The sequence below is a fragment of the Specibacter sp. BI4 genome (genome assembly GCF_056680095.1).
In genome coordinates, this window is sequence record NZ_CM155265.1 from 1,261,708 (window position 1) to 1,318,299 (window position 56,592).

The 56,592-nt window shown below is 62.4% G+C and carries 50 protein-coding genes (1 of these 50 only partly in view); 25 read left to right on the forward strand and 25 right to left on the reverse strand.

The window, feature by feature from the left end; all coding sequences use genetic code 11:
- A protein-coding gene (locus AC1L6K_RS05930) for a DEAD/DEAH box helicase (protein WP_480951787.1) crosses the window boundary here: on the forward strand, positions 1-1,367 show its 3' end. Its footprint begins 2,263 nt before the window's first position; 1,367 of the gene's 3,630 nt are visible here — the last part of the coding sequence; its start codon lies beyond the left edge, outside the window; it ends in the stop codon at positions 1,365-1,367.
- Between the two features lie 189 nt (positions 1,368-1,556).
- Here the strand turns inward: AC1L6K_RS05930 and AC1L6K_RS05935 are convergent, their stop codons facing one another.
- The 3 genes from AC1L6K_RS05935 to AC1L6K_RS05945 all read right to left on the reverse strand — a co-directional run bounded on the left by AC1L6K_RS05935 (position 1,557) and on the right by AC1L6K_RS05945 (position 4,559).
- Positions 1,557-3,476, reverse strand: coding sequence for a heavy metal translocating P-type ATPase (locus AC1L6K_RS05935; RefSeq protein ID WP_480951788.1), 1,920 nt, complete (start codon positions 3,474-3,476; stop codon positions 1,557-1,559).
- A 121-nt stretch (positions 3,477-3,597) separates the two neighbouring features.
- On the reverse strand, positions 3,598-4,290 hold the full coding sequence (locus AC1L6K_RS05940; RefSeq protein WP_480951789.1) for a Crp/Fnr family transcriptional regulator: 693 nt from the start codon (positions 4,288-4,290) through the stop codon (positions 3,598-3,600).
- 44 nt (positions 4,291-4,334) lie between these two features.
- Positions 4,335-4,559 (reverse strand): heavy-metal-associated domain-containing protein, encoded by a 225-nt coding sequence (locus AC1L6K_RS05945; protein WP_480951790.1) that lies wholly within the window; start codon positions 4,557-4,559, stop codon positions 4,335-4,337.
- Positions 4,560-4,692: 133 nt separating this feature from the next.
- Here AC1L6K_RS05945 and AC1L6K_RS05950 point away from each other — a divergent pair, with 133 nt between their 5' ends.
- Complete coding sequence (locus tag AC1L6K_RS05950) at positions 4,693-4,941, forward strand: SDR family NAD(P)-dependent oxidoreductase (RefSeq protein WP_480951791.1); 249 nt, start codon at positions 4,693-4,695, stop codon at positions 4,939-4,941.
- A gap of 182 nt (positions 4,942-5,123) precedes the next feature.
- Here AC1L6K_RS05950 and AC1L6K_RS05955 read toward each other — a convergent pair whose 3' ends face one another.
- Complete coding sequence (locus tag AC1L6K_RS05955) at positions 5,124-6,110, reverse strand: diaminopimelate dehydrogenase (RefSeq protein ID WP_480951792.1); 987 nt, start codon at positions 6,108-6,110, stop codon at positions 5,124-5,126.
- A gap of 195 nt (positions 6,111-6,305) precedes the next feature.
- Between AC1L6K_RS05955 and AC1L6K_RS05960 the strand changes: the two genes are divergently transcribed.
- The 4 genes from AC1L6K_RS05960 to AC1L6K_RS05975 all read left to right on the forward strand — a co-directional run bounded on the left by AC1L6K_RS05960 (position 6,306) and on the right by AC1L6K_RS05975 (position 11,473).
- Positions 6,306-6,641, forward strand: a complete 336-nt coding sequence (locus tag AC1L6K_RS05960; protein WP_480951793.1) for an ArsR/SmtB family transcription factor — start codon at positions 6,306-6,308, stop codon at positions 6,639-6,641.
- Positions 6,610-6,999, forward strand: coding sequence for a VOC family protein (locus AC1L6K_RS05965; RefSeq protein ID WP_480951794.1), 390 nt, complete (start codon positions 6,610-6,612; stop codon positions 6,997-6,999). The genes AC1L6K_RS05960 and AC1L6K_RS05965 overlap by 32 nt, the downstream gene beginning before the upstream one ends.
- Positions 7,000-7,111: 112 nt before the next feature.
- On the forward strand, positions 7,112-8,698 hold the full coding sequence (locus tag AC1L6K_RS05970) for an ABC-F family ATP-binding cassette domain-containing protein (RefSeq protein ID WP_480951795.1): 1,587 nt from the start codon (positions 7,112-7,114) through the stop codon (positions 8,696-8,698).
- A 267-nt stretch (positions 8,699-8,965) separates the two neighbouring features.
- On the forward strand, positions 8,966-11,473 hold the full coding sequence (locus AC1L6K_RS05975; RefSeq protein ID WP_480951796.1) for an HNH endonuclease signature motif containing protein: 2,508 nt from the start codon (positions 8,966-8,968) through the stop codon (positions 11,471-11,473).
- 319 nt (positions 11,474-11,792) lie between these two features.
- Here the strand turns inward: AC1L6K_RS05975 and AC1L6K_RS05980 are convergent, their stop codons facing one another.
- Positions 11,793-14,015 (reverse strand): MMPL family transporter, encoded by a 2,223-nt coding sequence (locus tag AC1L6K_RS05980; RefSeq protein WP_480951797.1) that lies wholly within the window; start codon positions 14,013-14,015, stop codon positions 11,793-11,795.
- Between the two features lie 91 nt (positions 14,016-14,106).
- Here AC1L6K_RS05980 and AC1L6K_RS05985 point away from each other — a divergent pair, with 91 nt between their 5' ends.
- The 3 genes from AC1L6K_RS05985 to AC1L6K_RS05995 all read left to right on the forward strand — a co-directional run bounded on the left by AC1L6K_RS05985 (position 14,107) and on the right by AC1L6K_RS05995 (position 17,019).
- Positions 14,107-14,595 carry a MarR family winged helix-turn-helix transcriptional regulator gene (locus AC1L6K_RS05985; protein ID WP_480951798.1) on the forward strand — a complete coding sequence of 163 codons (489 nt, stop codon included), beginning with the start codon at positions 14,107-14,109 and terminating at the stop codon, positions 14,593-14,595.
- A 133-nt stretch (positions 14,596-14,728) separates the two neighbouring features.
- Entirely contained in the window at positions 14,729-16,675 is a 1,947-nt protein-coding gene (locus tag AC1L6K_RS05990) for a penicillin-binding transpeptidase domain-containing protein (RefSeq protein WP_480951799.1), read from the forward strand.
- Between the two features lie 68 nt (positions 16,676-16,743).
- On the forward strand, positions 16,744-17,019 hold the full coding sequence (locus AC1L6K_RS05995; RefSeq protein WP_480951800.1) for a DivIVA domain-containing protein: 276 nt from the start codon (positions 16,744-16,746) through the stop codon (positions 17,017-17,019).
- A 20-nt stretch (positions 17,020-17,039) separates the two neighbouring features.
- On the opposite strand, the gene AC1L6K_RS06000 is transcribed toward AC1L6K_RS05995, so the two are convergent.
- The 4 genes from AC1L6K_RS06000 to AC1L6K_RS06015 are packed head-to-tail and all read right to left on the reverse strand — an operon-like array spanning position 17,040 to position 20,846.
- Positions 17,040-17,513, reverse strand: coding sequence for a hemerythrin domain-containing protein (locus tag AC1L6K_RS06000; RefSeq protein WP_480951801.1), 474 nt, complete (start codon positions 17,511-17,513; stop codon positions 17,040-17,042).
- A 48-nt stretch (positions 17,514-17,561) separates the two neighbouring features.
- Complete coding sequence (locus tag AC1L6K_RS06005; protein WP_480951802.1) at positions 17,562-19,199, reverse strand: ABC transporter permease; 1,638 nt, start codon at positions 19,197-19,199, stop codon at positions 17,562-17,564.
- Complete coding sequence (locus AC1L6K_RS06010) at positions 19,196-20,161, reverse strand: ABC transporter ATP-binding protein (protein ID WP_480951803.1); 966 nt, start codon at positions 20,159-20,161, stop codon at positions 19,196-19,198. The genes AC1L6K_RS06005 and AC1L6K_RS06010 overlap by 4 nt, the downstream gene beginning before the upstream one ends.
- A 10-nt stretch (positions 20,162-20,171) precedes the next feature.
- Positions 20,172-20,846: a TetR/AcrR family transcriptional regulator gene (locus AC1L6K_RS06015; protein ID WP_480951804.1), complete on the reverse strand. Its 675-nt coding sequence runs from the start codon at positions 20,844-20,846 to the stop codon at positions 20,172-20,174.
- Positions 20,847-21,017: 171 nt separating this feature from the next.
- On the opposite strand from AC1L6K_RS06015, the gene AC1L6K_RS06020 reads away from it, so the two are divergent.
- Positions 21,018-21,818 carry an NUDIX hydrolase gene (locus AC1L6K_RS06020; RefSeq protein WP_480951805.1) on the forward strand — a complete coding sequence of 267 codons (801 nt, stop codon included), beginning with the start codon at positions 21,018-21,020 and terminating at the stop codon, positions 21,816-21,818.
- A gap of 55 nt (positions 21,819-21,873) precedes the next feature.
- Positions 21,874-22,095 (forward strand): PLDc N-terminal domain-containing protein, encoded by a 222-nt coding sequence (locus AC1L6K_RS06025; protein ID WP_480951806.1) that lies wholly within the window; start codon positions 21,874-21,876, stop codon positions 22,093-22,095.
- A gap of 58 nt (positions 22,096-22,153) precedes the next feature.
- On the opposite strand, the gene AC1L6K_RS06030 is transcribed toward AC1L6K_RS06025, so the two are convergent.
- Both AC1L6K_RS06030 and AC1L6K_RS06035 read right to left on the reverse strand, forming a co-directional pair.
- Positions 22,154-23,149: a malate dehydrogenase gene (locus tag AC1L6K_RS06030; protein ID WP_480951807.1), complete on the reverse strand. Its 996-nt coding sequence runs from the start codon at positions 23,147-23,149 to the stop codon at positions 22,154-22,156.
- A 309-nt stretch (positions 23,150-23,458) separates the two neighbouring features.
- Entirely contained in the window at positions 23,459-24,091 is a 633-nt protein-coding gene (locus AC1L6K_RS06035) for a malonic semialdehyde reductase (protein ID WP_480951808.1), read from the reverse strand.
- A gap of 204 nt (positions 24,092-24,295) precedes the next feature.
- Between AC1L6K_RS06035 and AC1L6K_RS06040 the strand changes: the two genes are divergently transcribed.
- A complete protein-coding gene (locus AC1L6K_RS06040; RefSeq protein WP_480951809.1) occupies positions 24,296-25,594 on the forward strand; it encodes an ATP-binding protein in 1,299 nt (432 codons plus the stop codon).
- Positions 25,595-25,615: 21 nt separating this feature from the next.
- On the opposite strand, the gene corA is transcribed toward AC1L6K_RS06040, so the two are convergent.
- The 3 genes from corA to AC1L6K_RS06055 all read right to left on the reverse strand — a co-directional run bounded on the left by corA (position 25,616) and on the right by AC1L6K_RS06055 (position 28,370).
- Positions 25,616-26,611, reverse strand: coding sequence for a magnesium/cobalt transporter CorA (corA, locus tag AC1L6K_RS06045; protein WP_480951810.1), 996 nt, complete (start codon positions 26,609-26,611; stop codon positions 25,616-25,618).
- Positions 26,612-26,677: 66 nt separating this feature from the next.
- Complete coding sequence (locus AC1L6K_RS06050) at positions 26,678-27,193, reverse strand: Lrp/AsnC family transcriptional regulator (RefSeq protein ID WP_480951811.1); 516 nt, start codon at positions 27,191-27,193, stop codon at positions 26,678-26,680.
- A gap of 121 nt (positions 27,194-27,314) precedes the next feature.
- Positions 27,315-28,370 (reverse strand): nitronate monooxygenase, encoded by a 1,056-nt coding sequence (locus AC1L6K_RS06055; RefSeq protein WP_480951812.1) that lies wholly within the window; start codon positions 28,368-28,370, stop codon positions 27,315-27,317.
- A 17-nt stretch (positions 28,371-28,387) separates the two neighbouring features.
- On the opposite strand from AC1L6K_RS06055, the gene AC1L6K_RS06060 reads away from it, so the two are divergent.
- Positions 28,388-29,299, forward strand: coding sequence for an N-acetylglucosamine kinase (locus tag AC1L6K_RS06060; protein WP_480951813.1), 912 nt, complete (start codon positions 28,388-28,390; stop codon positions 29,297-29,299).
- Positions 29,300-29,332: 33 nt separating this feature from the next.
- On the opposite strand, the gene AC1L6K_RS06065 is transcribed toward AC1L6K_RS06060, so the two are convergent.
- The gene (locus AC1L6K_RS06065) at positions 29,333-30,355 is read right to left on the reverse strand and encodes a LacI family DNA-binding transcriptional regulator (protein ID WP_480951814.1); all 1,023 of its coding nucleotides are present in this window, start codon (positions 30,353-30,355) and stop codon (positions 29,333-29,335) included.
- Positions 30,356-30,580: 225 nt separating this feature from the next.
- Between AC1L6K_RS06065 and AC1L6K_RS06070 the strand changes: the two genes are divergently transcribed.
- From AC1L6K_RS06070 to AC1L6K_RS06085, 4 genes are all read left to right on the forward strand, one after another.
- Positions 30,581-32,485 carry a glycoside hydrolase family 35 protein gene (locus tag AC1L6K_RS06070; protein WP_480951815.1) on the forward strand — a complete coding sequence of 635 codons (1,905 nt, stop codon included), beginning with the start codon at positions 30,581-30,583 and terminating at the stop codon, positions 32,483-32,485.
- Positions 32,486-32,513: 28 nt separating this feature from the next.
- Positions 32,514-33,476 (forward strand): glycine betaine ABC transporter substrate-binding protein, encoded by a 963-nt coding sequence (locus AC1L6K_RS06075; protein ID WP_480951816.1) that lies wholly within the window; start codon positions 32,514-32,516, stop codon positions 33,474-33,476.
- Between the two features lie 66 nt (positions 33,477-33,542).
- Entirely contained in the window at positions 33,543-34,760 is a 1,218-nt protein-coding gene (locus AC1L6K_RS06080) for a pyridoxal phosphate-dependent aminotransferase (protein WP_480951817.1), read from the forward strand.
- A gap of 13 nt (positions 34,761-34,773) precedes the next feature.
- Positions 34,774-35,634, forward strand: coding sequence for a polyphosphate kinase 2 family protein (locus AC1L6K_RS06085; protein ID WP_480951818.1), 861 nt, complete (start codon positions 34,774-34,776; stop codon positions 35,632-35,634).
- Between the two features lie 36 nt (positions 35,635-35,670).
- Here the strand turns inward: AC1L6K_RS06085 and AC1L6K_RS06090 are convergent, their stop codons facing one another.
- The 3 genes from AC1L6K_RS06090 to xseA are packed head-to-tail and all read right to left on the reverse strand — an operon-like array spanning position 35,671 to position 38,094.
- Positions 35,671-36,507, reverse strand: a complete 837-nt coding sequence (locus tag AC1L6K_RS06090; protein ID WP_480951819.1) for a CE1 family esterase — start codon at positions 36,505-36,507, stop codon at positions 35,671-35,673.
- Between the two features lie 49 nt (positions 36,508-36,556).
- Positions 36,557-36,802, reverse strand: a complete 246-nt coding sequence (locus tag AC1L6K_RS06095) for an exodeoxyribonuclease VII small subunit (RefSeq protein WP_480951820.1) — start codon at positions 36,800-36,802, stop codon at positions 36,557-36,559.
- On the reverse strand, positions 36,799-38,094 hold the full coding sequence (gene xseA / locus AC1L6K_RS06100; protein ID WP_480951821.1) for an exodeoxyribonuclease VII large subunit: 1,296 nt from the start codon (positions 38,092-38,094) through the stop codon (positions 36,799-36,801). The genes AC1L6K_RS06095 and xseA overlap by 4 nt, the downstream gene beginning before the upstream one ends.
- Before the next feature lie 201 nt (positions 38,095-38,295).
- On the opposite strand from xseA, the gene AC1L6K_RS06105 reads away from it, so the two are divergent.
- Together AC1L6K_RS06105 and AC1L6K_RS06110 are read left to right on the forward strand one after the other, a co-directional pair.
- Positions 38,296-39,129: a hypothetical protein gene (locus AC1L6K_RS06105; RefSeq protein WP_480951822.1), complete on the forward strand. Its 834-nt coding sequence runs from the start codon at positions 38,296-38,298 to the stop codon at positions 39,127-39,129.
- A gap of 10 nt (positions 39,130-39,139) precedes the next feature.
- The gene (locus AC1L6K_RS06110) at positions 39,140-40,219 is read left to right on the forward strand and encodes a 4-hydroxy-3-methylbut-2-enyl diphosphate reductase (protein WP_480951823.1); all 1,080 of its coding nucleotides are present in this window, start codon (positions 39,140-39,142) and stop codon (positions 40,217-40,219) included.
- 64 nt (positions 40,220-40,283) lie between these two features.
- On the opposite strand, the gene AC1L6K_RS06115 is transcribed toward AC1L6K_RS06110, so the two are convergent.
- Positions 40,284-41,483, reverse strand: a complete 1,200-nt coding sequence (locus AC1L6K_RS06115) for a DNA recombination protein RmuC (RefSeq protein WP_480951824.1) — start codon at positions 41,481-41,483, stop codon at positions 40,284-40,286.
- Between the two features lie 175 nt (positions 41,484-41,658).
- Here AC1L6K_RS06115 and ychF point away from each other — a divergent pair, with 175 nt between their 5' ends.
- Entirely contained in the window at positions 41,659-42,744 is a 1,086-nt protein-coding gene (gene ychF / locus AC1L6K_RS06120; protein WP_480951825.1) for a redox-regulated ATPase YchF, read from the forward strand.
- A 96-nt stretch (positions 42,745-42,840) separates the two neighbouring features.
- Here the strand turns inward: ychF and AC1L6K_RS06125 are convergent, their stop codons facing one another.
- On the reverse strand, positions 42,841-45,171 hold the full coding sequence (locus AC1L6K_RS06125; RefSeq protein WP_480951826.1) for an AAA family ATPase: 2,331 nt from the start codon (positions 45,169-45,171) through the stop codon (positions 42,841-42,843).
- Between the two features lie 473 nt (positions 45,172-45,644).
- On the opposite strand from AC1L6K_RS06125, the gene AC1L6K_RS06130 reads away from it, so the two are divergent.
- Positions 45,645-46,622: an Abi family protein gene (locus tag AC1L6K_RS06130; protein WP_480952701.1), complete on the forward strand. Its 978-nt coding sequence runs from the start codon at positions 45,645-45,647 to the stop codon at positions 46,620-46,622.
- Positions 46,623-46,782: 160 nt separating this feature from the next.
- Here the strand turns inward: AC1L6K_RS06130 and AC1L6K_RS06135 are convergent, their stop codons facing one another.
- The gene (locus AC1L6K_RS06135) at positions 46,783-48,369 is read right to left on the reverse strand and encodes an exonuclease domain-containing protein (RefSeq protein WP_480951827.1); all 1,587 of its coding nucleotides are present in this window, start codon (positions 48,367-48,369) and stop codon (positions 46,783-46,785) included.
- A 1,336-nt stretch (positions 48,370-49,705) separates the two neighbouring features.
- On the opposite strand from AC1L6K_RS06135, the gene AC1L6K_RS06140 reads away from it, so the two are divergent.
- Complete coding sequence (locus AC1L6K_RS06140; RefSeq protein WP_480951828.1) at positions 49,706-50,776, forward strand: ankyrin repeat domain-containing protein; 1,071 nt, start codon at positions 49,706-49,708, stop codon at positions 50,774-50,776.
- Between the two features lie 266 nt (positions 50,777-51,042).
- Here AC1L6K_RS06140 and AC1L6K_RS06145 read toward each other — a convergent pair whose 3' ends face one another.
- From AC1L6K_RS06145 to AC1L6K_RS06155, 3 genes are read right to left on the reverse strand one after another with little or no spacing between them, the layout of a single operon-like run.
- Positions 51,043-51,810: an SCO1664 family protein gene (locus tag AC1L6K_RS06145; RefSeq protein WP_480951829.1), complete on the reverse strand. Its 768-nt coding sequence runs from the start codon at positions 51,808-51,810 to the stop codon at positions 51,043-51,045.
- Positions 51,810-52,382 (reverse strand): DUF3090 domain-containing protein, encoded by a 573-nt coding sequence (locus AC1L6K_RS06150; protein ID WP_480951830.1) that lies wholly within the window; start codon positions 52,380-52,382, stop codon positions 51,810-51,812. The genes AC1L6K_RS06145 and AC1L6K_RS06150 overlap by 1 nt, the downstream gene beginning before the upstream one ends.
- 24 nt (positions 52,383-52,406) lie before the next feature.
- Complete coding sequence (locus tag AC1L6K_RS06155) at positions 52,407-53,099, reverse strand: histidine phosphatase family protein (RefSeq protein WP_480951831.1); 693 nt, start codon at positions 53,097-53,099, stop codon at positions 52,407-52,409.
- 155 nt (positions 53,100-53,254) lie between these two features.
- On the opposite strand from AC1L6K_RS06155, the gene AC1L6K_RS06160 reads away from it, so the two are divergent.
- The 3 genes from AC1L6K_RS06160 to AC1L6K_RS06170 all read left to right on the forward strand — a co-directional run bounded on the left by AC1L6K_RS06160 (position 53,255) and on the right by AC1L6K_RS06170 (position 55,670).
- Positions 53,255-54,181 carry an alpha/beta fold hydrolase gene (locus AC1L6K_RS06160; RefSeq protein WP_480951832.1) on the forward strand — a complete coding sequence of 309 codons (927 nt, stop codon included), beginning with the start codon at positions 53,255-53,257 and terminating at the stop codon, positions 54,179-54,181.
- The gene (locus AC1L6K_RS06165; RefSeq protein ID WP_480951833.1) at positions 54,174-54,839 is read left to right on the forward strand and encodes a class I SAM-dependent methyltransferase; all 666 of its coding nucleotides are present in this window, start codon (positions 54,174-54,176) and stop codon (positions 54,837-54,839) included. The genes AC1L6K_RS06160 and AC1L6K_RS06165 overlap by 8 nt, the downstream gene beginning before the upstream one ends.
- A gap of 279 nt (positions 54,840-55,118) precedes the next feature.
- Complete coding sequence (locus AC1L6K_RS06170; RefSeq protein ID WP_480951834.1) at positions 55,119-55,670, forward strand: GNAT family N-acetyltransferase; 552 nt, start codon at positions 55,119-55,121, stop codon at positions 55,668-55,670.
- A 187-nt stretch (positions 55,671-55,857) separates the two neighbouring features.
- On the opposite strand, the gene AC1L6K_RS06175 is transcribed toward AC1L6K_RS06170, so the two are convergent.
- Positions 55,858-56,406: a hypothetical protein gene (locus tag AC1L6K_RS06175; RefSeq protein ID WP_480951835.1), complete on the reverse strand. Its 549-nt coding sequence runs from the start codon at positions 56,404-56,406 to the stop codon at positions 55,858-55,860.
- Positions 56,407-56,592: the final 186 nt, after the last annotated feature.

The window sequence follows — 56,592 nt, forward strand, 5'->3', positions numbered from 1 at the left end:
TCGCCTTCCTGTTTGAAAACAATCTGGGCGGGGTGCTGGCCGATGACATGGGCCTGGGCAAGACACTGCAAACCCTGGCCCTGATCACCCACGCCAAGGCCACCGCCGCTGCGCAAAAGGAAGCGTCACTGCCGTTCCTGGTGGTTGCGCCCACCTCGGTGGTGTCCAACTGGGCTGCCGAGGCGCGCCGCTTTGCCCCCGGCCTGAACACCACCGCGGTCACCGACACACTGCGCAAGAGTGGCAGCGAGGCAGCCGCACTGGTGGGCGGGACCGACGTCGTCATTACCTCCTACACGCTGTTCCGGCTCGACAGCGAAGCCTATGCCAGCCAGAAATGGGCCGGGCTGATCTTTGACGAGGCACAGTTTGTGAAGAACCACCTCACCAAGGCCAGCCAGCTGGCGCGGTCGTTCCCGGCGCCGTTCAAGCTGGCGATCACCGGCACGCCCATGGAAAACAACTTGATGGAGCTGTGGTCGCTGTTTGCCATCACCTCACCGGGGCTGTTCCCGTCACCGACCCATTTCTCCGACTACTACCGCAAACCGGTGGAGAAGGAGGGGGATGCCGACAAACTTAAACAATTACGACGTCGGATCCGGCCGCTGATCCTGCGGCGCACCAAGGACGCCGTGGCCAAGGAACTGCCGCCCAAGCAGGAACAGGTGCTGGAGTTGGAGCTTGCACCGCGGCACCGCACCATTTACCAGCGGCACCTCCAGCATGAGCGCCAAAAAGTTCTCGGCCTGCTGGGCGACATGGACAAAAACCGGTTTACGATCTTCAAGTCGCTCACCACCCTGAGGATGCTCAGCTTGGACGCCTCGCTGGTGGATCCGAAGTATGCCAGCGCCCCGTCCAGCAAGCTCGATGTCTTGTTTGAACAGCTCGAGGACGTCGTGGCAGAGGGGCACCGGGCGTTGATTTTCAGCCAGTTCACGTCGTTCCTGGGCAAGGCCAGGGAGCGTTTGGACGCGGCCGGGATCGAGTACGCCTATTTGGACGGAAAGACCCGCAAACGCGGCGAGGTCATTGAAAAGTTCAAGTCCGGCACTGCCCCGGTGTTCCTGATCAGCCTGAAATCGGGTGGCTTCGGGCTGAACCTGACCGAAGCCGACTACTGCTTCCTGCTGGACCCGTGGTGGAATCCCGCCACCGAAAACCAGGCCGTGGACCGCACCCACAGGATCGGGCAGACCAAGAACGTCATGGTGTACCGGCTCGTTGCCAAGGACACGATCGAGGAAAAAGTCATGGCGCTGAAGGACAAGAAGGCGAAACTGTTCAGCTCCGTCATGGACGACGACGCCATGTTCTCCTCGGCCATCACCGCCGACGATGTCCGCGGTTTGTTTGACGCCTGAACCTCCGTTACGGAAACTCTCATCCCTTTCCCTATCTTTAAGCCGGGCGGGGGCAGCTAAAACAGTTGCGGGGGCAGATATCGTAATCCGGCCCCTGTGCACCTATGGCGGATTACGATGTCTGCCCCCGAGTTCGTGGCGAGAAGTGCCTAAGGGTGGCATATCGCAACTACTGCCCCCTGAGGCGGGTCAGCGCTGGCGCTCAAGAATTGCTTCCCGCCCATCCTCCGCAGCAAGCCCCGCATCGGCCGTGGGGGCGGCAGCCCGCTTGTCGCGGAAGCGCACCAAGCGGATGGCGTTGATGATGACAACCAGCACGCTGATCTCATGCACCAGCATGCCGGTGGCCATGAACACCTTCTGGAACAACACGCCCGTCAGAAGCAGCACAACCGTGCCAAGTGCAATCGCGGTGTTTTGCTTCATGTTTCGCACGGTCGCCTTCGCCAGCGAGTACGCGTGGACGAGCTGGTCGAAGCGGTTGCCCATCAAGATCACGTCGGCCGTCTGGATGGACACGTCGGTGCCGGCCCCCATGGCCAGGCCAACGTTGGCCGTGGCAATGGCGGGGGCGTCGTTGATGCCGTCGCCCACCATCGCCACACGGTGCCCGGCGTCCTTGAGTTCCTGGACAATGCGCACCTTGTCGGCGGGCAGCAGCTCGGCCCGCACCTCATCGATACCCAACTCGGCTCCTACCAGGGCGGCGGTGTGGCGGTTGTCGCCCGTGAGCATGTAGAACTGCCCGACCCCGCGCCGGCGCGTGGCTGCAATGGCGGCCCTGGCTTCGGGGCGGATCCTGTCGGCGATCGAAATGATGCCGGCGAGCTCGCCGTCGATTACGGCAAAGACGGCCGTGTTGCCGCCCTGCTCCTGCTGAACTGCATGCTGCTCGGCTGCCGCCGGCAGCTCCACGCCCATCTCGGCCAGGACCCGGCGGGAACCAACAGCCACAATCGAGCCGTCAACCTGGCCGCGGATGCCGCCGCCCTTGATGACCTCAATGTCCGTGGGCTGCTCCGTCACGTCGTGGCCGCGCAGGCGGGCCTCTTCAACGATGGTCCGCCCCAGCGGGTGTTCGGAAGCCAGCTCAAGGCGGGCCGACAGGCGCAGGAGGTGTCCGGCGTCGTGCTCGTTCAAGGGGAAGACCTCGGTGACCTCCGGGCGGCCCACGGTGAGCGTGCCCGTCTTGTCAAAGATCATGGTGTCGATCTTGGAGAACCGTTCGAGGGCGTCGCCGCCCTTGACGAGGACGCCGTGGCGGGCGCCGTTGCCGAGGCCCGCAACCATGGAGACAGGGGTTGAGATGACAAGGGCGCCGGGGCAGGCGATTACAAGGAACGTCAGTGCGAACTCAACGTTTTGGCTGAAGATCAGCACAATGACGGCCAGCACCACAATGGCCGGCGTGTAAATTTGCGCGAACCTGTCGAGGAAGCGCTGCGCCTTGGTTTTGGAGTCCTGCGCCTCTTCAACGAGTTCGATGATCTGGGCGAAGGTGGTGTCGTCGCCCACCTGCTCGGCTCTCATGCCGATGAAGCCGTTGTCGAGGATGGTGCCGCCGTAGACCTTGTCGCCCACCTTCTTGGACGCGGGGACCGGCTCGCCCGTAATGGTTGCCTCGTTGACGAGGGCTTGGCCGGAGATGATGGTGCCGTCCACGGGAATTTGGCCGCCGGACTGGACCACAACATGGTCGCCCGCAACGACATCGTCCACGCTGATGGTGACGGACACGCCGTCGCGCATCACCTGCGCTTCCTGGGGCGCCAGGTCCACCAGGTCCCGCAGCGAGCGACGCGTCTTCTCCAGGGTGCGGGCCTCGAGCCAGGCGCCGAAGATGAACAGGAAGGAGACGACGGCGGCCTCGACGTATTCGCCAATGATGAGGGCGCCGACGACAGCGATCGTGACCAGCAGGTCGATGCTGAACGCCTTATGACGCAGTGCCTGAAACGCGCGGATGGCCGTGGGGACGCCGGCCGTGATGGCCGAGACGAACAGCAGGACGTCGCGCGGCACCGGGAGTGCGAAGAGGTGGAACGCCAGTGCGGCGATCAGCATGATGCCGGTCGCGGCGGCGATCCGGGCTTTGGTCCTGCCAGTCATGATGCTCCTTGGCTTGTGTGCCGGCGGGGGTCTCCTGCCGATACTTCAAGGATTGCCCGGATCGCCGGAATGCGCCTTGACCGGGGTCAATTCCGGGTGGGCTGTTGTTGTGACCCGCGGCCTACAGCTTGTGCAGCGCGGGCACGTCCAGCAGTTCCACGATGCGGCGCGGGTGCAGGAGGAGCCAGCCGGCAGACTCGAATTGGGCCAGTTTGCGGCTGAGCGTTTCCGGGGTCAGGCCCAGAAAAGAGGCGATATCCTTTTTGGCAATGGGCAGCGCAAACTTTGCCGTGGGGTGCTTGTCCGCCAGCTCCAGCAGGTAGGCGGCGATCCGGTGTTCGGCATCCTCCCCGGCCAGGATGCTCACCTGGCGTTCGGTGCTTTCGAGCCGGCTGCTGAGGGTTTCCAGCATCTTGTAGGTCACGGTGGGGAAGCGCAGGAGATAGTCGCGCAGGTCGTCGTGGTGCAGCGCGCAAATCTCGGCCGCCTCCAAGGTGGTGGCGAAGTGGTCCGTGGGCGCGCCGCTGATGAAGCTCATCTCGCCGAGAAAATCACCCTCACCGAGCACCCGGATCAGCTGTTCATGGCCCGATTCCGTGATCCGGTAAATCTTCACGTGCCCGCTGTGGATGATCATCAGGTGCGGGTTGTTCTCGCCGGCGCCGTACAACTGCTCGTTGCGTGCGTGGTGGCGCAGCCTCACACGCCCGGCGATGTCCTTGAGTTCCTCGGGGGCGAGCTGGCTGAAAATGGGGACACGCCCCACCAGAACTTCCAGTGGAGCGTGTCCTTGGACCGCAGAATGATGTGCCATGTCCACAGTCAACCAGCTATTTCCGCGGGCCGTGTCCCGGGAAGCTATGCCGCGACCTTGTGCTTCAGCACCGGGTAGCCGAGATCCGTGATGGCCTTGGCGATTGCCTCCGCGGTGACCAGTCCGTCGTCAAACGTCACCTTGACCTTGCCGGAGTTGAACATGACCTTGGTTTCCTCGACGCCTTCCATCTTGCCGACAACGCCCTCAATCTTAGTGATGCAGGACGGGCAGGTGAACGGTTCGGTCTCAAATTTGGCGGTGCGCATGGTGTGCCTTTCCTTGTGGGTGGGGCTTGTATAACCAGTACACCGCGTTCCGGGCGGCGCCGCCTTGACGTGGGTCAAGACCGCAGGATTCTTTTGGCTGCACGACGGCGGCGCGCACCTATACTCATGTTCCATGACAAAGCTGCAGGGTGCGCATGTGATCCTCACCGGAGGCTCGCAGGGAATCGGTGCGGCGTCCGCCAAGGAAGCACACGACGCCGGAGCCCGGGTTTCACTGATTGCGCGCGGTTCCGAGGGGCTTGGGCAGGCGACGGCTGCCGCCGGGCCGGGTGTGCGCTGGCGGGCGGCCGTGCGGCACGTGCTGCCCGTCGGTCCGGTGCCCGTTGGCCGCCGCGTACGTTCCCGCTCTGCGCGCATGTAAGGACATGCGCGCAGAGCGGGAACGTACGCGGCGACTTTCGGCCGATAGGCGGGGACATGCGCGCCCGGTGACAATAGAACCCTCTCAACTTTCAACAACAAAAAGCGGCAGGCTCATTCCAGGGCATTTTCGTCCAACAACTGCGTACTCGATGAGAAGTTGTGGGACGTTGTGGGAACGGGTTACAGCAGTTCAGCCCGCAGATCTGCGGCGGACTTCGGTGACAGCAGGCCAGGGGCCACGTCGAACACGGTTTTGGCACCAAACTGGCCGGCGGCGTTCATGCGGTGCACGGCGCGGGCGTAGGCAACGAGCACGCTGGAGGTGAATTCCGGGTTGCTCTCCAGCGCCAGGGAGTACTCGATGACCTGTGCATGCCCGTCGGTGGTGTTGCCGCTGCGAATCACAAAACCGCCGTGCGGCATGGCTGCATGGTCACGGGCCAACTCCTCGGCCGTAATGAAGTTGACAGTGGTGTCGTACTGGTCAAAATAATGCGGCATGCCCACGATCTCGGCGCGTACGGCGACCTCAGAAGCGCCGTCCTCGAGCACCACAAAACATTCGCGGGTGTGCTTCTGGCGGGTGGTCAGTTCCGGCCGGGAGCCGCTGCGGACCTTGTCAATGGCGGTCTCGGACGGCAGCGTGTACTGCACGCCGCCGGCAACACCGGCCACCCGGCGGATGGCGTCCGAGTGGCCCTGGCTCAGGCCTCGGCCCCAGAAAGTGTAAGTTTCGCCGTCGGGCAGCAGGGCCTCGCCGTAGACGCGGTTGATGGAGAACATGCCCGGATCCCAGCCGGCGGAGATCAACGCGGTCTTGCTGGCAGCCTTGGCCGGGGCGTCCACGGTGGCGAAGTACTCGGGGATGCGTGCGTGCGTGTCAAAGCTGTCGACCGTGTTGAACAGGGCTGCCAAGGCAGGTCCCTGTTCGGGCAGGTCCGACTTTGAACCGCCGCACAGGATCAGCACGTCAATATCGGCTGCGTGGCCGGCCAGGGCGTCCATGGAGAAGACGGGTGCGCCTGCATTGAGCGGCACCAAGTCCGCAGGGTTGCGGCGGGTGTAAATTCCCGTCAGGGTCATGTCGGCATTCTTGGCAATGGCTGCCTCGACCCCGCGGCCCAAGTTTCCGTAACCGGCAATTCCAATGCGAATCGGCGCGCTCATGTGTTCTCCATCCAACTATTGGGCCGCCCTTCAATGGCAGCCGGGTTCATTAGCCCCAACCGTACAGTCTGCGGCCGCGGTGGGGCGCAGCGGAAGGGGCGGCCGGGCAGGGAGGGGCGGGCCCGGCGTCGTGCTTGGGCAAGGGTGGAGGGAAAGCCGTTGACATGCAAGTGATCACTTGCCTATTGTGAACATGTGGCAGACGTATTCAAGGCCTTGGCCGATCCCACCCGCAGGATCATCCTGGATGAGCTGGCCGAACGGGACGGGCAGACACTGTTTGAGATCTGCACGCGGTTGCTCATGATCCATGGGCTGTCGTCGTCGCGCCAGGCAGTTTCACAACATTTGGATGTGCTGGAAGCCGCCGGCCTCGTTGAGACCAGGCGTGAGGGCAGGTTCAAATTCCACCACATCAATACCAAGCCGCTTGAACCGATCTTCACGCGGTGGCTCAACAAGCCCGGCACTGCCGGCACAGAAAGACGAGGGAACAGTGATGAGAATCCACCTGACAAGCGTGTTCGTTGACGACCAGGCCAAGGCGCTGGAGTTTTACACCGAAAAGCTGGGGTTCGTTCTGAAGGACGACGTCCCCGTGGGCGCCGACAGGTGGTTGACTGTTGCGTCCGCACAGGATCCCGACGGCACGCGGCTGCTGTTGGAGCCCAGCGGCCACCCGGCGGTGCACCCGTTCAAGGACGCACTGCTTGCGGACGGCATCCCGTTCACCCAGTTTGCCGTGGAGGACGTCCAGGCCGAATATGAACGGCTGGCCGGACTGGGCGTGCGCTTCACCCAGGAGCCCGCCACGATGGGCCCGGTCACCACCGCCGTTTTCGACGACACCTGTGGGAACCTGATCCAGATCGCACACATGGCGGGCTGACGCAGTTCGGAAGCACGACGGCGGCATGTGCCACCCAGCGCCCTCACCTGCCGGTAAACTGGACCCGGGTGTTTTCCCTGCCCCGCTCTCTCTGCATCAAAGGACCACACCCATGAGCTTGATCCGCCTCAATGACGTTTCCGTGCGCTTCGACAAGGTCCAGGTGCTGCGTGAGGCCTTTTTCAAGCTCGAGGCGGGGGACCGGGTGGGGATGATCGGGCGCAACGGCTCGGGAAAGTCCACGCTGCTCAAGCTGGTCATGGACCAGGTGGAGCCGGACACCGGCACCGTCAGCGTGGAACTTGGCACCAAGATCGGCTACTTCTCCCAGTTCTCCGAGCTCAATGGTTCACAGTCGATCCTCGAGGTGCTCCAGGAAGTGTTTGCCCATGTCCTGGAGATTGAGGCAGAGCTTGCCGGGATCGATGCGGCGCTCGCCGTCGACCAACCGGAGGCTGAACTGGACCGATTGATCCACCGGCAGTCAGAGCTCTTTGCCGACATGGACAGGCTGGACGGCTGGGACTACCAGCGCTCGATCGACAAGGTGCTGACCACGCTTGGCTTCAATGAGGCCCACCGCATTTGCCCCATCGACGACCTTTCCGGCGGTTGGCGCAACCGTGCAGCCCTGGCCAAGATCCTCCTGGAAGCTCCGGACGTGCTTCTGCTCGATGAACCCACCAACTATCTTGATGTGGCCGGCGTTGAATGGCTCGAGGGCTGGTTCAAGAACTTCCAGGGTGCGGCGATCATCGTCTCGCACGATCGGAAGTTCCTTGACGCGGTGGTCACCCGCATTATCGAGCTGGAGAACTTCCACCTGCATGAATACCCCGGCAACTTTGCCGAGTACGTGGTGGCCAAACAGTTCCGGCTCAAGACGCTCGAAAGCCAATTTGTGCACGAATCCGAACTGCTGGCCTTTGAAGCGGAGGGCATCTCCGACCGCCGCGAGGCAGCCAAGGCCGCGACGAAGGGGCTGGATTCCAAGCTGTCAAAGATCAAGAAGTCGCGTGCTCCGCGACCCGTGGACAAGATCATCACCGAAATCTACGGCGGGCTGCACGTCAAGGATGTGCTGTGCCGGGTCGAGTCGCTGAGCAAAACGTATGGTGACAGGACACTGTTCAGCGACCTCAGCTTTGAGATCCGCCGCGGCAACCGGATTGTTGTGCTGGGAGCCAACGGTTCGGGCAAGTCGACGCTGCTGCGCGCCCTGACTGGGGAGGAGCCGGCAGATTCCGGCTACGTCACCTGGGCCAAGGGCGGCGGGCTGGTCTCCTACAACCAGGTGCTCGACGAGCTGGACCCCGAGGACACCGTCACCCACGCCGTCAACGCGATGCCGGAAAGCCTCGCACTGACGGCCACCAAGAAGTCAGTTAACCGCTTCCTGGCCATGTTCCAGTTCTCAGAGGCGGACCTGAAGCAGCGCATCGGCAACCTGTCGGGTGGGCAGCGCGCCCGTGTGGCGATGGCCCAGTGCCTGCTCTCTGGCGCCTCTGTTCTGGTGCTCGATGAGCCCACCAACCACCTCGACATGTCCAGCACGCAGGTTATGGAACGGGCCCTGCTGCATTTCCCAGGTGCCGTGCTCGTGGTTAGCCACGACCGCTTCTTCACCGACAAAATCGCGAACCGCCGACTCGTGTTCAACGCCGAGGCGCCGGGCCAGATTGTGGTTCACGGAGGGTAAGCGCAGGCCCTCTGTCCCATGTGGGGTTTGGCCGACACACAGCCGCCGTTGTCCCATTTGAAGGGGCGACGGCGGTTCTTGCGTTTCGGGGCCAGTCAGCTTGGGTTGGTGCGTGGGTTGGGTGCGTGGGGGTTGGGGTCATCCCGCAGGTGGGCGCGGCTGGAGTCGGGTGCCTGAGTGGATGCGCCGGGAACCGCCAAAAAAGAATTTAGGATATTCTTTCGGGGTTCTATTGCGTGGTGGTAACGGTGGCTGTATTCTTGGGGTATGAGTATTCCGGTGATTGTCCCCGGGGACCGGGGTGGTGAGGCCACACAGGATGTGGTGTCACTTCTTGCCGCGGTTGGTGCTCTTCCTTTTATTGAACCCTTTGGGTCTGACAATCCTGTTTTGGTGGGGTTGCCGTTGTTGGCGGGGTTTCCGGTGCCTGATCCGGAGCCGGTGTCCCAGCGCAGTGTTGCGTGTGGTGTGCATGATGGTGCTGTTGGGGCGTTGGCGGTCGTGAAGCTGTTGGAGGATGCGACGGCGGCGTGCAAGGCGTCGTTGTTGGGGCAGTTGATGGGGGCTGTGGGGGTTGAGCGGGTTGCTGTGGATTTGGATCCGTGGCAGGCGAAGCTGGCTGAGTCCAGTGCCGTGGTTGAGGCGGCCCAGTCGTTGGGTATTGCTGAACGGACGGCGGTGGCGTTGACGCATCATGCGTTGGAGGTGTTGGCGCATCCGGGGACGTTTGCGGCGTTGGGGGCGGGGGTGTTGTCCTGGCGTCATGCGTGCACGATTGTTCAAGAGATCGCCACGTTGGAGGACACCGGCTCTGTCACGGCTGCTGATGTGGGGGTGTTTGAGGGGCGGTTGTTGGTGTTGGCGCCGGGGACCACTGCTGTCAGGTTTGCGGGGAAGGCGCGGCGGGAGCGGGAGAAGATGTTCCCTGAGTCGATGGAGACGCGCACGAAGGAGGCGTTCAAGAATCGGCGGTTGAGCAATGATCCGGGCCGGGATGGGATGTCGTGGGTGACGTTGCATATTCCGACGTTGGCGGCGAACGCGATCATGGTTCATTGCCATCGGCTCGCGGAGGCGATCAAGAATGATGCCACGGCACGTCAGCGTGCTGCTGACGCGGTGGGGGCGGGGGAGGATTGCCGTGAGTACCGGACGCGTGAGCAGATCCGTGCTGATGTTGCCGCGATTCTGCTCATGGGCCAGGAACTCCCGGCCAACAGCTACACCAACCCCACCACCACCAACCCAAACACCAACAGCCCGCACAGCCGAAGCGCCAGCCGTACAGGCAGCGGCGGCCAAGGGGCCGGCAGCCACAACAGCAACAGCACCGGTGGCTATAACAGCCAGGGTGCCGGCACAGGCCGGAACGGTTCTTCTTTCGGCAATACACCCACTCATGGCGGCAGGAGTGGTGGTTTCACCGGCCAGGGTGCCGGCAGCGGCAGCGGCAGTGGTAGTGGCAGTGGCAGCGGCCAGGGTGCCGGCAGCGGTACGGCTCGCGGTAGTGGCGGTGTTGGTGGTTGTGGCGGTGGCATGGGTTTTGGTGGGGACGGTGGTGGTGTTGTTTTTGGGGAGAAGTCGGCGTTTGGGGTGAGTTTGGTTGAGGCGCCGGGGTGGGAGTGCGAAGAGGCGAATCCGCCCCGCACCCCGGGCCCCACCCCGGGCCCCACCCCGGGCCCCACCCCGGGCCCTGCCCCGGGTCCTGGCATCATTACCGAGGACTTCGTCGCCGACGGCTCCGGGACCGCCAATACCTGGAATCCGGTGATTGGTTCCGGGGCGGGGACAGCTCTGCCTGACGAGGGTCAACCTCTCAGGGGCACCGTCGTGCCTGGTGGGGCGGGGCCGGAACCTCCTCTCAGTGGCACCAGCATGCCGAAAGGCCAGGATAACCCGGGGCCGGGGCCGGGGTTGGTGGATGTGGCGGGGGATGTGCCGGTGTCGGGGTCGTTGGTTGGTGATGGTTCTGGTTATGTGGATGGGTTGGTTGACGGGATTGTCGAGGACCGTCAGCAGGAGTATTTGGATCAGTTGGAGGCTATGCGTCAGGGGAAGGTGATGGTGGATCCGCCGTTGCCGAGGGCGCAGATTTTGCTCAAGGTCCCGTTTTTGGGGTTGGTGGGTGTCACTGATGAACCGGCTGAGTTGGTCGGTGAGGGGGCTGGGCCGGTGCCGTTGGGGATTGCCAGGAAGCTCATGGCGGGTGCGAAGACGTTCTTGCGGGTGTTGACTGATCCGGTGACGGGTGAGGCGTTGCCGTTGAGTCCGGAGCGGTACACGCTGCGGGATGCGGAGAAAGCGGTGTTGCAGGCCCTGGCCGGGGGCTGTTATTTCCAGAATTGCATGAATCCGGTGGTGCTCACGGAGATGGATCATCTGAGGTCGTGGGAGCACGGGGGCAAGTCCACGCTCGAGAACGTTCGCCCGGCGTGTGCTGTTCATCATCGCTTGCGGCATTTTAAGGATGATAAGGATCGTCATGGCATGTATCGGCGGTATCGGGATTCGTATCGGCATCAGATTCGTTTGCGGGGCTGGACACCGCAGCTCACTGCTGATGGCCGGGTGGGGTGGATTACCCCGGGTGGGAAGTATCGGGCGCCCTTGTATGAAACACCTCAATGCACGCAGTACCCGAAGTGGTTGAAGCGACGCCTCGCCAAGGCCCTCAACCCACCACCGACCACAGCCGCCAACACAGCCGCCAGCAACGCAGGCAGCAGCGGCATGGACAGCAACCCCGGGACAGGCCCAACAACCCCCAGGCCATGAACAACACCCGGAGCAAGAAGCGCCCCTGACGGAGTGAACAACCCCGGTGAGTGGTCGGCTTTGGAGCAGGAAGCGCCCCGGCGCAGCGAACAGCTCAGCCGGAGCCAGCGTACCGGCCGCCAACCAGCACCCACGCAGCCCGCGGGCCAGAACCCACACCCCTGAGCCACAGAGAACGCCGCGTCGCCAATTATGACAGACGATACGGAAGCTGACTGCTAGTGGCCCGATCCGCAGCAGGTCGGCTCTCCGCTGGCTTCGTCAAGACAGTCTCAGCAGGCCTGTGCCGGGGTATGGAAGTACTGTCCGATGGGAGCGATCACGATTTGTCGGACGGGCTGAGCTCGTTCCCCTTTTTCTCCACGTCGTAGAATCTGGCCTTGGCCGGCCACCACACCCGGTTGCCCAGGTCGTAGGTCAGCGCCGGCACCAGCAGCGTTCGGACAATGACGGTGTCCAGCAGCACGCCAAACGCCACGATGAATGCCAGCTGCGCCAGGAACAGCAGCGGGATAATTCCAAGGGCAGCAAACGTGGCTGCCAACACCACACCGGCGGAGGTGATGACCCCGCCCGTTTTGCCCAGACCGCGCAACACACCTGCATGGGTGCCCATGAGCAGTGACTCCTCACGGACACGGGTCATGAGGAAGATGTTGTAGTCAACGCCAAGGGCCACCAGGAAGACAAACCCAAATAGCGGCACGGTGGCATCGGCGCCCGGGAAACCAAACAGATGATTGAAGACCAGCGCCGAGACACCCATCGTGGCCAGATATGAAAGCAACACCGAGGCAATCAGCAGCAGCGGTGCAACAATCGAACGCAGCAGCAGGATAAGGACGATGAAGATAACCAGCAGCACGAGCGGCACAATCTTGAACAGGTCGCCTTGCGCCGTGACGTTGGTGTCCCAAGCAATTGCCGACACACCGCCCACCAAGGCAGTTGCATCGACCGCGGGCAACTGTTTGCGGAGTTCGACAACGACCTGTTCGGCGGCATCTGAGTCAGCCTGATCTTTCAGCGTGGCATTGATCAATACGCGCCCATCCTTGACCACGGGCTCCGCCGCGGCGTCGGGGCGGCCACCGCCGGTGTAGATGTTGGCTTCGGTGATCCCGGCGGTGCCTTCGACGGCGGCCAAGACCTGGTCCTTGCTGCTTTGGTCCGCGATGATCACCACCGGGCTGCCGCTGCCGCCATCAAAGTGTTCTGCCAGCGCGCGCTGGCCGTCGACTGCATTGCTCTGGCCCAAAATGACTTCAGTCTGTGACACGCCGTTGGCCTGGAGCTGCACAATTCCTGAGCTTGCGGCCAGCAGCAGAACCAGGGTCGCCACCCATGTCAGGCGCGGTTTACGGGCAATCAACAGGCCAATGCGCCGCCAAATGCCCACGACCCCGGCGAGGCCGTGTTCGATTTGTCTGCTTGTTTGAGCGTTCATGCCAGCAGTGCCGAGGGCCTCATGCTTGTGTTCATGGCCGGATTCAACCTTTGGCTTGAAGGGCCAGAAGGCTCCCCGGCCGAAGGCCAGCAGAAGTGCCGGCAGACAGGTCAGGGCCGCAAGCAGCGAGAAGAGAATGCCAATCGCCGCAATGGGTCCCAGGCTCCGGTTGGAGTTTAGATCGGAAAACAGCAGGCAGAGCATGGCCAAAATGACCGTGGACCCGGAGGCAACGATGGGTTCCCAAGCTCCGCGCATGGCGCGTCCCAAGGCAGCCCATTTTGAATCAACTTGGTGCAGGGCTTCGCGGAATCGCGCCACCATCAGCAGCGAGTAGTCGGTGGCGGCGCCGATGACCAGAATGGACAGGATCCCCTGGCTTTGGCCGCTGAGCTTGATCCAATCCCAGCTGGCCATGTAGTAAACGACCAAGATGGACGCGCACAGGGCCACCACTGACGTGAACAGCACCAATAGCGGCAGCACCACAGAACGGTAGACAACCAGCAAAATCACAAACACCGCCAAGAGGGCCACCAGCAGCAACACACCGTCAATGCCGCCAAAGGCGCTGACCAAATCCGCTGTCAGGCCGGCCGGGCCAGTGACATAGGCGCTCACCCCGGCGGGCGCGGAATCGTTAAGGACATCCCGCAAATCCCCCACCACGGTCTTGATTTCGCCGGTGTCCGAGATGGGGACCAGGAACTCCACGGCCTTTTTGTCTTCCGAGGGAATGGGCCCGGCGATGGTGCTGGTGGCCGGCGGTTCTGGTTTCTGCACGCCGCTGACAGCGCCGAGCTTCTCTGACAATGCTGCGATTTCCCCCAGCTGGGAGTCTGACAACGGGGCGTCGGCGGTCAGCAGCACAACTGCGGGAATCACGTTGCTGTCCACGAACTTCAGCTGCCAGTCGCGAACCACAGTGGATTCCGCACTGGCAGGAAGGAAACTGGCTTGGTCGTTCGTGGAGACGTCGGATATTTTGCCGAAAGTGGGCCCGCCAAGACCAGCGACGAGCAGCCAGACGATGATCAGGAGGGTGGGCAGGGCAATGCGGAGCCAGCGCTTGGGGGACCAGTCAGCGTTCTTCATGACGACAATAATACTTCGAGCATGGAGATAATTTGCAAACTGACGGACGACTTTTCTTCCCACCCGGACTTTAGGGGGGAAGATTGAGGGCATGAGACCTCCCCGTGACCACGCTGAACTTCTTGCTGCGATGCGCGAATTCACCATGGAATCAGACCGCTATGTGGACCGGGCGGCCGCCGTGAACGGACTGCACCGGACAGACCTGAATGCCCTGGGCTTCCTGATCAATCCGGGGGCGGATGGGGCAGCACCGACTGCGGGGAAGCTGGGGCAGGCGCTTAATCTCAGCTCACCGGCGGTAACGGCACTTGTCGACAGGCTGGAGCATTCGGGGCACGTCACCCGACAGCGTGGACAAACAGATAGGAGGCAGGTGGAACTTTCCATGACCGAGGCCGCCCGCGTGGTGGGCCGCCAGTTGTTTTCACCCCTGGCAGCAGGTCTCGGTGCGGCGCTGGAAAACTACTCGCCGGAGGAACTGGCCCTCGTGGAACGGTTCCTGCACGACATGACGACTGCAACAACAGCCGCAAAGGAACGCCTCCACGTGCCAAACCCCTCAGATGCCACGGAATAAGTCTCCCCAAGTGGGCGTCCCGGCGCCAGCATGCAGCCTCCTTCGGAGTGCAGGGCCCGCGCATCGCACGGCGGAGATGAAGACTGCGCATTGCAATGGGTAGGCTGGGCTACATACCAACGTCAGGGAGCCCATGTTTCGTCGCGTCACAGTTTTGCTGCTTGCCCTCAGCCTTGTCCTCGGTGGAACAGCCTGTTCACCCCAGGATGACGGGACATCCACCGCAGACGCCCTCGCCAAGGCCTTGTCCACCCACACAATCGGGGACCTCAGCTTTGACAAGCCTGGCGCCGACGTCCAAAAGGAACTGACTGAGCTTTCCAAGGGCATTGACCCGGTGTGGCCGACTGTCAGCGTCAGCGGCGTCGAAATCAAGGATGACACTGCCCGAGTCTCGTTGGATTACTCGTGGAAGCTCCCCAAGGTCGAAAAGCCGTGGACGTATTCCACCGGGGCCGACATGAAGCGCAACGGCAAGGACTGGACCATCACCTGGTCCCCGGAAATGGTTGAACCGAAACTGGCAGCAGGCGACCGTCTCAAGGTCAGCACCAGCTACGGCGCGCGGGCCGGCATCCTCTCCGCAGACGGTGAGGCCATCGTGAAGGACCGCCCGGTGCACATCGTGGGCATCAACAAGGACGGACTGGCCGAAGCCGAGGCCGAAGCTTCCGCGAAGGAGCTCGCCGGGATGCTCGACATCGACCCCGCAGGCTATGCCGCCAAGGTCAAGGCCTACGGTCCGGTGGCTTTTGTTGACGCCATCACCCTGCGCGAGGACGCGTTCAAGGCCTTGAACCAGGACAAGCTCAACGCCATCAAGGGCATCCACGCCACCGATTCGACGATGCCCTTGGCGCCGTCGCGCACCTTTGCCTCCGCCATCCTGGGCACTGTCCGCGAGGCCTCGGCCGAGGACATTGAAAAGTCCGAAGGCAAGATTGTGGCGGGCCAGCTTGTCGGTTCCGGCGGACTGCAGGCCGCCTTCGATACGCAGCTGGCCGGCACCCCTGGAGTCACCGTCAGCGCCATTCCCGCCGCTCCCACACCCAGTGATGCCGCCACTGACGCTGCTCCCACGGACGACGCCGGGACCGCACCTGCCGATTCCGACTCGCCTCCGCGGGTCCTCTTCACTGTTGAACCGATCGATGGCAAGGACGTCAAGACCACCTTGGTGCCGGGGCTGCAAAACGCGGCCGAGGATACGCTGGCAAGCGTAAAGACGCCCAGCTCAATCGTCGTCATGCGGCCATCAACGGGGGCCATTCTGGCCTCAGCCAACGGCCCTGACAGCCAGGGATACAACACAGCGTTCCTTGGCCAATATGCCCCCGGCTCGACGTTCAAGATTGCCACGTCACTGGGACTGCTGCGCCAGGGCATGACCCCGACGTCGACAGTGAGCTGCACCCCGGAATATACGGCTGACGGCAAGAAGTTCCTCAACGCTCCCGGCTACGCGCCTGCGGCGACAGGCGAAGTCTCCTTGACCACCGCCGTCGCCCATTCCTGCAACACGGCCTTTGTCTCGCAATTTGAAAATCTGCCCCAGGACAAGCTGGCGGATGCGGCCGGTGCCTTGGGTGTAGGCATGACCAATGACCTCGGTCTGGAGGCATTCATGGGCAATGTGCCGCGGGACTCGGCCGGGACCGAACATGCTGCGTCAATGATTGGGCAGGGCAAGGTGCAGGTGTCGCCGCTGGGCATGGCCGCGATGATGTCGGCAGTGGTCAAGGGCTCCGCCGTTGTCCCCGTGCTGGTTGACGGCCATGACGGCAAGGCCAAGGCGGCTGACGGTGCAGCACTGACCAGCACTGAAGCCGGTGACCTGCGCACGATGATGCGGGCGGTCGTCACCGACGGCTACCTGGACATGCTCGGTGACCTGCCCGGTGCCGAAGCCATTGGCAAGACCGGGACAGCCGAATACGGCACAGACGATCCGCCGCGCACACACTCGTGGGTGATTGCCGCGCAGGGCGACCTTGCAGTGGCTGTCTTTGTCGAGGACGGCGACCTGGGCGCCATCACCGGCGGACCCCTGGCCCGGGCCATTTTGGCTGCAGCCGGCTGACAGCACTGACGCACAGCAATTCTCCATCGCGGAACGAAGACGGTCCGCCCGACAATAAAGGCCACACCATGCACAGCTCCGAGCTCAGCAGTACCCGGTTTGCCACCACCAGATTCCGCGAGGGCTACTCCATGCCCGCCGTGGACGATTTCATCGATGAAATCTTTAAGTCCTTGCAGCAATGGGAATCCGGACGTTCCGGGCAGTTGAAGGCCGAGGCCTTGAATGCGGCGTGCTTTGCCTCGACCAAATTCGCCCAGGGATACGACCAGGAGGGGGTGGACAATTTCCTCGACGAGGCGTCAGCCACGCTGGCAGCCTTTGAAGCAGGAAAGCGTTCCTGAAAAGGCGCGCACGACGGCGGCTAGGCTGCGCTGCAGACCCAACCGTCCGGCGTCGTTCCTTGAGCGAGGAAGCCGAGAAGTTCCCCGGTGGCGGCCGCGTCAAGGATGCCGTCTGCCTGCACGTAAATGATGGGCTCCTCCTTTGAATTGTGGGCGTCCAGCAGCTCCAGCAGTGATGTGCAGGCCGTGCGGAGCGTGCCGGCGCCAGCCGATTCGGCCAGCAACGACTCGATGGTGTCCATGTGCTTCCAGAGCTGGCCGTGCTCCCGCAGCATGACAAAGATGGGACCCATCAGCCCGGCTGCCTTCAACGGCGGGAACAAGAACTCTTCCTCCAGATAGATGTGGCGGCGAAGGCCGGAAAGGGCCGCCAGCAGCGGGGCCGGCCGGAGGGGTCCCGCACCATCCAATGACGCCACGAACGCCTCAATGCCACCGTCAATCTCACGGTGTTCGAGCTCCAGCGCCCGGCCCAATGTCAACGCATCCACCATTCCTCCTGTGCTCCACGCCCGCCCGGCAGGACGGCCGTCACTTTCAGGCTACTCCGCTGTGATATCGCGGTTGCGGAAACGCCAAATCCCCAGTATCCCAAGCACGACGGCGAGCAAGGTCAGGACCGCGAGTGGCAGCAGCGAGAAGCTGTCTGCGGGCATGCGCGGGACAGCGCCGAACGGAGTGGCCCTGATGGCATCCGCGGACAGGGAAAACAACGGCCCGAACATGGCCACCAGCACGGAAATGCCGTACACGGCCCAGCTGAGGCTGACGCTCAGCCGGGGAGTGAAGCCGTGCAGAAACAACAGCACGCCCATCATCAACAGCACGGCCGGCCAATAGGCGAAGCTCGCCCCGGCCAGTGCGGAGCCGGATGCGGCACCGTTGGAGGAGACTCCTGTGAGCCAGCCGCCGAGCAGCAGCATCACGGCAGATCCGGCTGCGGCCACGGCGATGTGTGCGCCGAGCCAGCGGGTGCGGGCGAGCGATCCGGCCAGTTGGGACTCGAGCCTTCCGCCGGATTCCTCGGCGCGGGCACCTGAAAGGCTTTGGAGTGCAAACGCGCCGGCCAGCATGGCGTTGAACAGCACGAAGGTGCCCATGATGCCGTCGAGCATGTCCTGGGAACCGCCGAGGAATGCCTGGGCAAATGGGTTGGACGGGTCCAGCGCCGTGGTCATGGCCTTCGCGACACTGCCGAAGAACAGCCCGGCCACGATTGCGCCGAGCAGCCAGGAGATAAGTGTGGCACGCTGCAGGCGCAGCGCCAGCCCAATGGGCGAGGCCAGCAGCGCGGTGGCGCGCCCCGGTCCGCGTCGTTCGGGCAGCAGGCCCAGCCCCAAGTCCCGGCGGGTTTCAATGCCCAGCGCCAGCACACAGCAGGCGGCGGCTAAAGCCAGCAGGGCCAGGAACGGCCACCAGGTGTCTTGTGCAAACGGGCGCATGTTCTGGCCCCAGCCGATCGGCGAGAACCAGCTCAGCGCGGTGACGTTGGTGTCAGGGGCGTTGACATCGGCAATGGCCCGGACCAGATAAAAGATGGCCAGCACAGCCACGCCAAGCGAGTTCGCGCCCCGGCTCGTGGCACTTAGCTGCCCGCAGAGTGCCGCGACCCCGATGGACGCCAGCCCGACGCCGGCGATCGAGCCGCCCAGCACCCAGGACCCGGCGGTTGGCAGATCATCGGACAGCGCCAGCAGCGTGATCAGCAGGCCCGTGACGACGCTGAGGACGCCCACGACCGTGTAGTTCGCCAGGCTGAAGGCGTGCCGTCCCAGTGCGGAGCCGCGCAGCAGCTCCGTCCGGCCTGCTTCCTCATCGGCACGGCCGTTGCGGGTCACCAGGAAGATGGCGGCAAAGCCCAGGGCGACGGCGAGGGTCATCCAGATCTTGATGACGAGGATGCCGCCCAGGCTGCCGGCCGCATACGGCAGACCCGTCATCGCGGCGATGGCCGGGGTGTTGGCGACGTTGGCGTAGGCATCCCTGGCCGCCTGCGTGGGAAAGGCTTCCTGCTGGGAGGAATAGACGACGGGGATCATGATGGCCAGCGCCAGGGCCCAGATCAGCAGGCGCAACCAATTGCGGCGCAGGATGAACCGCACGGACAAGCCGAATCCGGTGAGTGTGCCTGCGCCGGACGGGGCCGCAGCCGCGTGCCGGCGGGTGGCTGCAATGCTCATCGCGCACCCGCTGCCTGCGCCGATGCCGCGTCCGCACCGGTGCTGCCATTCGCCGTCGTGCTTGGTGACGCGACGCCGCCGTAGTGGCGCAGGAACAGGTCCTCCAAGGACGGCGGGCTCGAGACGAGCTGGCGCGGGTTGAACGCGGAGATGGCCTGCAGCACACCGCCGAGCTCCACCTCGTCCACGCTGAACGTGGCGTGGTTGCCGTTGCCCACCAGCCCGTTCACGCCGGGAACCCCGGACAGCACCGATGCATCGCGGTCCAGCAACACCGAGACCACTGTGCGGTGCAGGTGCCGCAGTTCGTCGAGCCGGCCGGCCTCCACCGTCCTGCCCTCGCGGATGATGGTGACGGTGTCGCACAGCTTTTCGACCTCGGCAAAGATGTGGCTGGAAAGCAGCACGCTGCGGCCCTGCGCCTTCACCTCCCTGATGCATTCCGTGAAGACCTGTTCCATGAGCGGATCAAGGCCCGACGTCGGCTCGTCCAGGATCAGCAGCTCGGCGTTGGACGCCAGGCCGGCAACGAGGGCAACCTTTTGCCGGTTTCCCTTGGAATAGCTGCGCGCCTTCTTCGTGGGGTCCAGCTCGAAACGCTCGAGCAGCCGGTCGCGCTTGGCGTTGTCGACACCGCCGCGCAGCTTCGCCAGGATGTCGATGGCCTGCCCGCCTGTCAGGTTGGGCCACAGGCTGACATCGCCGGGCACGTAGGCGATGCGCCGGTGAAGTTCGACGGCGTCCGCCCAGGGATCGCCGCCCAGCAGGCTTGCGCTGCCGCCGTCGGACCTCAACAGGCCCAACAGGATGCGGATGGCTGTCGACTTGCCTGAGCCGTTCGGGCCCAGGAAACCTGCGACGGTGCCTTCATCCACTTGCAGGTTCAGCCCATCCAGGGCGGTGGTCTTTCCAAATCGCTTGTGCAGCCCTGTTACCTCGACAGCCGGAACGGTCTTGGACATGGTGTTTCCTTTACCTTGTTGCAGCTTCTCCCGCGAGGCCCGCGGGTGGGTTGGTGTTGGCGGCCAGATAGGCAAGATACTCATCAAGATAAGCGCGGTTCGTGAACACGCCCTCCGTGTAAACCTCCAGCGTGGGGAGCATGACGTCCGCCATGTACTGGTCCATGACGGTTGCAAAATCGTCCAACTGAACTTCCGGGCGCATGGCCAGATTTACCAGCATGCTGCCGATGGACTGCTGCACCATGAAGCGTGCGCGGGCTTTCTCATCGCGGCTGGGCACAACAAGCCCGCGGGCCACGGCGTCCGCGGTGAAGTCCACGGCCTCGGCCACCATGCTGTCCACAAACATGCGACCGGCAGGGCTGCCGTCCTGGACACTGCGCAGGATGTAGACCATGAGCATGCCGCCGTCGCGGGAAGCGGGCAGCTGTGCAAACAGGCTGGTGGGCGGCGTGTTCAGGCTGTCATTCTTGAACACGCGGTAGCGCTCCAGGACGGTGGCATCGCACTCGGCGCGCAACTCTTCCTTGGAACCAAAGTGGTGGCGGACCAGCCCGGCCGAGACGCCTGCCCGTGCAGCAATGGCGCGGAGGGATTCACCGAATCCACGTGCCGCAAAGCACTCAATGGCAGCGTCACGGAGCCGTGCCCGCCCCGTGAGATCTTCCTGAGCTGTACCCATGAATAGCAGACTACTCGCGTGTATAGCCGACGGCAATGGGTATGGGACAGGACTTTGCGCAGGCTTTGGCGGGGCCCGGATTTGACGGTCCGGCCGGGTGTGCCCACGGCTGCTTTGGGGGCCCGCCATGAATCTGCGTCCAGTGGGAGCGGCGGGGGATACGATGGCTGAATGGACACAGATGCACAGCTTGCGCCGCTGGAGGACGCCTGCACGGTTGTTCTGCTGCGCGACGGCGATGCCGGCCTTGAGACGCTGATGCTTGAGCGCCCCAGCACGAGCAGGGCCTTTGGCGGTGCATGGACTTTTCCGGGCGGAAAGGTCGACCCCGAAGACCGTGTGGGCCGGACAGGCCATCCGCTGGATGACTTTACCGCGGCAAAAGTGGCAGGCTTGCGTGAGCTGGCGGAGGAAACCGGCCAGCAGCTTCCCCTCGAGGAATTGGTGTGGCTGTCCCAGTGGACGCCCATGCAGTCAATCCCGCGACGCTTCAGGACGTGGTTCATGCTGGCACCGGCTGCTTCGGAGCTGGTGGTGCTCAACCACGAGGAGCACGAACGCTATTTCTGGCTCAGCCCGGCCCGGGCCCTTGCCCGCCATGCCTCCGGTCAGATGAAGCTCGTACCGCCTACCTGGGTCACGCTGCACCATCTCGTCGGCATCGACTCGGTGGAGCAGGCGCTCGCAGCAGCCAGGGACACCGAACCTTTTGCGTTCAACACGCACCTGCTGATGCCCGACGCCGGGACGCGCCTAGGTGACGCCGGGCCCGGAGCGGGAGCCGGAGCCGGGGCGCCAGCCGTGGCGGCCTCTGCGCTGCCCAGTGTTTCAGGAATTCGGCCGGCAGGAGTCCTGTGGGCAGGAGACGAGGCATACCCCGCAAGTCCAGGCACCCCGGCTGCGCGTCCCGGCGCGCGCCACCGGCTTTACACGAGGGAACTGCCTTGGACCTTTGAACGCACCCGCTGTTGAACGCAGGGGCCGTTGAACACAGTCCAGAAACCACCCCATCAATGAAGGAGTCACCATGGCAGCGAAGAAGCGCTGGAACGACTTGAGCAAGCAGGCAAAGTGCGTGATCATTCTGGCCGCCATCGTCCAAGTTTCATTGCAGGTCGCGGCATTGAGGGACATCTCCCGGAGAACCCCGGCGGAAGTCAATGGGGACAAGCGGGCCTGGGTGGCGGCGTCGTTCATTAACTTTGCCGGCCCGGCCGCCTACTTCCTGCGCGGCCGGAAGCAACCCTGACAGTGCCGGCGCCGCAGGAATGTGCGGCACTGTCTGTCCAGGGTCGGGGCACGCCGCTTTAGAGCAGGCCGAGTTCAGCCACGGCATCGCGCTCGGAAACGAGTTCTGCCACCGAGGTGTCGATTCTGGTTCTGGAGAAGTCGCTGATCTCCAGGCCCTGCACAATGTTCCAGCTGCCGCCTGAGGTGGTGACCGGGAAGGAACTGACAATGCCTTCAGGCACGCCATAGGAGCCGTCGGAGGGGACGGCCATGCTGGTCCAGTCGCCTTCCGGGGTGCCGTGGACCCACAGCCGCATGTGCTCGATGGCGGCGTTTGCAGCCGACGCTGCGGAGGAGCCGCCGCGCACGGAGATGATTTCGGCGCCGCGCTTGGCCACCCTCGGGATGAACTCGTCGGCAATCCAGGACTGCTCCACGAGCGATGTGGCCGGTGCACCGTCAACCGAGGCATGGCTGATGTCGGGGTACTGGGAAGTCGAGTGGTTGCCCCAGATGGCCAGCCTCTTGATGCCGGCCACGCCCGTACCGGTCTTGGCCGCCAGCTGCGCCACCGCCCGGTCATGGTCCAGCCGGGTCATGGCGGTGAAGCGCGACGACGGGATGTCCGGGGCATGTGAGGCTGCGATCAAAGCATTCGTGTTGGCCGGATTGCCCACCACCACAACCTTCAGATCAGCGGCAGCACCGGCGTTGAGCGCCCGCCCCTGCACCGAAAAGATGCCACCGTTGGCACTGAGGAGGTCCGCCCGCTCCATGCCCGGGCCGCGCGGACGGGCACCGACCAGCATGGCGATGTTTGCGCCGTCGAACGCCTTGACCGGATCATCAAAGACTTCCATGCCCGCGACCAGGGGAAACGCGCAGTCCATCAGTTCCAGAACAGTGCCCTCGGCTGCCATGGCTGCCTGTGGGACCTCAAGGAGGTTCAGCCTGACCGGCACATCAGGGCCAAGCATGGCACCTGAAGCAATCCGGAACAGCAACGCGTAACCGATCTGACCTGCGGCCCCGGTGACAGTGACGGTGACGGGGGAGGGAGCGTGTGCATTCATGCCGCCAGTCTAGACCCGGCCGCATCTGACCGGGCGTGCAGCCACAATCAAGCGTGGCTGAGCCCGACCACACAGCGGTGCGCCCCCACCACCCTGGGCAAGTCCACGCCCGACGCGGCCAGCGCCGTCGAACCTCAGGAATCCCACTCCTCGGGTGCGCTGCCGGCCCTTGAAAACACTGTCGCGGGCTGCCGCAGCTGGAGGCAGCAGCAGTGGCGCGGCAGCAAAAAACGCGCTGCCTGCGGTGTAAACCGCGGGCAGCGCGTCGGGAAGCTGCACCCCAAAAAAGGTCATGCAGCGGGGAATCTGTTAGAGCGTGGCTGTGGCCAGATCGAATTCCAGGCGGTGGAGGCGGTCGTGGGCGCTGGGGCCGGCCGGCTTGCCCAGGTTGACCACCATGAAGGATTTGTGGGTGGAATCTGCGTTGAACTCGGCGTCAACACCGGCGGGGTCGAAGCCTGTCATGGGGCCGACTGCCAAACCTGCGGCGCGGGAGGCCAGGATGAAGTAGCCGGCCTGCACATGTGCGTTGTTGCTGCCGGAAGCGGTGCGGGTTTCAGCGTTTGCCTCGAACATGGGCATCAGCATGTCGGCCATGTGCGGCGCCGTGGTGGGCAAGAGGGAGTGCCATTCGGTGTTGAAGCTCAATACGGCCACCATGGGGGCCGTCAGGGTCTTGGCCTTGTTGCCGTCCATCATGTGCTCAACCAAACGCTCGCGAGACTCGGCTGATCGGAACCACGTGATCCGCAGGGGCTGGCCGTTGAATGCTGTGGGTCCCATCTTGGTCAGGGCGTAGATGGCCTGCAGGGTCTCATCGGTGATTTCCTCATCGGACCAGCTGTTTGCCGTGCGGGCATCCAGGAACAGGGCCGCAGTGGCGTCGCTGTCGAGGGTCAGCTGGGAGTCGAGATCGATTTCTGTGGTGATGTCAATGCTCATGAGCCGGCTTTCTGTTGCTGAAAATGTTGTTCTCATAGATGCACAGCGTTGGGGAGCTCCCGGTTGTTTCCGTTTCGGCCGTGATTTCCGACACTTTGGTGGCCGGCGCCCGCCACGCCGGGGCTTTCAGCCAGAATATTTCCGGCCGCCCGCGGGCTGTGCCATGATGCTGTGATCGGGCCAACGCAAAGGAGCGGCAGTTACATGACGGCATGGACCATTCGTGATTTTCATTCACAGGACGTTGAAGGCATTCTCGAGCTGTGGCAGTCGCTGCGCGACAACGGGGTGGAACCGGTCTACGACCTTTCCGAGGTGCTCGCCTCCTGCGAAAAGGACCACGCAGTTGTGGCCGTGCTGGGCGACCGCATCATTGGGGCGGCCGTGGCGCGGGCCGCCCACGACCAGGGCTGGATTGTCTTCCTGGCCACGCTGCCGGACTTCCGCGGACGCGGCATTGGCACACTGTTGCTGGCTGCAGTGGAAAACCGCATGGCGGCACATGGCTTGAACAAACTCTCTGCACTCATGCCCGAGACGGAAACCCGCGTGGACGCGTTCAGCAACCGCGGTTTTGAGGTGAAGAAAAACCTGCGCTACTTTGAGCGCCGCATCCCCGTCCAGCGGGCGGAATTGGGCGTGTTGGAGGAACTGGGCGGCCGGGTTTTGCCCCGTGATCTCTGGGATCGCGTCGCCGGCATGACGGCGGAGAAGGAACTGCTCGAGCGGCGGCTCGTTTTGCCCCTCGCCGAGGCGGCACTTGCCGAGGAGTTCGGTGTGGTGCCACCCCGCGCCGTCGTACTTTTTGGACCTCCCGGGACGGGAAAAACCACCTTCGCCAAGGCCATCGCATCCCGTCTGGAATGGCCCTTTGTGGAGGTTTTCCCGTCCAGGCTGGCTGGTGAGCCGGGCGGCCTTGCCGGGGCACTGCGGCAGACGTTTTTGGAAATTGCCGAACTTGAGCACGCTGTGGTGTTCATTGACGAGGTTGAGGAGATTGCCTCGCAGCGTTCGGGGGAACCGCCGTCGCCCATGCAGGGGGTCACGAACGAGCTGTTGAAGATCATTCCGGCGTTCCGCGACCAGCCCGGCCGGCTCCTGGTATGCGCGACGAACTTCATTCGCTCGCTGGATTCGGCGTTCCTGCGCCACGGCCGTTTCGATTACGTCATCCCCATCGGACTGCCCGACCATCAGGCCCGCACCGCCATGTGGAACCGCTTCATTCCCGCCCACATCCTGGACCACATCGATGTGGCGAATTTGGTGGCGGCCAGCGGCGGGTTCTCACCGGCAGACATCGAGTTTGCCGCACGCAGCGCGTCCCAGCGCGCGTTGGAGAAGGCAATGTTCGACGACGTCGCCGCCACCGCTGACAGTCCTGAAATACGTGGGCCGGTGACGGCAGATTATTTGGAGACCATTGCCGAGACCAAGGCAACCGTCAGCGATGCCGTGGCTGCCGACTTCCTGGAAGACATCGCGGCCCTGGCCCGGACCTGAGCCACAGCCGGGGATCGGGGTCTAGAGCCAGGACTTCTTTTTGAAGATCAGGTACATGGACAGGCCCACAAGGAACATCAAGGCCAGGGCGAACGGGTAGCCAAACGCCCAGTGCAGTTCCGGCATGATGTCAAAGTTCATGCCGTAGACGGACCCCACAAAGGATGGGGCGAACAGGATGGCCGCCCAGGAGGAGATCTTTTTCATCTGTCGGTTTTCGGCTGCACTGGCCTCGTTTTGCCGGTTGGTTGTCAGTGTGCCGTCAACAGTTAGCGCGTTTTGCAACAGCTGGCGGAACGAATCCGCACGGGCCGTCACCGATTCGACGTGGTCTTCAACGTCGCGCAGGTACCGTTGGAGCTCAACATCAACCTGGTATTTGTCGAAGCCGGCCTTGAGCCTGGCAAGAATGTCGTGCAGGGGATGGATGGCCCGCTGGAATTGGATGACCTCACGGGAGAGCTGGTAGATGCGGCGGGAGACGTGGGGGTCCCCGGCGAAGAGCTGGTCCTCGATTTCGTCGATGTCGTTTTCCAGGCCGTTGACCACCGGCTGGTAGTCGTCAACCACCTGGTCCATGATCGCGTACAGCACCGCCTCCGGACCCATGGCCAGCAATTCCGGGTGCGCCTCCAAACGGGTGCGGGTGGAGGACAGGCCGGGCGTTTCGGCCTGGCGGATGGTGATGACAAAGTCCTTGCCGGTGAAGATGTGCAGCTCGCCGAACTCGACTGTCTCGTTTTCATCGATGTATCTGGCGGGCCGGAGCACTGTGAAGAGGACGTCGTCGTACCTCTCCAGCTTGGGGCGCTGGTGCGCCATGATGGTGTCTTCAACCGCGAGTTCATGGAGCGAAAACTCGGCGGCCAGGGACGTCATCTCAGCCACGTCCGGGCGGAACATGCCGATCCAGGCCATCCCGTTGCAGGCATCCATCACCTCGTAGGTCTGATCGAGGCTGGACGGGGTGGCGAATCGCTTGCCGTCGACGTACACGGCATTGTCAATGATGGTCACCTGCCCATTATGGGCGAAGCGGGGCGGAAAAGTGCGCTCCGCCTCCGACGCGCCTGCCGCAGGCGTCTAGTCCAGCGGGCCTGTGTGCCCCGGAATGTGCTTGAACACAAGCGTGGTTTCGGTGTGCCCCACCACGGGGTCGGTCGTCAGGTTGTCCAGGACCCAGTCGCGCAGGGCATCGGTGTCGCGGACGGCAATGTGCAGCAGGTAGTCCACGGAGCCTGAGGTGTGGAACGTGGAAAGCACCTCGGGAAGCAGCGGAACACGGGCCGTAAAGGTGTCGATCTGGTCCCTGTCATGTGCGCGCAGCCGCACAGCGATCAGGGCCTGCACCGCGCGGCCGATCGACGCCAGGTTCAGCTTCGCCTCAAACCCCTCGATGGCCCCGCGTTCCATGAGCGCCCGAGTGCGCATCAGGGCGGTGGAAGGGGCGATGCCCACAGTGTCGGCCAGGTCCCGGTTGGTGATCCGGGCATCGGCCACCAGCGTGTCAATGATTTGGCGGTCGACGGCGTCAAGGGGGCCGGGCGACGACTGGGCCTGGGCAGTGTCGCGCCGAACGTTCTTCGCAGTTGAAGCCATGGGATCCTCCAAGATTCACAATGTCTACCGAAACGACGCCTTAAAGGCCTCCGTTAGTTCGCCATACTAGCAAATTACCGAATAATTGACCCGTGCAGGCATTCGTAAGCGGCCCGTGGAACTAAAGCTCGCGCAGGAAGCCCTCAATTACGGCTGCTGCCGGGCCGCTGCCGGCCGACTTCCAGCCGGTGCCCGCCCAGAGGTTCAAGGCGCGGGGGTCGTGCGCGGCCGAGGCGGCTGCACGCAGGGGAGCCGTCAGGAAATGCACTTCGGGATAGGCGTGCGGCGCCGAATCCGAGTGGTCCCGGACAAAGTCGTTGACGAGTGCCCGGGCGGGCTTGCCGGTAAAGGCCCGTGTCATGGCGGTCCGGGTGTAGGCCGGATCTGCCAATGCGTCCTTGTGCGAGGGCCGGGCGCCGCTTTCATCCGTGCGGATCAGCGCGGTGCCAATCGCCACGGCTTCGGCGCCTGCGCTCAAGGCCGCCTTGGCGTCCTCGGGGCGTGAAATGCCGCCGGCGCCCACCAGCGGCAGCCCCACGGAAGCACGAACCTCGGCAAGCAATTGGGCAAGTGTGGCTGCCGGTGCCGCGGCGCGGCCGGAAGCCTGCAGTGGTGCGGGCACTGGCAGGAACGCAGCCGTGTGGCCGCCGGCGTTGGTGTGTTGAACCATGAGTGCGTCGACGCCTGTCGCGGCTGCGGCCACGGCTTCGGCAGCACTGGTCACCGAGGCAATCACCCGGGTGCCAACCTGGTGCAGCTGTGCCACTACCGGGGCTGGAGCCAGGCCAAAGGTAAAGCTCACCATCGGGACTGGGTCTGACAGCAGCAACGCGATCTTCTCGGCCCAAAAATCCTGCACGCGGGGATCGTCTTCGGCCATCGCCGCAGTGGGCACCTCGGCCCCGTAGCGGCCGGCCGCCGCCAGCAGTTCCGTGCGGTAGGCGGCCAGGGCGGCTGACTGTGCCGGTGCCGGCGGGGATGTCCGCGGGACAAACAAGTTCACGCCAAAGTCGTTGCCTGTGGCGCGCAACGGCGCGATGTGGGCGGCGAGCTGCTCGACAGTCTTGTAGCCCCCTGCCGCGAACGGGAATGCACCGGCACCCTGGGCGGCCAAGGCCAGGTTCGCCGTGGTGGTGCCACCGGCCATGGGTGCTGCGATCAAAGGTGTGATGAACATGGCACTAGTCTAGATCCGTGAACACAAACCCCCTGAATGCACCCAAGTCACCCGCGCGCTTCGTCGGCCTCGACATTGGCGGCTCGAAGACCCGCGGCATCGTGTGGACCGACGGCGCCGTCACGTCCGATTTCAGCGTGGGCAGCACCAACGTCCAGAATGTGAGCCCGGAGACAGCCGCCGAAAACATGGCCGCCCTGTTTGCACGGCTGGACTCCGCCGGGGCCACCGAGGTGTTTGCCGGGGCCGGCGGCGTTGACACGGACGACGACGCTGCAGCCCTTGCCAGCCTCATCGCACCTTTCGTCCCGGGTGCGCGGGTGAGCGTGGTGCACGACACCCGCCTGCTTCTCGCCGCAGCCGGAGCAACCGCGGGCGTCGCCGTCATTGCGGGAACGGGATCGGCCGCCTGGGGAGTGAATGCGGCAGGGGAAGAAGCCCGCGCCGGGGGTTGGGGATATCTGCTCGGCGATGAAGGCAGCGGCTACTGGCTCGGCCGTGAAGCAGTCCGCTACAGCCTGCGCCGGATGGACTCCGCGGAAGCCGTCGATGAGTTGACTGCGGCGCTGTTGGAGTATTGCCGGCTTGCCGAACCCGGTGAGCTGATCGCCCATTTTCACCATGGCACCACGCGCCGCTACTGGGCCGCTGCCTCACCGGTGGTCTTTGCCGCTGCGGAGCGCGGCCACGTGCACGCCCTGGCTTTGGTCGACCAGGCAGCCAAAGACCTGGCCGCCATGGCTGCCAAGGTGGCTGGCCAGTTGAACCTTGCGGGGCCCGTCGTGTTGGGCAGCGGCATGGGCAGCAATGTTCCCGCCTTGCAGCTTGCCTTCACGTCGGAGCTGGCAGCGCTGGGGCTGAACGATGTGCAAATCCTGCAGCGGGACCCCATTTTTGGGATCCCGCTGCTTGTCGAGACCCAAAAATAACTGCAATCGGGCCCCTGCGCTTAAGTGCCCGGCCTAGGCGTTCACGGGCGGGTGAGCGGTGCTTGCGCGCACGACGAGGGTTGGCGCCACCAGCCCGGACTCGCCGGGAATCTCGGGATGGGCGATCTGGGCCACCAGGCGCTGCACGGCGCGGCGGCCGGTCTCCTCGAATGACTGGCGGATGGTTGTCAGCGGCGGATTTGAGAACGCAGCCAAATCAATGTCGTCGATGCCCACCACCGAAACGTCTTCGGGGACTCGCCGGCCCAGCTCAGTGAGCGCACGGAGCACGCCAAACGCCATTTCGTCGCTGGCCACCAGAATTGCGGTGACATCGGGCATGCGGCCAAGGATGAGCCCGTTGCGATAGCCGGATTCCGGGCTCCAGTCGCCGTGCAGCTCGGGCGGCACCTCGCAGTCGGCCTCCTGCAAGGTCCGGCGCCAGCTGTTGAGGCGGCTGGCCGCATCTGACCATTCGAGCGGTCCGGCCACGTGCCACACGGTTTTGTGGCCAAGTTCCAACAGGTGCCGGGTGGCCAGCACGGCAGCGATGTCCTGGTCAACGCCAACGGTCCTGTCGCCCATCGTGGACGAGCCGTCAGTGTTGACGGTGGGGATACGCGCCGTGATCTTGTTGACCTGTGCTGCCGCCTCCTGCAGCGGCGCCGCGATGATAATGCCATCCACGCCTTGGAGGACGAGCCGGCTGACGGCATCGGTCAGGGCCTGGGCGCTGAGGCTGGAGGTCACTGAATTCACCGTATAGCCCGCTTCACGGGCGCCCAGTTCAACACCCAGGGCCAACGACGACCGTGAATAGTTGTTGGTGGCCAGCGTCAGGACACCGATGGTGTGGGACCGGCCCGTCACGAGTGCACGGGCGGTGTTGTTCCTGCGGTAGCCAAGCTCCTCCACCACTGACAGGACCCGCCGCCGTGTGCTGTCCTGGACATTCGGGTGCTCATTGAGCACCCGGGAGACTGTCTGCGCCGAGACGCCTGCCGCCGCTGCGACGTCCCGCATCGCAGGTCCTCTGGTGAACTGCTTCGCACTCATGCGGCTCCTTGGGGTGGGTTGGGAACGGGGCCTGCGCCGCTCTTGTTGGGGCCAGGCCGGCGCGGGGCTCACTTGTTTACTTGTAACATACCGTGAATTCCTTCCGCGACAGCGCGCCAGCTTCGTATTCGGCGATCCGTGCGACTAGAATTGTTATCCGTAACAGAATGTCTGTGGTCAGCCTGGGGAATATTTCAGCCTGAGAAATCAAAGCCAGGAGTTTAGTTGTCAACGATCGCGATCCCGCAGGGTGCAGCCGTCCCTGATGCCTCCGTGCTTCCCGAGGCCCCGGAAAGTCCTGCAACCGCCCCGGGGGCAACCGCCCCGGCGCTGACTTATGCCGACAGGAAACTCTTCAAAAATGGTGTGCCGCACCGCATCATCGCCGGTGCCCTCCACTATTTCAGGGTCCATCCGGATCAGTGGCAGGACAGGATCGACCGGCTGGTGGCGCTGGGCGTCAACACCCTTGACACCTACGTGGCCTGGAATTTCCACCAGCCGTACAGGGATGCCGCCCCTGATTTCACCGGCTGGAAGGATCTTGCCCGCTTCATCACCCTGGCGGGGGAGTCCGGGCTGGATGTCATCGTCCGGCCCGGTCCGTACATCTGTGCCGAGTGGGACAACGGTGGCTTCCCGGCCTGGGCAATCTCCAACCCCGACATGGTGCTGCGCTCGTCCGACCCGTTGTTCACATCCGCGGTTGAGGCGTGGTTCGACCATCTGCTGCCTGTCATCGAACCACTCCAGGCCCGCCACGGCGGACCCGTGATTGCCGTCCAGATTGAAAACGAATACGGCAGCTACGGCGACGACAAGGAATACCTGCGCTGGAACCGCAGGGCCCTGCTTGAGCGCGGCATCACCGAAATCTTGTTCACGGCCGACGGCGGCACGGATTATTTCCTCGACGGCGGCACCCTGCCAGACATCTGGGCGACGGCGACCCTGGGCTCACGCGGTCCCGAAGCGGATGCCGTCTGGACGCGCCGGCGTCCCGGTGAGCCGTTCTTCAACGTTGAATTCTGGAACGGCTGGTTTGACCATTGGGGCGAAGACCACCACACCCGCAGCGCAGCCGAAGCCTCCGCAGAAGCCGGAAAAATTCTGGATGTTGGCGGCTCGATCTGTCTCTACATGGCCCACGGCGGCACCAACTTTGGCTTGTTCTCCGGGGCAAACCACGACGGCGCCATACAGCCGACCATCACCAGCTACGACTCGGATGCCCCCATCGCGGAGGACGGCCGGTTGACGGCGAAATTCCATGCCATGCGCGAGGTGTTCTTTGCAGCGGAGGGACGGGAACCGACACCCATCCCCGCACACTTGGCCAGTCCCGTACCGGTGCTCCCCGCCAGCACTTTCGCCCTGACCCGCGGGACTCCGCTGCTGGACTTTGCCCGGGCTTTTGAGGCTGCCTCAAGCGTCAAGCCGCTGTCCTTTGAAAAGCTGGGCCTTGACCGCGGACTCGTGCACTACAGCTCCCGGGCGGTCCTGCCCGCCGGCGAAGCCACCATCAGGATTCGGGGCCTGCACGACAGGGCTTACGTGTGGGTCGACAACAGCTATGCAGGGGTCCTGACCGACGCCAACGGTGCGGCCGGCCTCAAGGTGACAACCGGCGGCGGACTGGCAGCCCTTGAGATACTCGTTGAAAACCAGGGCCGCATCAACTACGGTCCCTGCTTTGGCCAGGGCAAGGGGATTCTCGACGGCGTCCTGGTCAACCAGCGCTACGTTTTTCACTGGGAACAGCGGGCCATCGATTTGGACAGGCAGCTGCCGGAGTTGCTTGCGGCCGGTGCCCCGCAAGACGGCGCTCCGGAAGACGGCGCCACGGGGCCCGGTTTTTACCACGGGGAACTGGACCTCGTTGAGGCCGCTGACACTTATCTGGCGCTGCCCGGCTTCGGCAAGTGCATGGTCTGGGTCAATGGTTTCCTGCTCGGACGGCTCTGGGAAGTGGGCCCGCAGGTGACGCTGTACGTCCCCGGCCCGCTGCTCCAGGCAGGAGTCAACGAGGTTGCAGTGCTCGAATTGGAACATGGCGGAATACTTGCCGAACTCCATGAAGAACCCCTTTTGGGTCGTGCCGGGGTAACGTATGTTGAGGATTTGGGGTAACTGCAACAGCATTTGGGAAAGGACCACGGTGCGTCGAAACATTCTTGCCGCGCTGGGACTGGCCCTGCTGCTGGTCTGCACAACCACGGCTTGCACTCCGGAACCGATTGTCAACATCCCCAGCGCCTCACAGCCCCCGGGCGACGTGCCGCTCACAGTCGGAATACCGGAAGTGCCCGACGGCGTGAACCAGCAGGAAGGCGAGCTGCTGGCGCACGCATACGCTGCTGCGTTGAATGCCGCCGGCGTCAAGGCCGCCGTTGCGGATGCACCGGTCAAACACGGGGCGCTGGTGTCCAGCGTGGAGTCGGGCAGCATCGACATTGTTCTGGCGTATTCCCGCCTTGCCCTGACAGAGGTTGCCCCCACGGAGACAGCGGCAGGCGCCAGCGACGTCATCGACGGCCTGAAAACTGGCCTGCCAGCCGGAATCGTCCTGCTCGAGCCAACGAAGGCCGAAGAAAGCGACGCACTGGTTGTCACCGCCTTGACCGCGGAGAAGTACAAGCTCAAGAGCCTCACCGACCTGGCCAAGGTGTGCGACAAGCTGACCATGGGCGGCTCGGCAGAATTCAAGACCAAGGCGCGCGGCCTTCCCGGGCTGGGCAGCGACTACAACTGCGTGCCAAAGAAGTATGTCCCGTTGCAGGCAAGCCTCGACGTCAGCGATGAGGGGATCTTGTGGTCACTGCTGCGTGACAACATCCAGGTTGCCGGCATGCACAATTCATCCCCCGCCATCGAGGACAACTCCCTGGTGGTGCTGGAAGATCCCAAGAAGTTGTTTTTGAGCCAAAACGTTGTCCCGCTGGTGTCAGGGGACACTGTGCCGGCCGAGGTGCAGACCGTCCTGAACAAGGTCAGCGCCGCCTTGAGCACCGAAGAACTAAGCAACCTCAACCGGCTGTCCCGGGACCGCCACTACGGTGACTTGTCCGGAGTGGCAACCGCCTGGCTGATGCAGCAAGGCCTGGTCAAGGCCAGTTCTTAGCCATTGGCCTGCGCCGGCGGGCACGTTGCGGAAGCAATCGCGCGGCAGCTGTGCCATATTGGGTAAATGGCAGAATTCAAGCAGTCGACCAAGCTTCACAATGTTCTCTACGACATCCGCGGGCCAGTGCTGGAACGGGCCCAAAAATTGGAGTCCGAGGGCCACCGGATCCTGAAACTGAACATTGGCAATCCGGCCCCTTTTGGATTTGAGGCGCCGGACGCCATCCTGGTCGACATGATCCGCCATCTGCCGCATGCCCAGGGGTACAGCGACTCCCGGGGCATCTTCTCGGCACGGACCGCCGTCGTGCAGTATTACCAAACGCGCGGCATCCACAACATCCACGTCGATGACGTGTACCTGGGCAATGGCGTCAGTGAGCTGATCACGCTGTCCCTCATGGCCTTGCTGGACACTGGCGACGAAGTGCTGGTCCCCACCCCCGACTATCCGCTGTGGACAGCCTCCGTCAGCCTGGCCGGCGGACGTCCCGTGCACTACCTGTGCGACGAGGACAGCGAATGGTGGCCGGACCTGGAAGACCTGGAATCGAAGATCACGCCCAGGACCAAGGGCCTGGTGATCATCAACCCCAACAATCCCACCGGCGCCGTCTACCCCCGCCACATTGTGCAGGCCATGGTGGACCTGGCCCGCAAGCACGGCCTGGTGGTGTTCTCGGACGAGATTTACGAGAAGATCCTCTACGACGGTGCGGAACACCTCAACACCGCAGCGATCACCGGCGACGACGTGCTGTGCATGACGTTCAGCGGCCTGTCGAAGGCCTACAGGATCTGCGGGTACCGCTCTGGCTGGCTCGCCATTTCAGGGCCCAAGGCGCGTGCCGCGGACTATCTTGAAGGCATTAACCTGCTGGCCAACATGCGCATGTGCGCCAATGTGCCCGGCCAGCACGCCATCCAGACAGCCTTGGGCGGGCACCAAAGCATCGAGGACTTGATCCTCCCCGGCGGCCGGCTGAAGGAACAGCGGGACCTCGCCTACCGGATGCTCAACGAGATCCCGGGTGTCAGCACCAATCAGGCCAAGGGGGCGCTGTACCTGTTCCCCAAGCTTGACCCGGAGGTTTACCCGATCAAGAGCGACGAGAAGTTTGCCCTGGATCTGCTGGAATCCCAAAAGATCCTGATTTCACACGGCACAGCGTTCAACTGGATCCGCCCGGATCACTTCCGGCTGGTGACCCTGCCCAACGTCCTGGACTTGGAAGAGGCCATCGGCAGGATTGCGGAATTCCTGAGTACGTACAAACCCTAGGGAAAGGCCCACCATGTCATTGCCAGTAGGATTTACCGACCACCCGGCCGAGCTGCTGACGGCCGGCCCCGGATTCTCCCTCGCGGAGCAGCCCACCAAGGCGTCCCCCGGATTTTCGGGCAAGAAGGCCGACGGCGCCGACACCTTGGCTGCCCGGGCACCGGTGATCGCACAGCTTCAGGAGCAGCTTTTCGCGGAAAGCCGCTTTGGCGGGAAGAAGTCAGTCCTGCTGATTCTTCAGGCCATGGACACAGCCGGCAAGGGGGGAATTGTGGGGCATGTGGTGGGTTCAGTTGACCCGCAGGGCGTGAAACTGACAACCTTCAAGGCGCCGACAGACGAGGAAAAAGCCCACGATTTTCTGTGGCGCGTGCGCCCTGCCGCACCCACGCCCGGCATGTTCGGCGTGTTCGACAGATCCCACTACGAAGACGTGCTGATCCACCGGGTCCACAGCTGGGCCGATGCCGGGGAACTTGAACGCCGCTACGAAGCCATCAATGAGTTTGAATCGGAACTGGTTGCAGCCGGCACCACCATCGTGAAGGTGATGCTGAACATCAGCCCCGACGAGCAGCTGCAAAGGCTCACAGCGCGGCTGAAGGATCCCACCAAATACTGGAAGTACAGTCCCACCGACCTGGACGAACGCAAGTTCTGGCCCGAGTACATGGATGCCTACCAGCATGTTTTTGACAAGACCAGCACCGAGCATGCGCCGTGGTACGTGGTGCCGGCGGACAAGAAATGGTATGCCCGCATGGCAGTCCAGGAAATCCTCATCAAGGCGTTGGGCGGCCTGAACCTGCAGTGGCCGGCAGGCGATTACGACCTTGCCAAGGAACGGGCGCGGCTGAAAGACGCCGTCATCTAGCCCAGGTTTTTTCGACGGGGCATTGCCAAGGCCCGGTCAGCCGCGCAGAACGGGAAAGAAATCGCCCAGGGCCTCGGCAGTGCCGATGTCCTGGGTGGTTCTGCCGGCAACAAAAACGGCCTTGCGATGGCGGTTCGGAATCACATGGCCGCCGCCAACGACCGTGTACAGCCACACCGGTGGCAGCGCGTCCTGCTCGAAGCGGGTGAGTGTGACGGAGGTTTTGCCGCTTTCCTTGCGGTGTGGCAGGACCTCGCTTGTCGGCTCGGCCGTGATGTTGTTGCGGGCTGCGAAATATTTGGCTGTGTCAAGGGTGGACGGCCCGCGCCGGCCGCCAAGCAGACTGGCGAACCACCCCTCGCCGCAGTAGGGCACCACAAGGTCGCCAGTCCCATGGACCAGCATCACCGGCAGGGGCAGCGACTTGTCGGCAAAAGCCAGTCCGCCCGGCCGCGGCAGTGTGGCTCCCACGATGGCGGCTCCGTGGATCTTTGCTGGAATCTCGTGGACCAGCCGGATGGCCAGCTGTCCTCCATTGGAGAAACCGGCCACAATCACCGGCACCGGACCGAATCTGGCATGGAAGTGGTCTGCCAGCGCTGTCATGAACGCAACATCGTTGGTGGCACCCAGGTCCGGCTTGTTGTGGTTCCATCGTTTCTGCAGACCATCCGGGTAGACAACGGCCACCCGGCCGGTGGCCGCCAGCTGGTCAAAACTGTTTCCGGCAAAGGAACGCATGGACTGCCCCGTTTGGCTGGATCCGTGCAGGACAATCAGGACCGCTGAGATTCCTTGCTCCGCCGCAGCCTGCCCGTGCGTGACCAGCAGGAACGTTCGTTTGCGGCCGCCGGCCAGGATTTGCTGCTTCACCGCGTTTACTTTCCAGCGCCAGTTTAAGGGTGCCGGATTCACAATGCAGTTACAGTTCGGGGCGCGCTTGGTCGTCGTTGGCCCGGGCGGCGTCGAGGCGGGCCTTGGCTCCCTCCAACCATTCTTCGCAGCGTTTGGCCAAGGCCTCGCCGCGCTCCCAGAGAGCCAGCGAGTCTTCGAGGCTGGAACTGCCGGCCTCGAGCTGGTTGACGACATTCATCAATTGTTCACGGGCCTGTTCGTAGCTCAGTGCTGCGATGTCAGTGGGTGAAGCGGGCGCATTGGCGGGGCTCATGCTGGATCCTTTGCTGAAGTGGTGGCGGGGGAGGCGCCGGACGTGGAGTGGGGGCCCGTGGTTGCAGCGGCGGTAAAGTCGCCGCCGGCAACACGAATTCGCAGGGATGCACCAACGGCAACCTGCTCGGGGTGCCTGACGATGCTGCTGTCGTCCAGCTGAACGACCGCATACCCCCTGTCAAGCGTCTTTTGCGGGGAAAGGGCGCGGACCTGGGCGCGCAGGTGGACCAGCTGGTCCGTGTGTCGGCCCACCTGGGTGCGCACAGCCGTCAGGGCCCGCCCGCGCGCGGCTGCGACGTCGTCGTACCTGGCCGTGAGCATGACCATCGGATTGGCCAGCACGGGGCGGGTCCGCAGGTAGGCAAGCCGCTCGGTTTCGCGGTCAAGAAGACCCTGGATCCTGCGGTTGAGCTGGGTGCGGGCCTGGTCCACCCGGCGCAATTCGTCCCCGACGTCGGGCACAATCCGTTTGGCGGCATCTGTCGGTGTTGAGGCGCGCAGGTCCGCCACCTCATCCAGGAGCGGCCTGTCAGCCTCGTGGCCGATGGCGCTGACCACGGGGGTCAGTGCTGCGGACACGGCCCGGACAAGGGACTCGTGGCTGAACGCCAGCAGGTCCTCGAGCGAGCCGCCGCCACGGGCAATGACGATGACGTCGACGCGGGGATCGGCATCGAGCTCGGCCAGGGCGCCGATCACCGCGGACACGGCGTTGACGCCCTGGACGGCAACCTCCCGGACCTCAAATTCGACGGCGGGCCAGCGCAGCGCGGCATTGCGCAGCACGTCCTTCATGGCATCTGAATTGCGTCCGGTGATCAGCCCGATCCTGTGCGGCAGCAGGGGGAGGGGTTTCTTGCGCCGGGGATCAAAGAGCCCCTCGGCGGCCAGTGCCTGGCGCAATTGCTCGATGCGGGCCAGCAGGTCGCCCAGGCCCACGGGCCGGATGTCCTGTCCCTGCATGGACAAGCGGCCGGTCTTGAGCCAAAAATCAGGTTTGAGTTGGGCCACCACACGGGAACCGCGCTCGATAGGTGCTTCCAAACGGTTCAGGACGGAGCCCCACAAGGTGACGCTCAACGAAACCTCAGCGTCAATGTCGCGCAACGTCAGGTAGCTGACATTTGCCCGCTTGTTCAGCTCGATCACCTGCGCCTCAACCCACGCGGGCGGGGCCTTTTCAATATGGCTCTTGAGCTTTTGGCTCAGCAGCTGCAGCGGCCACGGGTTGTCAGGCGTGGTCTCCGCCGCCGTTGGTGCGAGGACCTTCCGCTCCGGGGTGTCCGCCATAACCGTGCCGCCGTCCTTTGCTTTGGGTGTTCGTTTTGGGTCCCAGTGTTGGTGCTTGGTCCTGGGTGCCCGGCCGGGCCGCACTGCACGGCCTTGAAATAACTCTAGCTTCACGCACTGACACCCGCGGACCGCCATCCACAGGCATGCACTATTGTTGGACTTCATTGTCGGGAATTACTTGTGTTTTTGGGATGGTTCATGCGTACTGCTGCTTCTGCTCTTCTGGTCATTGTGGCGCTGTTGGTTGCAGCTGTGGCCGGACCTGCCCTGTGGATGCAAAGAAATGTCGTTGACCAGGCAGGGTTTGTGGAGCTGGCCGGCCCCCTGGGCAGCAACAAGTCGTTCCAGGAGGGGCTTTCGGCCATGGCAGCCGACCAGGCGACGTCGTCACTTGATTTGCCGGCCCAGCTCAATGACCTCGCCGCCGCCGTCATCAGTTCCAAGGCGCGCAACATCTACACGGATCCCGGTTATGCACAGGCCTGGAGTGAGACGCTCCGGCGCAGCCACAAACTGACCTTTGACGCGGCTGGCAACGAGGACATTCAAGGTGACATCCTGGTCGACGTCGCCCCGCTGGTTGGCTTAATAGCAGCAAGCGTCGGCACGGACATCGGCGTCACCCTGCCCACGCCCGACGACGTCGTTGTCAGCCTTGAGCAGCCGGAGGCCGCCAAACTGCTGCCCGCGGTGTCCACGCTGGCAGGCTGGGGCGGCTGGTTGGCGTTCCTCGCCGTCGGCCTTCTGGTCCTTGCAGTGGTCGTGGCACGACGGCGGGCAGCGACAGTTTTCTTCGCCGGGGTCGGGCTGGCCGTGGTGGCGTTGCTGTGGCTGCTGGCATCCGGCCTTGTCGAAACCGTCCTGGCCAACCTTGCGGTGGGGCCCGAGGCGGCGCAGCAGTTCGGTGTGGAGTTGGGTGCCCTGGCAAGGCAGAGCTGGCAGGGCGGCATCAACGCCACATTTGTTGCCGCCGGTGTGGTGGCCTTGGTCGGTGTCGCAGCTCTCATGGTTAAGGGCAGGCGCACCACGTAGGATGGTGGGTATGAGCACCACTGCCGTTTCCGTTCCCATGCCCGTCGTTCCGCGCCGTCGCAGGTCGCCCGAAGAGGTGGCTGCAGCCGCTCCGGTGACAGGGGAAAAGCGGGTCCTTCTCGCGGCTCCGCGCGGATATTGCGCCGGAGTCGACCGCGCCGTCATTGCCGTGGAGAAGGCACTCGAACACCACGGCGCACCCGTCTATGTGCGCAAGCAGATTGTGCACAATGTCCACGTGGTTTCATCCCTGGAAGCCCGGGGCGCCATTTTCGTGGAGGAAAACGATGAAGTCCCCGAGGGTGAGCTGGTTGTCTTTTCCGCCCATGGCGTCTCGCCTGCCGTGGTCCAGTCGGCAGCCGACCGCGGCCTGCGCACCATCGATGCCACCTGCCCCCTCGTGACCAAGGTGCACAAGGAAGCAGTCCGCTTTGCCAGGGAAGAAAACCACATCCTCCTGATTGGCCACGAAGGCCACGAGGAAGTGGAAGGCACCTACGGTGAAGCACCGGAAAGCACCACCATCGTGAACAATCCGGAAGAGGCTCGGACCGTTCAGGTTGCGGACCCCGACCGCCTGATCTGGCTTTCCCAGACCACGCTGTCCGTCGACGAGACCATGGAGATCGTAGACATTCTCCGCGAGCGGTTCCCCAAGTTGCAGAACCCACCCAGCGACGACATTTGCTACGCCACCACCAACCGCCAGTCGGCCATCAAGGAGATCGCCCCGCAGGCGGACCTGGTCATTGTGGTGGGCTCGGCAAACTCATCGAACTCCGTCCGTTTGGTGGAGGTGGCCCTTGAATACGGGGCCAAGGCCTCACACCGCGTCGACTTTGCCAACGAAATTGACGAGGCCTGGTTTGAAGGCGTGGCCTCCGTCGGCGTGACAAGTGGTGCATCCGTGCCCGAAATCCTGGTCCAGGATGTGCTGCACCTCCTGGCGGAATACGGTTACGGCGATGTTGCAGAAGTGGTGACGGCCGAAGAGGACATCTTGTTCTCCCTGCCGAAGGAACTGCGTGCGACCATGAAGGCCGCCGGCGATCCCAGCTACAAGGGCATCAAAAGCTCAAATCTGCGTTGATTTCCCCGTTTTCACCAGCAGAATGGCCCGGACCGCGTGGTCCGGGCCATTCTGCTGTCCGCGGTCAGCTCGCGGCGTCGAGTTCCCCGGCCGTCTCGTTGAGTTCAGGGGCCGTAAGAATTCGCGGCACAGCCTCCACCTGTGCGGGGGACTCCAGCGATTTCGGATCCAAGGCATTGAGCTTGCGGGCCGTGGGCAGCACCCTGGCTTCCAGCGTCCCCACCAGTTTGTTGTAGCGGTCAACACTCGTTTTAAGCGACACCCCCACAGCTGAAACAGCTTCCCCCATGGTCCCCAACCGCGTGTAGAGCTGGGCCGACAGTTCAAAGAGTTCCTTGGCACTTTCGGTCAGCACCTCCTGGCGCCAGCTGAAGGCCACGGACTTCAAGATGGCCATGAGAGAGATGGGCGATGCCAGCACCACGTTCTTGGACATTGCATAGTCCAGGAGCCCCGGATCGGCCAGCAACGCTGCGGACAGGATGGACTCCACCGGGACAAAACAAATCACAAGTTCAGGGGAGTTCGTCGCCGACGCCCAGTACTGCTTGCCGGCCAAGGCATCAATGTGGGCCTTGACGGCCTTTGCGTGGCGGGCCAGGTGCTGCTGCGATTCAACGCCTTCCGGAGTGCCGGCGTCGTGCGCGTTGAGGAACGATGTCAACGGCACCTTGGCATCCAGCACCAGTTCCTTGCCGCCGGGCAGCCGGACCACCATGTCGGGGCGATGGACGCCGTCGTCAGTGGCTGTGTGGACCTGCTCCTCAAAATCAACGTGCGCCAGCATGCCGGCAGCCTCCACCACACGGCGCAGCTGGACTTCGCCCCACTTTCCGCGTGCGCTGTTTGACCTCAATGCCGACGCCAGCGAGGACGTGGTGGCCAGTAATTTGGCGTCAGCGTCCTTGGCCTCGCGGAGCTGTTCGGCGAGCTGTCCGTACTGCTCGACGCGGTCGCGTTCCAGCAAGGCGACCTGACGCTGGACGGCACTGAGCTTCTCCGAGACCGGGCCCAGCGCCTGCAACACATTTGAATCAGAGCCCTGCTGTGCTGCCAGGGCGTGGTTCTGCGAGGCAAGCACCCTGCGTTCTGCGTCGGCCGCCGCAAAACTGGTATTCAGTGAAGCAGCCCGTTCATGGGCGGCATCCGCCTCCTCGCTGGCCCCGCGCAACTTGCCCAGCAGCACCCACGCCACCGCGGCAGCGCCGAGCACAGCCCCGACCAACAACATCAATACGGCTACAAGCCATCCGATTCCATTCATGGGACCACTTTCGCACGAGGCACTGACATTCCGGGATTCAGCTCCACCGCCCGGGTGTTTGCATGCTTCTGGCCGCGGCAAATGCTGGAGCTGCGACGGTGTATGCGGAGCCACCAGCGGGACCCAAACCAGTTGGGGCGGCACGAGCAGTGCATAACCGGTAGAATCACATACCGTGGCTCTTACTATTGGCATCGTCGGACTGCCCAACGTCGGCAAATCAACTCTTTTCAACGCACTGACGCGCAACAACGTGCTCGCGGCGAACTACCCGTTCGCCACCATCGAGCCCAATGTTGGCGTCGTCAGCCTGCCCGATCCCCGCTTGGCGCAACTCGCGAAGGTCTTCGGATCCGCGCGCCTGCTCCCGGCCGTCGTGACCTTCGTGGACATTGCTGGCATCGTCAAGGGCGCTTCGGAAGGTGAGGGACTGGGCAACAAGTTCCTGGCCACCATCCGCGAAGCTGAGGCCATCGCCCAGGTCATCCGTGTCTTTGATGACCCCGATGTGATCCACGTGGACGGCAAGGTGGATCCCATCTCCGACATGGAGACCATCAACACCGAGCTGATCCTTGCCGATATGCAGACTGTAGAAAAGGCCATCCCGCGCATCGAAAAGGCCGTCAAGCTCAAGCAGCGCTCGGCCGCTGAATTGGACGCCATCAAGGCAGCTCTTGTGGTCCTTGAGCGCGGCGACACCATATTCTCCTCCATCAAGAGCGACAAGCTTGAGCTGGAGCACCTGCAGGAATTGAGCCTGCTGACGGCCAAACCGTTTATCTACGTCTTCAACGTCGATGACGCCGTGCTGGGCAACCCGGAGCGTCAGGAAGAGCTGCGTGCGCTGGTGGCTCCGGCCGACGCCATCTTCCTGGACGCCAAGCTCGAGGCTGACCTCGTTGAACTTGACGAAGAAGAAGCCCGCGAAATGCTGGAGATGAACGGGCAGGAAGAATCAGGCCTGGACCAGCTGGCCCGCGTTGGGTTCCACACCCTTGGCCTCCAGACATACCTGACCGCCGGCCCCAAGGAAACACGCGCCTGGACCATCCGCCAGGGCGATACCGCACCGCAGGCCGCGGGCGTCATCCACACCGACTTCCAACGCGGCTTCATCAAGGCCGAGGTTGTCCACTTCGACGACCTCATGGAGGCCGGCTCCATGCAGGAGGCGAAGGCCAAGGGCAAGGTCCGCATTGAAGGCAAGGAATACGTCATGCACGACGGCGACGTGGTGGAATTTAGATTTAATGTCTAAGACCGCCTCGGTGTAGAGCGTAAGAAATGCCCGGAATGCTATTGCATTCCGGGCATTTCTGTTTACTTCATTGGATGCTAAAGCAGGTCAGCATTTTCACAACCGAGCGAACAACTGATCCGGCTTCAAGAGACTCTCACCACCGCTTGCTGCCACCATCATGTCGAAGTGAGCCCCATGGCGCTGAATATCGAAAAACTGTTTGAACAGCCTGAGAAAGTCTTTAGTGCGTCCGACATCGATCGTCTGGTCTAGGTCGTCCGCGATGGTGTGCGATCCCGAGTTGGCCCAGATATGAAATTGGGAGACCATTCTCTCTTCGGTCGGCGATACGTCTTTGAGCCGATCAAAATCCTTTACGTTTCCTATCGTCTTGAAGTACCCTTCGAGGATTCGTCTGACGATGTTGAATACGCCAACCCGTACCAAATCTGACTCGTCTTCGGTTCGCGCAGCTTCGACAACCGAATGCCAGAGTAGGGCGTAGCTGCCACGGATCTTGGATTCATTTTTGTCGTCACGGACTGTCGTAAACCCGCTCAGATCCTTCACAAGCCTGAAATAGCGGCGTTCTCGCGAGTTCCGATCTGAAGTGTAGGCCGCCTCATGATGAAATTGTGTGTTGTGCGTCAAGACAATGAGCTGGCGGAGGTTAGTAGTTCCCTTTAGGGCTAGATTCGCGGCGTCGCGGATGTACGCAGCGATCATGAAAAGGGCGTCACTGTCTAGACTCGAGATCGGATCGTCGATTACTGCCACAACATCTTCAGGTACACCGCTGGCCACTTCGCTACCGAAGAGCGATTCCCAAAAGTAGGCGAAGCAGATGAAGGACTTCTCACCTTCGGAGAGAGAATCAAATGCAGGGGTGTCATCTTCGCGAACTATTCGATAGCCACCGCTGGATTCACCGGCGCTGCTTAGGCGGAAGCGGTGGAACCCCATCGCTGTGAGTAGCTTGTTGATCTTATCGGCGACATCGCTCGTGTTGGAAATAGCTTTTTGAAGGTCGTCTATCTTCGGATTTGCTAGATTGTCCTCTTGCTCGCTTGCCGAAATTTTGGTCCGCAGCCCCGTGATGACCTTTTGCTTTCTTGAATCAAACCCGTTGAACTTTTTCATCTCTATGCTAACGGCGGTTCCGGACAGGAAGGCTACCCACCCGTCGTTGACGAGTTTGGCGCGCTCGACACCGGCATTTTCAACGATCTGGTTATGTTGCTCAATCTTTTCATTCTCAGCATCAACGAGCTTCGCAAGTTCAGATACAACCGCATCTACATCAGAAACTGCGATCGGCTGTGTCGGGTGTGCGCTTCTCTCTCGCAGTTCAGATAGGAGGAGCTTCGCGGCCTCGCGAACACGCGAGATCACAGAGCTGAAATCCTCTTCACCGACTTCTGTGTCCCCGCTCAACGCAACTTCTAATGCAGAGATCTCACCCTCAAGCTTTGCGGCGATAACTTTTACGGCGCTTTCAATCTTGATCGAACCTTGAAGTGCAGCATCGAACCCGCCCTCGAAATACTGAGCTAGGTCGTGTTCGAGACCTGCAGGTGCTTGGTTCTGACAAAACGGGCACTTTCCCTGCGCTTCATCTACGTAATCTCGACCCTTACTAACCCAGTCTTCGTTCTTTAGATGCTGGATTAGTTCTGCGAACTTTCCGCCTTGCCCGTGCGAGCTCCTGCTGGCAACTTCGGCGACATCGTCCGCAGATATCAAACTGACCGTTGTAATGTCGGGCAGCCTCACTCGTATCTTTTTGCCACTGCCTAGGCTTCGGGCACGAGTCTTGATCGGTTCCCAGTTAACATCTGAGTTCAAGGATTGCATCTCGCCGAAACGTTTGCGCGCCTCGTCAAAGAACTTGTCTCGACTGTTTCGATATCCCTCGAAAACTATAGGAATTACAGATTCGTCAATATCTTTGTGAGCACTAAAGATCGAGTCGCGAGCCGCAACTCGGTAGCTTTCTATCTCTCCAAGCAGGCCATTTGCGGCGTTCTCGCCGGAACCCGAGCCAATCTCTTCGCGCCACTTGTCGCGATTGACGGTGCGATCCCTGATTTCGTCTTTCAGGGCGTCGATTTGGTCATTGATCGTCTTTGACGTGTCTCCCATGGTGAATATGCCATTCACACGCTCGGTGAGGACTCGTGATCGGTAAGCCTCGTTGAACACTCGAATCGGAAGATCCGTACGTGCGACATCCCAAGTCGCTCTTTGGGCCGCATCGACAGGCTGTCGGGCCAGCATGCTTGAGATTGTTGACTTGCCTGCACCATTCGGCGCGAAAATGAAGTTGACCTTCTTGAGGTCACCGAGACGTAGCGGCTGCTCTCCGAAGCAGTAGTCGGCCTGGACGGCGATTGACCCGATTTCCACGATTTCCCCCATTGATATTCTTGCCGCTTCAGTCGACATTGCAACTGGACCGTAGTAGTGCCTTGCAGCGACGGCCCTTTACAGGACACTATATGGTCGGCAACCTCACACGGGAGGGTGTGTCTGAATTCGTCGGCGCGTTGCGGTGCAAGGCATGTGGGGCGAAGTACGATTTTGGCGAGTGTCCTTGAAACGCAAGTCAGCAGCCAGATTACTTTTTCGAAGATTCCTAATGCGTGCCCGGTACTCTTTTGTAGCGACGTGTTCCCAGGGCTTCTGACTCTAGTCATCATTTCGGGGTGGCAGGATACGAGGGTCATAAGCTGAGGTTGCTACGTGCCGGAACGCGGTGGAGTTTAGATTCAATGTGTAGTTGAGCTCTGATCCGATGCTTGGCCGTCCCACTGGCGGCCGCTCGTGATATGCTCAACCCACTATATCCCCCACGCCTCTCCACGATGCGCACTTGGGGGATTTTTCTATCTCGGGTCAGGGGAACGCAAATGCCTCGAATGCCGCGGCCTCGTGGCACTCTCCGCTATGACAAGCCGCCACTGAATCTTGGCGAACTGGCCGGACGCCTAGCCGCGCGCGGTCTGGAAATCCCAGACATGGAGCGTGCGAGAAGATACCTACGGCACATCGGGTACTACCGACTTTCGCCGTACATGATCCCTTTCCAGATAGGCCGGCCTGATCACGTGTTCCGTGATGGAACGACGTTCGACGACGTGCTGGGTCTCTATGTATTCGATCGGGCGCTGCGGCTGCTGGTGATGGATGCGTTAGAACGGGTTGAGGTTGCGGTACGCGCGGCGCTCACAGACCATATGTCGACGACCTACGGGGATTCGCACTGGTATCTTGACGCATCACACTTCCGCGACCGAAGTAAGCACGACAGACTGCTCAAGATCATCCGCGAGACCTCTGATGCACGCCTCACTGGGCAGCCTGAATCCGAAGATGGTTCACTCAATCATCGATCGGCGTTGGAACACTACCTGACGACCTATAGATCTCCCGAACTACCGCCGTCCTGGCTCATGGTGGAGACGCTCACACTCGGTCAACTGGACAACATGATCACCAACTTAAGCCGAAGGTTGGACAAGACCGCAGTCGCCACTAGCATTGGCCTGACTGCGCCAGTGATGGAGTCTTGGCTACGGACTTACGTTAGGGTGCGAAACGTTTGTGCGCACCATGGGCGACTGTGGAACGTCGGCCTCGGTGTGTACCCGGTGATCCCGACGTCGCCCAAAGTTTCGTGGCTCGCGACTTCCAAGGCTCTTCCCGATCGGTCTAGGAAGCGTCTGTATCCGGTTCTTGTATCGCTCCAGTCCGTGCTCGACACAGTGTCGCCGCGCAGCAGTTGGGCGCGGAGGCTTCACGAACTCGTAAGCGATCGACCTCAGATGAACCGCTCAGGGATGGGCATCCCTGAGTCTTGGGCGAACGATCCGTTCTGGAGTCGACACTTCGTCTGACGCACTACCGCAGATGCTCCTCAGCGACGGAACGTGGTGGAATCTAGATTCAATGTGTAGTGGAATTGTGTTTTGTGCCGCGTGCGCCAGTGCTCGACGAGGATAGTTAAGGTCGAAGTGCGCGGCCCCTCGATGCAAGTCCGACGGTGAGTCGGAGCAATTAGTTTCGGGGTTGGCAGGTACATCCGAAACCAATGTCTCCGAGTCTCTGGGCGCTGATCTTCCCACAGCGACGGCACTTCGTGAGGTGCGGATCGTCGCTTAATGACGGTGCGGTGAGTGCTCCGAGGTAGTCGAATCCGTGTCCGTCGACGTATGTTTTGGTTTCCTCGAAGGTCGCTGGAGTGAGCTCAGCCCAATCTCCCCTTGCTTTTTTGGCCCACTTGCGCCAGTAGCAGGCACGGCAGGTCGGCTCGCTCCAGCTGTTCTTCTCCAGCGTGTAATTAAAGCGGTAATGCGCTTGCACCGCACAGTTCATGCACTCTGTCAGCTGCCAGTCGTCGGGATGCGTAAAGGATTCCAGCGGGCGGAGCCCGCCGATGCGTTGAATGTCTTCGATGTGGACCGCGCACCAAGTCGGCTTCTTCCGAGTTTTGAACGCGGCTACAGTCTCGCAGTCCTCGACCGAGCAGGCTTGATCGGTGGGGACCGGAGTCCTGCGCAGTGGTTTCGGGGCCCTCGCTGGGTTTGGTTGCTCCGGTGGCTGTCGCATGGTCGACTGAGAGCTTCGTCCGCGCTTCGGAGCGGAAATCGCAGGGTGCGGCTCCGCCTCCGCGGTCTGCCGGCAGCTATCGTCGAGAAGGACCTCAGCGCCGTCAAGACGGTTGCCGTCGAGGCAGCGGAGAAAGTCATCCTCCGTCATCACCTCTATCTTCTGACCCTTGTCCTGCAATTCGAACGCCTTTCGCGTCTTGCCCGTGACGTCCGATCCCGGGCGCAGCGCCGCAGGGTTGATATCTCCAACTACCAGGACGTTGGTTCGTTTCGTAGTGTTCTCCTCGGGGATCGCGCCGACTTTGGCGCATTCCTGCCGGGCTACATCCCGCGTCATTGACATGAGCGCCCCCGTGAAGACCACAACGCGACCGTGTAGGTAACCACTCGGGTCGGCGTCCGCGTTGACTTCGATGGGGGTGAATCCGCGGTCGCCAGCGCCGTTCGCGACGCAGCCGCGGTGGATGCCACTGCCCACGCGCCCGAGGTGGACACCCACGGCCGCAGCGAGGCTAGCGACGTCGGTGACTTCCCGCTGCGTTGCGAGCCTTGCGACGATCTCGACCACAGCGTTCGCGTCCGCTAGGGCGTCGTGGTGGTTTTCCAACTCGAAGCCCAGTGACGCGGCCACAAAAGGCAGTCGATAGGTCGGGAGCGCTAGGGTTCGACGGGCCATAACGAGGCTGCAAAGGAAGCGCATTTCGGGCCACTCGATGTTGTCCACCTCGCAGGCGTAGCGGATGACTCCGATGTCGAAGCCTGCGTTGTGGGCCACAGCCACGTCGTCACCGATGAAGTTGACGATCTGCGGCAGCACTTCCTTCCAGCGAGGAGCGTTGGTCACCATCTCAGCAGTGATCCCGTGAATCGCTGTGTTCCAGTCGTCGAACCAATCAGCGCCTTCCGGCGGGCGGATCAGCCAGTGTTGCTTGTCTACTGCCCGTCCGTCACGGACTCTTACAAGCCCGACCGAACATGGAGAACCACGAAACGAGTTAGCCGTTTCAAAATCGACTGCAGTGAAATCGAGCATGGGACCTACTCCTAAAGAATTTCAACCATATGCGTCGTACACTACGGTACTGGTCGGACCGGCTCCGCACTGGACTTGGTCAGATATTCGTCTCTATGGCTTCGGCGAGACGTTTCTCTGTGCGGCGACGTCGTTGAATTTAGGTTCAACGTCTAGTTACGCTCGAACAGCTAGTGAAATGCTCGGGATGCTTCATGCATCTCGGGCATTTTTGATTCGATGGGGTTTTGGCTAGATCAAGCCGTTGCAGCGAGCTAGAACCCGGACCGTAGGGCCTGGCTGCTTGGAGTCGCGACGTTGACATGTAATGGCGATATGAGGCGTGACTGGTAGTCGCTCCAGAACAAATTGCTGAAAGCGTTTCGCGAGTAACTAATTTTAGTTCTAGAAGCCTAAATTTTTACTCATTTGATTTAAGACGTGCCTCGTCCAACCACTATCGTCAACGAAGGCGCGTAGTCGCTCTTCGCATCCATCAGCAAGGGACTTTCGGTGGGATGTCCACGCGATGAAATCGCGCACGATCATGTGGTGAGACTCCGACACTTTAGAACTGTAATCAAGGCTACTTCCAGGCGAAGCCCAGCCGAGCTGGGCCACTGACGTCACTGTTGTCAATAGTGCTGCACCTATCAAGGCTAGGTCACCGTAGGTCACATCTGTTCCTCCTGAGACTTGATCGAGGAGTGTGGGGAGCGGCTCATTTAGTTGGCTCATTTTCTCAGTATGCATCTAGTAGATTGACGAACGGAAGCATGATGGAAGACTGTTCCAACTGATCGCTGCCAAGTCGTTTGACGTAAAGCGCTCGTTGTAACGTCCTTCACTCGGCAGTCTGAACGCAAAATCTCGGGACACTCGATGTTCGAACCCTGCACCTGTGGGGTATGAAACGATCGATTCCTTCTGATGAATAGAGTTTGGAGATGCCCTGCGGAGCCTCCACTGATTTGCGCTCGAAGTTGGGTGAGGGCATCGGCAACATGCGGAGCGTGTCTGGCTTGCCATCAATGCTCATCGAATTGACGGTAATCGTCAACACCGGTTGCTACGTACCGGAACGTGGTGGAGTTCCGCTTTAACGTCTGAGACCCAGATACGAACAAGGATCAACGCTCCAGAACGGGCTCTTCATACTTGTGGTGGGTGGGGTAGATGCTTGTGCATCGTCCGGATTTCTCCGAACCATCGCGTGACGGGTTCGGCTCCTGTCGGATCTCCGCCCGCGTGCGAGAATGACTGAAAGGGAGCAACCCAGGACGTTAGAACGACTTCGCTGGTGTGTACCACTGCGCCCCGAGGAACATGACGACCGCTCACGGAAGGCGCCGCACTTATGGCTCGAAAGCGCAAGACACTCCCCAAAGAGTTTGGCGAGATGCTCATCTCGGCATCGCTCGAAGAGCTCATTGCGGTCTTCGATCGCTGCGAGATCGATGCGCGCGGCGGGTATGCCAAGTCGACGGCCCTCGGTTTTCGCGACTGCCCCGATGAGTTGATTGTGTGGCTCGTTGATCAGGGACTCGACGTCGATTCTTGCGACGCTCGTGGTCACACGGCATTGGCTGAACGCGCGCACTGTTCCATGCAGAAGCCAGTCGAGCAGATTGGGCTGCTTCTGTCGCTCGGGGCAGATATCGAGGCCCCCGACAAATCCGGTCGTACTGCCTACCATAACGCCGTCATCGAGCTTAAAGTGAGGGCTGCCAGCCTGCTCGCCGAACGCGGTGCAGCGGTCTCGGGCGACGGCTGGAATCCGGGAACGCTGTTGGAAAGGGCCCTCCGGCGGGTCGAGAACAGCCGCATCACTGACGGGGTCGGCATTGCCCGCCTCCTCATTGCGCAGGGGGCCCAGATCACGGACCAGATGCGCACCACGGTCGAGCGGATCGGGCAGGGGTTCGAGCGCTATCGCGCGGTCTTTGCCGCGGACCAGCTCGACGCTGCGCAGTCAGCTCTGGAAGAGTTATATGCGATCTTCGACGTGGCTCCTGTCGGGGCGCGCGTGATGCACGACGGCGCGGCCGCCATTGTCGTCGAGCCCGGCCATTGGCAACAGCAACACAAAGCGCTGTGGGAACTGCTGGTCGCGGGGGTCGGCACCGCAGCGACCGAGCAGGGTGAGGTCATTCGGATCAGTGGCAAGGTAACCGATGAGATGTTCCGCAACGGAGGGGCTAATTGGAACGCCGATTACCGGGCGATGGTCGATAAAACCGTGAGTCTGCTGAGTACCCGTGCCGGACTTTCGCCGGATGCGCTCATTGAAGCGCGCACGCTCGCACGTGAAGTACGCGCAGGGAGAGGCACAGAGGCTGAGCTGGATCGCTTTTCGGAGCTTGCCGTCGAGTGGGTTGCTCGGAACTCAGAGCCTCAGCCACTCGGCGATGTGCCCTACGTGTACTGAGGTCGCCGGATTTGGCACACATGTCGGAGCATTCGATCACTCCGACGTCGACGTCTGATGTTTTGTAAGTCACGGAACTCGGCGGAATTTAGGTTCAATGTGTAGGTCCTGGCCGCCTTGAAACGTTTTGCGATGGCGGCCGCAACCAAAGTCGGATCAAGTACTTATTGCATCGTTCTTGCCTGGCGTTGGATCCGCCCCGCGGACGCGCCAGTAGATGACGACCCAACGTGACGCAGACCACGAAGCCAGCAGCCGTAATTCCCTTAGAACAGCGGCCAGGGCACCGCCGGCATCTCTCCGCCCGGAGCCGGGAACCGTCCGGCCAAGCGCAACTGGGCGCAGCGCGCGGCGAGTGATGCGATTTCTTCGGCGCTGAGCAAGCTCGCCAAGTTGCGGCCCAACTCACCATGCAGTCCTTCACTGACACGATCCAGGCCCTCTTCTTCGTCGGAGGTTAGAGCGTCCCCCAGCCATCCCCACAGCACCGTGCGCAGCTTGTGGTCACGATGAAAGGTGAGTCCGTGGTCCACGCCGTGCCGGTGTCCGTTCGTCATGGCAAGGATGTGGTCGCCTTTTCGATCCGCGTTGTTGACGACGACGTCGAACACCGCCATGCGTCGGAGCGCCGGCGAGTCTTCGTGAATGAGGGCGACCATCCGTCCGTTCTCATCTCGTCCCTCGAGAACCTGTTTCCAGCCCGTCTCCGGCACGCGGTCCATCGAGACCAGGTTCACGGCGCTTTGGTCCGGGTCGTGCTCCTTCCAGAGCTGCACCATTCCTTCGCCCATCGGACCATCACGCAGCCAAGTGTGAGGCACGACGTCCCAACCGAAGGCCTGCGAGACCAGGTAGGCGGCCACCTCCCGGTGGGCCAGCGTTCCCTGCGGAAAATCCCACAGCGGACTTTCGCCGGCCATCGGCTTATAGACAACCACCTCGTCGCCGATGCTGCCAAGAAATGTGGCGTTTGAGGCCGTCGTGATGCGGCCGGTGAGCGTCAGCTCGGCGGTCACCAGGTCCGGTGTTGGCATCAGGCCTCGGGAAGGGGGCAGATGTGTCCGTCGGCGTCCATGGGATAACCGCAGAGCGGGCACAGCGGACGTCCAGCACCCACGATCTCGCGGGTGCGCTTGGCGAATGCACGGGCGGTGCCGACCGGCATTCGCACGCGCAGCAGTTCGGGCTCGTTGGCCCCGCCCTCCTGAAGCGATTCGTCGTCGTCCTCGGAATCAGAATCAGCATCGGGATCGTCATCGGTGACGGGGCGGGCCTCAATTACGATCTGGGCCGTGGTTGGGTCCCACCCCAAGCTCATTGCCCCAGTGCGAAACTGTTCCTGGACGGCCTCGAGCGGGTCATTGTCGACAAGTTCAATGGGAGTACCCGTGGGAATGCTGAAGGGGTTGCCCTCGACGGTGATGAGCTGGTCGAGAATTTCGTCGATCTTCTCCGCGAGCTGAGCCGACTGCTGTTTCTCCATGGCAATACTCAAGACTTGCTTCCCTGCGCGCACCTGCAGATAGAACGTGCGCGCCCCCGGAAAGCCAATGGTGCCAATGACGACCCGATCAGGCCAGGAGAACTCATGAACACGTGTATGCATGTCAGTATTCTAGGCGCAAGAGGTTCACGGCGTCTTTTGCCCCGCGCCGCCGCCCACCGGCGCATCGCCAGAGTGAATGCCGTTCGACAACCACGAAAGATCGCCCCCATCGGTGTTGGTGGCGTAGACGTTCGGCCGACTGGCGCCGTAACGCACGATCGATATGGAGGCGGGGCCCACGTTGATGCGCTGGAACATGTCAAGGTGCATGCCGAGAGCGTCAGCGAGGATTGATTTGATGATGTCACCGTGACTGACTGCCGCCCACACGGCCTCTGGCCCGTGCTCGGCTTCGAATGCTGCATCGTGACGCCGAATCGCTGCCACTGACCGGGTCTGCATCGCTGCCATGGACTCACCCCCTGGAAAGACGACGGCGGACGGTTGCGACTGGACAACCGGCCACAAATCCTCTGTCGCGAGATCACTAAGCGTGCGGCCCTGCCACTGGCCGTAATCGCATTCGGTGAGGTCGAGATCAACTGGCGCGTACGGCGCACCGGTCTGGCGATCGAGGATGAATTGGGCGGTCTGCTGACAACGCTCAAGCGGGCTCGACACCACCCCGACGAGGGGTACGGGCGCGAGCCGGTCTCCGGTCAGGGCCGCCTGATCCTGCCCGATCTGGTCCAGGCTGACGCCGACAGCCCGACCGGCCAGCAGTCCAGTGGCATTGGCTGTGGAGCGGCCGTGCCGCACGAGGATAACTGTTGCCATCCACCCAGCCTAACCATCCGTCGTCGACGATCCCAGCCCAAAAGCCGAGTGTCACCAACCTGATGGCCAATTGGAGCCAACCGGTTCAGGTGTGGCCTGTTGATCTGCCGGCCATCAGCAGATACCGTCGTGGCGACTCGCTTCAATCACCCTCCATGAACACATTGACCGGGCAGGGTCGAGGGACGGATGCTTTAGACATGAAACTCCTCGAGTTCGATAGCGTCTCCGTGGCGGTCGACGAGTTCGGCGACAAGAGTTCCCCTCCGGTCTTGCGCATCGCCGGAGCCACCCAATCCATGGACTGGTGGACCCCGGACTTCTGTCAGATCCTCGCTGCGGAAGGACTGTACGTTATTCGGTACGACCAGCGGGATACCGGGGTGTCGACGACGAGCCCGCCGGGCAGACCGGACTACGTGGGCATTGACTTGGCAAACGATGCTTTTCGGATCCTTGATGCGCTCGGCATCGACGCGGCACATCTCGTGGGTCTGTCGATGGGTGGCGGTATCGCGCAGTACGCCGGTGCCACCGAGCCGCTGCGTGTTCGAACGCTCAGTCTCATCGAGTCGTCACCGATCGGAGGTGACGCGGGAGAGCTACCCCTCCCTGACGTGAGCCTGGGCGCGGCGGAGAACGAACTCCCTGTGGTGAGCAACTGGAACGTCGCCTCGACCGTCATTGATTACCGGGTCGAAGCCGAGCGCCCCTATGGGGGGTCGTTCGGCTTTGATGAAGACCGTATCCGTGCAATCGCCACCATCGAGTTTGGCCGCACGAAGAGCATGGAATCCTCGATGCTCAATCACTTCCTCGTTGCAGGCGACACCGAGGCGGACCCGTCGACGGTCACAATGCCGACTCTTGTCATTCACAGTGACTCGGACCCGTTATTCGCGCTGCCCCACGGGGAGGCACTCGCCCACATGATTCCGCACGCCACGTTGCTGCGTGTTCATGGCATGGGGCACGAGGCGCCGCCGCCGAAGGTGTGGGGTGTCGTCATACCTGCGCTTGTCGACCACCTGCGGAGAAATCGCGAGACCGTCACATCCGGAGCCGCAGGCGCCGATGAGTGACAAGAACGCGGCACGTGACGCGCCCACCTGGCTGACGGATACCCGGACCTCGTACGACATCGATGCCTCCGGTTACGCAGAAAAGGTCCAAGGGCTGCTCGAAGCTCATCCACACCTGCGGGCACACTTGGACGTGTTCGTGGAACTCGTCCAGCGCGAAGGAGGCGGGCGGGTGGCCGACGTAGGTTGCGGCCCCGGATATGTCACGCGGTACCTTCAGGATGCAGGTACCGAAGCGTTCGGGATCGACCTCTCACCCACGATGGTCGCCATCGCCCAGCGTGCCTACCCAGATCTGCACTTCGAGGTGGGGACGATGACGAACCTCGATCTGGCCGCTCACTCCGTCGCCGGCATCGTGGCCTTTTGGTCCACGATCCACGTTCCTGACCACGCCATGGCCGGTGTGATCAAAGAGTTTCATCGTGTCCTGCGACCCGGGGGCCACGTGCTCGTCGGTTTTCACGTCGGGGACAATACAGAGCACGCCTCCAGTGGATATACTGGCCAGCCGATCAGTGTCGATACTCACTTTCGACAGGCCAGCAAGATCTCTGACTGGTTGCGCGATGCCAACTTCCAGATCGAGTCCGAGTCCGTCTTCCGGCCAGACGACGTGGTTCCGGGTGGCATAGTTCTCGCCCGGAGACGTAGCTGAGCATTTTTCTGCCCAGCCATCGTGCAACTTTCAGGTGACGGCAAACGTGTCGACGCAACAGAGCAAAATCGAAACCGACGGACCCGTGCGGCCCGCGAATACATGGTGAAGGTGACCGAACTGCAGTACCCGGAACGTCCCGCCTTCGTCCAGACGGTTCTCCGTACCGGAACGTAGTGGGGTTTAGATTCAACGTCTGCAGCCACGAGCCGGGGCGCTATGGTCATGAGCTTCAGGGCTTCTGCTAACGTGACCGAACCGAACAGCTAAGAGGTCTTGATGGAAGCAAAGGTCATCCGCCGGAGCCAGTCCGCGTCTGTGCAGCGCATCTTGGAGTCGAACGCGGAGTACTCGCGTCGTGTTGAGGGTTCCGTGCCGACTCCGACAGCTGCGGTCGAGGTGCTCTCCGCGTTGCCTCCGGATGTGGCTGTCTCGCAGAAGGTGGATCTCGGTCTGTGGAACGGTCCGGAGTTGGCCGCCTTCGCGGACGTCATCATCGGATGGCCCGCCGCGTCTGTCGCTCATATCGGCCTGCTAGTCACGGACGGCGCCCGTCATGGTGAGGGTCTCGGTCGCATGATGCATGAGGCTGTCATCGACCTGATCGGTAAGAACCCGAGCATCCAGACACTCCGTTTGTCGATCGTTGACACCAATGCGGACCTGGTCGAGCCATTCTGGGTGAGGCTCGGCTACAAGCCCACCGGTGAAGCGGCGGCATACGTTTCCGGCAGTGTGGAGTCGACGGCTCGCATCTGGGTGCGGCCGGTCGTTGTCGCGCAGATGTTCCGCAAGGAACGGACCGCGGTGGATTTCCGCTTTAACGTGTAGTCGCTTTCCGGTTCAACTTCTGGTTCCGGCAGGGGGATCGGGTGTCTGGTCGAGACCACCAAGTCACACGCGGGCATGAAGTATCGAGACATTGGCGATGTCGAGCAGCTCGGGGCAGTGGTACGCCTCCACTGAACGCGCAATCCGCGATCTCGCTCCCGTCGAAGCCGCTCGCGCCGAGACGTGGCTACGTATGCTTCAGCCTTCGTTCAGTGTCAACCGGAATGCCTCGGTGCTCGAACTCGGCGATGACGGCCTCATAGAGGCGCATGTAATCGACGGCGGGATAGTGGATCACGTTGATTTTCAGACACGGAACACCGTCTTTCATCTTGAGCCGAGGGATGTCCAGGGGATCGTTGAAACGGAGCTCGAAGGCGCGGTTCAGATCGGCCCGGTCCCACAAGAGCCGAATATTGGCAATGTTGTCGTACCGGATGCTGGTGACGCGGGAAATGGATGCCCAGGGGATCTTGTGACCACCCCGCACGGTGATGCCGCTAGCGGAGATCTTCAGATCGATCGCGTTGCTGCCCTTGCGCGCCATGCCCATCCACGCAGTCATTACCCCGACGCAGCCGTAGATGAGAACCAGCGCGCCAACGGTCGTAGGCGTCCCACTGAGGATGATCTGTGCACGGCCGCTCGACGTGTCGGGAAGGTCGTTGAGGATCAAGTACAGGCCCATCGGCAGCAAGATCGAGGCCAACAAGAGCAGGAGTATGCTCTTGTCCATCCTGGGTGAATGGTGCATATCCGAACTGGTGAATTCTTTGAATGGCTGCTTGTGCCATGGTGAGTTCCTCATGGGAGTGCTGTCTTCGCTCTCATCGATAGTTCATACCAGTTTTCGCGGTTGTGCTTTCAACGGTTGTTTGGCGCGTCGGGCCCAGCGGAGGCGACGCCATCCCTACGATTCATT

Bases quoted from the DNA above. Each gene is read 5' to 3' on its own strand.
- AC1L6K_RS05935 (WP_480951788.1), bottom strand. From the start codon at position 3,476: ATGACTGGCAGGACCAAAGCCCGGATCGCCGCCGCGACCGGCATCATG.
- AC1L6K_RS05940 (WP_480951789.1), bottom strand. From the start codon at position 4,290: ATGGCACATCATTCTGCGGTCCAAGGACACGCTCCACTGGAAGTTCTG.
- AC1L6K_RS05945 (WP_480951790.1), bottom strand. From the start codon at position 4,559: ATGCGCACCGCCAAATTTGAGACCGAACCGTTCACCTGCCCGTCCTGC.
- AC1L6K_RS05950 (WP_480951791.1), top strand. From the start codon at position 4,693: ATGACAAAGCTGCAGGGTGCGCATGTGATCCTCACCGGAGGCTCGCAG.
- AC1L6K_RS05955 (WP_480951792.1), bottom strand. From the start codon at position 6,110: ATGAGCGCGCCGATTCGCATTGGAATTGCCGGTTACGGAAACTTGGGC.
- AC1L6K_RS05965 (WP_480951794.1), top strand. From the start codon at position 6,610: ATGAGAATCCACCTGACAAGCGTGTTCGTTGACGACCAGGCCAAGGCG.
- AC1L6K_RS05970 (WP_480951795.1), top strand. From the start codon at position 7,112: ATGAGCTTGATCCGCCTCAATGACGTTTCCGTGCGCTTCGACAAGGTC.
- AC1L6K_RS05975 (WP_480951796.1), top strand. From the start codon at position 8,966: ATGAGTATTCCGGTGATTGTCCCCGGGGACCGGGGTGGTGAGGCCACA.
- AC1L6K_RS05980 (WP_480951797.1), bottom strand. From the start codon at position 14,015: ATGAAGAACGCTGACTGGTCCCCCAAGCGCTGGCTCCGCATTGCCCTG.
- AC1L6K_RS05985 (WP_480951798.1), top strand. From the start codon at position 14,107: ATGAGACCTCCCCGTGACCACGCTGAACTTCTTGCTGCGATGCGCGAA.
- AC1L6K_RS05990 (WP_480951799.1), top strand. From the start codon at position 14,729: ATGTTTCGTCGCGTCACAGTTTTGCTGCTTGCCCTCAGCCTTGTCCTC.
- AC1L6K_RS05995 (WP_480951800.1), top strand. From the start codon at position 16,744: ATGCACAGCTCCGAGCTCAGCAGTACCCGGTTTGCCACCACCAGATTC.
- AC1L6K_RS06000 (WP_480951801.1), bottom strand. From the start codon at position 17,513: ATGGTGGATGCGTTGACATTGGGCCGGGCGCTGGAGCTCGAACACCGT.
- AC1L6K_RS06005 (WP_480951802.1), bottom strand. From the start codon at position 19,199: ATGAGCATTGCAGCCACCCGCCGGCACGCGGCTGCGGCCCCGTCCGGC.
- AC1L6K_RS06010 (WP_480951803.1), bottom strand. From the start codon at position 20,161: ATGTCCAAGACCGTTCCGGCTGTCGAGGTAACAGGGCTGCACAAGCGA.
- AC1L6K_RS06015 (WP_480951804.1), bottom strand. From the start codon at position 20,846: ATGGGTACAGCTCAGGAAGATCTCACGGGGCGGGCACGGCTCCGTGAC.
- AC1L6K_RS06020 (WP_480951805.1), top strand. From the start codon at position 21,018: ATGGACACAGATGCACAGCTTGCGCCGCTGGAGGACGCCTGCACGGTT.
- AC1L6K_RS06025 (WP_480951806.1), top strand. From the start codon at position 21,874: ATGGCAGCGAAGAAGCGCTGGAACGACTTGAGCAAGCAGGCAAAGTGC.
- AC1L6K_RS06030 (WP_480951807.1), bottom strand. From the start codon at position 23,149: ATGAATGCACACGCTCCCTCCCCCGTCACCGTCACTGTCACCGGGGCC.
- AC1L6K_RS06035 (WP_480951808.1), bottom strand. From the start codon at position 24,091: ATGAGCATTGACATCACCACAGAAATCGATCTCGACTCCCAGCTGACC.
- AC1L6K_RS06040 (WP_480951809.1), top strand. From the start codon at position 24,296: ATGACGGCATGGACCATTCGTGATTTTCATTCACAGGACGTTGAAGGC.
- AC1L6K_RS06050 (WP_480951811.1), bottom strand. From the start codon at position 27,193: ATGGCTTCAACTGCGAAGAACGTTCGGCGCGACACTGCCCAGGCCCAG.
- AC1L6K_RS06055 (WP_480951812.1), bottom strand. From the start codon at position 28,370: ATGTTCATCACACCTTTGATCGCAGCACCCATGGCCGGTGGCACCACC.
- AC1L6K_RS06065 (WP_480951814.1), bottom strand. From the start codon at position 30,355: ATGAGTGCGAAGCAGTTCACCAGAGGACCTGCGATGCGGGACGTCGCA.
- AC1L6K_RS06080 (WP_480951817.1), top strand. From the start codon at position 33,543: ATGGCAGAATTCAAGCAGTCGACCAAGCTTCACAATGTTCTCTACGAC.
- AC1L6K_RS06085 (WP_480951818.1), top strand. From the start codon at position 34,774: ATGTCATTGCCAGTAGGATTTACCGACCACCCGGCCGAGCTGCTGACG.
- AC1L6K_RS06095 (WP_480951820.1), bottom strand. From the start codon at position 36,802: ATGAGCCCCGCCAATGCGCCCGCTTCACCCACTGACATCGCAGCACTG.
- xseA (WP_480951821.1), bottom strand. From the start codon at position 38,094: ATGGCGGACACCCCGGAGCGGAAGGTCCTCGCACCAACGGCGGCGGAG.
- AC1L6K_RS06105 (WP_480951822.1), top strand. From the start codon at position 38,296: ATGCGTACTGCTGCTTCTGCTCTTCTGGTCATTGTGGCGCTGTTGGTT.
- AC1L6K_RS06110 (WP_480951823.1), top strand. From the start codon at position 39,140: ATGAGCACCACTGCCGTTTCCGTTCCCATGCCCGTCGTTCCGCGCCGT.
- AC1L6K_RS06115 (WP_480951824.1), bottom strand. From the start codon at position 41,483: ATGAATGGAATCGGATGGCTTGTAGCCGTATTGATGTTGTTGGTCGGG.
- AC1L6K_RS06125 (WP_480951826.1), bottom strand. From the start codon at position 45,171: ATGTCGACTGAAGCGGCAAGAATATCAATGGGGGAAATCGTGGAAATC.
- AC1L6K_RS06130 (WP_480952701.1), top strand. From the start codon at position 45,645: ATGCCGCGGCCTCGTGGCACTCTCCGCTATGACAAGCCGCCACTGAAT.
- AC1L6K_RS06135 (WP_480951827.1), bottom strand. From the start codon at position 48,369: ATGCTCGATTTCACTGCAGTCGATTTTGAAACGGCTAACTCGTTTCGT.
- AC1L6K_RS06140 (WP_480951828.1), top strand. From the start codon at position 49,706: ATGGCTCGAAAGCGCAAGACACTCCCCAAAGAGTTTGGCGAGATGCTC.
- AC1L6K_RS06145 (WP_480951829.1), bottom strand. From the start codon at position 51,810: ATGCCAACACCGGACCTGGTGACCGCCGAGCTGACGCTCACCGGCCGC.
- AC1L6K_RS06150 (WP_480951830.1), bottom strand. From the start codon at position 52,382: ATGCATACACGTGTTCATGAGTTCTCCTGGCCTGATCGGGTCGTCATT.
- AC1L6K_RS06155 (WP_480951831.1), bottom strand. From the start codon at position 53,099: ATGGCAACAGTTATCCTCGTGCGGCACGGCCGCTCCACAGCCAATGCC.
- AC1L6K_RS06160 (WP_480951832.1), top strand. From the start codon at position 53,255: ATGAACACATTGACCGGGCAGGGTCGAGGGACGGATGCTTTAGACATG.
- AC1L6K_RS06165 (WP_480951833.1), top strand. From the start codon at position 54,174: ATGAGTGACAAGAACGCGGCACGTGACGCGCCCACCTGGCTGACGGAT.
- AC1L6K_RS06170 (WP_480951834.1), top strand. From the start codon at position 55,119: ATGGAAGCAAAGGTCATCCGCCGGAGCCAGTCCGCGTCTGTGCAGCGC.
- AC1L6K_RS06175 (WP_480951835.1), bottom strand. From the start codon at position 56,406: ATGGACAAGAGCATACTCCTGCTCTTGTTGGCCTCGATCTTGCTGCCG.